General features: G+C 40.8%; 56 protein-coding genes, 1 tRNA gene and 1 other RNA gene (2 of these 58 cut by a window edge). 30 read left to right on the top strand and 28 right to left on the bottom strand.

Annotated elements, in window-relative coordinates; genetic code table 11:
* The 5 genes from pheA to purC form a co-directional block, all read right to left on the bottom strand.
* Positions 1 to 473: the 5' portion of a prephenate dehydratase gene (gene pheA / locus C7391_RS05270; protein WP_133517503.1), read on the bottom strand. Its footprint begins 496 nt before the window's first position; only the first 473 of its 969 coding nucleotides appear in the window; it begins with the start codon at positions 471 to 473; the stop codon falls past the left edge of the window.
* Between the two features lie 92 nt (positions 474 to 565).
* Entirely contained in the window at positions 566 to 1,369 is an 804-nt protein-coding gene (gene dapB, locus C7391_RS05265; RefSeq protein WP_133517502.1) for a 4-hydroxy-tetrahydrodipicolinate reductase, read from the bottom strand.
* Complete coding sequence (dapA, locus tag C7391_RS05260) at positions 1,366 to 2,250, bottom strand: 4-hydroxy-tetrahydrodipicolinate synthase (RefSeq protein ID WP_133517501.1); 885 nt, start codon at positions 2,248 to 2,250, stop codon at positions 1,366 to 1,368. The genes dapB and dapA overlap by 4 nt, the downstream gene beginning before the upstream one ends.
* A gap of 652 nt (positions 2,251 to 2,902) precedes the next feature.
* Entirely contained in the window at positions 2,903 to 4,507 is a 1,605-nt protein-coding gene (locus tag C7391_RS05255; protein ID WP_133517500.1) for a phytoene desaturase family protein, read from the bottom strand.
* Between the two features lie 133 nt (positions 4,508 to 4,640).
* The gene (gene purC / locus C7391_RS05250) at positions 4,641 to 5,366 is read right to left on the bottom strand and encodes a phosphoribosylaminoimidazolesuccinocarboxamide synthase (protein ID WP_133517499.1); all 726 of its coding nucleotides are present in this window, start codon (positions 5,364 to 5,366) and stop codon (positions 4,641 to 4,643) included.
* Positions 5,367 to 5,648: 282 nt separating this feature from the next.
* Between purC and C7391_RS05245 the strand changes: the two genes are divergently transcribed.
* The 5 genes from C7391_RS05245 (at position 5,649) to recQ (ending at position 13,003) form a co-directional block, all read left to right on the top strand.
* Complete coding sequence (locus C7391_RS05245; protein ID WP_133517498.1) at positions 5,649 to 6,956, top strand: AAA family ATPase; 1,308 nt, start codon at positions 5,649 to 5,651, stop codon at positions 6,954 to 6,956.
* Positions 6,957 to 7,096: 140 nt separating this feature from the next.
* Positions 7,097 to 7,840 (top strand): MBL fold metallo-hydrolase, encoded by a 744-nt coding sequence (locus C7391_RS05240; protein WP_133517570.1) that lies wholly within the window; start codon positions 7,097 to 7,099, stop codon positions 7,838 to 7,840.
* A gap of 170 nt (positions 7,841 to 8,010) precedes the next feature.
* The gene (locus tag C7391_RS08315) at positions 8,011 to 9,630 is read left to right on the top strand and encodes a hypothetical protein (RefSeq protein WP_166627416.1); all 1,620 of its coding nucleotides are present in this window, start codon (positions 8,011 to 8,013) and stop codon (positions 9,628 to 9,630) included.
* 313 nt (positions 9,631 to 9,943) lie between these two features.
* The gene (locus tag C7391_RS05230; protein WP_133517497.1) at positions 9,944 to 10,138 is read left to right on the top strand and encodes a 30S ribosomal protein S17e; all 195 of its coding nucleotides are present in this window, start codon (positions 9,944 to 9,946) and stop codon (positions 10,136 to 10,138) included.
* Between the two features lie 348 nt (positions 10,139 to 10,486).
* Positions 10,487 to 13,003: a DNA helicase RecQ gene (gene recQ / locus C7391_RS05225; RefSeq protein WP_133517496.1), complete on the top strand. Its 2,517-nt coding sequence runs from the start codon at positions 10,487 to 10,489 to the stop codon at positions 13,001 to 13,003.
* A gap of 14 nt (positions 13,004 to 13,017) precedes the next feature.
* On the opposite strand, the gene C7391_RS05220 is transcribed toward recQ, so the two are convergent.
* Entirely contained in the window at positions 13,018 to 16,692 is a 3,675-nt protein-coding gene (locus C7391_RS05220; protein WP_133517495.1) for a YobI family P-loop NTPase, read from the bottom strand.
* A gap of 126 nt (positions 16,693 to 16,818) precedes the next feature.
* A complete protein-coding gene (locus tag C7391_RS08655; protein WP_223611010.1) occupies positions 16,819 to 17,538 on the bottom strand; it encodes an A24 family peptidase in 720 nt (239 codons plus the stop codon).
* A gap of 182 nt (positions 17,539 to 17,720) precedes the next feature.
* On the opposite strand from C7391_RS08655, the gene guaA reads away from it, so the two are divergent.
* A complete protein-coding gene (gene guaA, locus C7391_RS05210; protein ID WP_133517493.1) occupies positions 17,721 to 18,635 on the top strand; it encodes a glutamine-hydrolyzing GMP synthase in 915 nt (304 codons plus the stop codon).
* 110 nt (positions 18,636 to 18,745) lie between these two features.
* Here the strand turns inward: guaA and C7391_RS08310 are convergent, their stop codons facing one another.
* Positions 18,746 to 18,883 carry a hypothetical protein gene (locus C7391_RS08310; protein ID WP_166627415.1) on the bottom strand — a complete coding sequence of 46 codons (138 nt, stop codon included), beginning with the start codon at positions 18,881 to 18,883 and terminating at the stop codon, positions 18,746 to 18,748.
* Between the two features lie 378 nt (positions 18,884 to 19,261).
* Here C7391_RS08310 and C7391_RS05205 point away from each other — a divergent pair, with 378 nt between their 5' ends.
* The 8 genes from C7391_RS05205 to C7391_RS05170 all read left to right on the top strand — a co-directional run bounded on the left by C7391_RS05205 (position 19,262) and on the right by C7391_RS05170 (position 26,416).
* The gene (locus tag C7391_RS05205; protein WP_133517492.1) at positions 19,262 to 20,308 is read left to right on the top strand and encodes an archaeosine biosynthesis radical SAM protein RaSEA; all 1,047 of its coding nucleotides are present in this window, start codon (positions 19,262 to 19,264) and stop codon (positions 20,306 to 20,308) included.
* A gap of 32 nt (positions 20,309 to 20,340) precedes the next feature.
* Positions 20,341 to 21,399: a methyltransferase domain-containing protein gene (locus tag C7391_RS05200; protein ID WP_133517491.1), complete on the top strand. Its 1,059-nt coding sequence runs from the start codon at positions 20,341 to 20,343 to the stop codon at positions 21,397 to 21,399.
* Positions 21,400 to 21,780: 381 nt separating this feature from the next.
* Positions 21,781 to 22,764, top strand: a complete 984-nt coding sequence (locus C7391_RS05195) for a PDDEXK nuclease domain-containing protein (RefSeq protein ID WP_133517490.1) — start codon at positions 21,781 to 21,783, stop codon at positions 22,762 to 22,764.
* 89 nt (positions 22,765 to 22,853) lie between these two features.
* The gene (locus C7391_RS05190; RefSeq protein ID WP_133517489.1) at positions 22,854 to 23,525 is read left to right on the top strand and encodes an NAD(P)/FAD-dependent oxidoreductase; all 672 of its coding nucleotides are present in this window, start codon (positions 22,854 to 22,856) and stop codon (positions 23,523 to 23,525) included.
* Positions 23,526 to 23,590: 65 nt separating this feature from the next.
* Entirely contained in the window at positions 23,591 to 24,823 is a 1,233-nt protein-coding gene (locus C7391_RS05185) for a M24 family metallopeptidase (RefSeq protein ID WP_133517488.1), read from the top strand.
* Positions 24,824 to 24,875: 52 nt separating this feature from the next.
* The gene (gene map, locus C7391_RS05180; protein WP_133517487.1) at positions 24,876 to 25,784 is read left to right on the top strand and encodes a type II methionyl aminopeptidase; all 909 of its coding nucleotides are present in this window, start codon (positions 24,876 to 24,878) and stop codon (positions 25,782 to 25,784) included.
* Positions 25,785 to 25,798: 14 nt separating this feature from the next.
* Positions 25,799 to 26,086 carry a YunC family protein gene (locus C7391_RS05175; RefSeq protein ID WP_133517486.1) on the top strand — a complete coding sequence of 96 codons (288 nt, stop codon included), beginning with the start codon at positions 25,799 to 25,801 and terminating at the stop codon, positions 26,084 to 26,086.
* A gap of 12 nt (positions 26,087 to 26,098) precedes the next feature.
* Positions 26,099 to 26,416 (top strand): DUF167 domain-containing protein, encoded by a 318-nt coding sequence (locus C7391_RS05170; protein ID WP_133517485.1) that lies wholly within the window; start codon positions 26,099 to 26,101, stop codon positions 26,414 to 26,416.
* Positions 26,417 to 26,420: 4 nt separating this feature from the next.
* Here C7391_RS05170 and C7391_RS08305 read toward each other — a convergent pair whose 3' ends face one another.
* Together C7391_RS08305 and C7391_RS05165 are read right to left on the bottom strand one after the other, a co-directional pair.
* The gene (locus C7391_RS08305; protein ID WP_166627414.1) at positions 26,421 to 26,576 is read right to left on the bottom strand and encodes a hypothetical protein; all 156 of its coding nucleotides are present in this window, start codon (positions 26,574 to 26,576) and stop codon (positions 26,421 to 26,423) included.
* A gap of 4 nt (positions 26,577 to 26,580) precedes the next feature.
* Positions 26,581 to 27,192: an ADP-ribosyltransferase gene (locus tag C7391_RS05165; protein ID WP_133517484.1), complete on the bottom strand. Its 612-nt coding sequence runs from the start codon at positions 27,190 to 27,192 to the stop codon at positions 26,581 to 26,583.
* 133 nt (positions 27,193 to 27,325) lie between these two features.
* Here C7391_RS05165 and C7391_RS05160 point away from each other — a divergent pair, with 133 nt between their 5' ends.
* Positions 27,326 to 27,820: a toprim domain-containing protein gene (locus C7391_RS05160; protein WP_133517483.1), complete on the top strand. Its 495-nt coding sequence runs from the start codon at positions 27,326 to 27,328 to the stop codon at positions 27,818 to 27,820.
* Positions 27,821 to 27,911: 91 nt separating this feature from the next.
* Here C7391_RS05160 and C7391_RS05155 read toward each other — a convergent pair whose 3' ends face one another.
* The 7 genes from C7391_RS05155 to C7391_RS05125 form a co-directional block, all read right to left on the bottom strand.
* Entirely contained in the window at positions 27,912 to 28,223 is a 312-nt protein-coding gene (locus tag C7391_RS05155) for a hypothetical protein (RefSeq protein ID WP_133517482.1), read from the bottom strand.
* Positions 28,224 to 28,670: 447 nt separating this feature from the next.
* Entirely contained in the window at positions 28,671 to 29,474 is an 804-nt protein-coding gene (locus C7391_RS05150) for a hypothetical protein (RefSeq protein WP_133517481.1), read from the bottom strand.
* A 213-nt stretch (positions 29,475 to 29,687) separates the two neighbouring features.
* Positions 29,688 to 29,921: a hypothetical protein gene (locus tag C7391_RS05145; protein WP_133517480.1), complete on the bottom strand. Its 234-nt coding sequence runs from the start codon at positions 29,919 to 29,921 to the stop codon at positions 29,688 to 29,690.
* A gap of 39 nt (positions 29,922 to 29,960) precedes the next feature.
* Positions 29,961 to 30,410 (bottom strand): hypothetical protein, encoded by a 450-nt coding sequence (locus C7391_RS05140; RefSeq protein ID WP_133517479.1) that lies wholly within the window; start codon positions 30,408 to 30,410, stop codon positions 29,961 to 29,963.
* Between the two features lie 264 nt (positions 30,411 to 30,674).
* The gene (locus C7391_RS05135; protein WP_133517478.1) at positions 30,675 to 31,070 is read right to left on the bottom strand and encodes a Zn-ribbon domain-containing OB-fold protein; all 396 of its coding nucleotides are present in this window, start codon (positions 31,068 to 31,070) and stop codon (positions 30,675 to 30,677) included.
* A gap of 5 nt (positions 31,071 to 31,075) precedes the next feature.
* The gene (locus C7391_RS05130; RefSeq protein ID WP_133517477.1) at positions 31,076 to 32,248 is read right to left on the bottom strand and encodes a thiolase domain-containing protein; all 1,173 of its coding nucleotides are present in this window, start codon (positions 32,246 to 32,248) and stop codon (positions 31,076 to 31,078) included.
* A 9-nt stretch (positions 32,249 to 32,257) separates the two neighbouring features.
* Positions 32,258 to 33,307 (bottom strand): hydroxymethylglutaryl-CoA synthase, encoded by a 1,050-nt coding sequence (locus tag C7391_RS05125; protein WP_133517476.1) that lies wholly within the window; start codon positions 33,305 to 33,307, stop codon positions 32,258 to 32,260.
* Between the two features lie 735 nt (positions 33,308 to 34,042).
* On the opposite strand from C7391_RS05125, the gene C7391_RS05120 reads away from it, so the two are divergent.
* Positions 34,043 to 35,074 carry a PDDEXK nuclease domain-containing protein gene (locus C7391_RS05120; protein WP_223611002.1) on the top strand — a complete coding sequence of 344 codons (1,032 nt, stop codon included), beginning with the start codon at positions 34,043 to 34,045 and terminating at the stop codon, positions 35,072 to 35,074.
* Positions 35,075 to 35,077: 3 nt separating this feature from the next.
* On the opposite strand, the gene C7391_RS05115 is transcribed toward C7391_RS05120, so the two are convergent.
* Together C7391_RS05115 and C7391_RS05110 are read right to left on the bottom strand one after the other, a co-directional pair.
* Entirely contained in the window at positions 35,078 to 35,821 is a 744-nt protein-coding gene (locus C7391_RS05115) for a helix-turn-helix domain-containing protein (RefSeq protein WP_133517474.1), read from the bottom strand.
* A 113-nt stretch (positions 35,822 to 35,934) separates the two neighbouring features.
* The gene (locus C7391_RS05110) at positions 35,935 to 36,318 is read right to left on the bottom strand and encodes a hypothetical protein (protein ID WP_133517473.1); all 384 of its coding nucleotides are present in this window, start codon (positions 36,316 to 36,318) and stop codon (positions 35,935 to 35,937) included.
* A 136-nt stretch (positions 36,319 to 36,454) separates the two neighbouring features.
* Here C7391_RS05110 and C7391_RS05105 point away from each other — a divergent pair, with 136 nt between their 5' ends.
* The 9 genes from C7391_RS05105 (at position 36,455) to aglJ (ending at position 43,701) form a co-directional block, all read left to right on the top strand.
* A complete protein-coding gene (locus tag C7391_RS05105; RefSeq protein WP_133517472.1) occupies positions 36,455 to 37,363 on the top strand; it encodes a CRISPR-associated protein Cas4 in 909 nt (302 codons plus the stop codon).
* A 42-nt stretch (positions 37,364 to 37,405) separates the two neighbouring features.
* The gene (locus tag C7391_RS05100; protein WP_133517471.1) at positions 37,406 to 38,416 is read left to right on the top strand and encodes an AIR synthase family protein; all 1,011 of its coding nucleotides are present in this window, start codon (positions 37,406 to 37,408) and stop codon (positions 38,414 to 38,416) included.
* Between the two features lie 157 nt (positions 38,417 to 38,573).
* Positions 38,574 to 40,139 (top strand): phosphoadenosine phosphosulfate reductase domain-containing protein, encoded by a 1,566-nt coding sequence (locus tag C7391_RS05095; protein ID WP_133517470.1) that lies wholly within the window; start codon positions 38,574 to 38,576, stop codon positions 40,137 to 40,139.
* Between the two features lie 204 nt (positions 40,140 to 40,343).
* Positions 40,344 to 40,659, top strand: an RNA gene (ffs, locus tag C7391_RS05090) — signal recognition particle sRNA.
* Positions 40,660 to 40,745: 86 nt separating this feature from the next.
* Positions 40,746 to 40,830: transfer RNA gene (locus C7391_RS05085), tRNA-Ser, on the top strand.
* Between the two features lie 138 nt (positions 40,831 to 40,968).
* Positions 40,969 to 41,424 carry a hypothetical protein gene (locus C7391_RS05080; protein WP_133517469.1) on the top strand — a complete coding sequence of 152 codons (456 nt, stop codon included), beginning with the start codon at positions 40,969 to 40,971 and terminating at the stop codon, positions 41,422 to 41,424.
* Between the two features lie 180 nt (positions 41,425 to 41,604).
* Complete coding sequence (locus C7391_RS05075) at positions 41,605 to 41,838, top strand: hypothetical protein (RefSeq protein ID WP_133517468.1); 234 nt, start codon at positions 41,605 to 41,607, stop codon at positions 41,836 to 41,838.
* Between the two features lie 261 nt (positions 41,839 to 42,099).
* Positions 42,100 to 42,654, top strand: a complete 555-nt coding sequence (locus tag C7391_RS05070) for a TATA-box-binding protein (RefSeq protein ID WP_133517467.1) — start codon at positions 42,100 to 42,102, stop codon at positions 42,652 to 42,654.
* A 96-nt stretch (positions 42,655 to 42,750) separates the two neighbouring features.
* Positions 42,751 to 43,701, top strand: coding sequence for an S-layer glycoprotein N-glycosyltransferase AglJ (aglJ, locus tag C7391_RS05065; RefSeq protein WP_133517466.1), 951 nt, complete (start codon positions 42,751 to 42,753; stop codon positions 43,699 to 43,701).
* 253 nt (positions 43,702 to 43,954) lie between these two features.
* Here aglJ and thiC read toward each other — a convergent pair whose 3' ends face one another.
* Entirely contained in the window at positions 43,955 to 45,238 is a 1,284-nt protein-coding gene (thiC, locus tag C7391_RS05060; protein WP_133517465.1) for a phosphomethylpyrimidine synthase ThiC, read from the bottom strand.
* A 483-nt stretch (positions 45,239 to 45,721) separates the two neighbouring features.
* Between thiC and C7391_RS05055 the strand changes: the two genes are divergently transcribed.
* The 3 genes from C7391_RS05055 to C7391_RS05045 are packed head-to-tail and all read left to right on the top strand — an operon-like array spanning position 45,722 to position 49,521.
* On the top strand, positions 45,722 to 45,985 hold the full coding sequence (locus C7391_RS05055; protein WP_133517464.1) for a YhbY family RNA-binding protein: 264 nt from the start codon (positions 45,722 to 45,724) through the stop codon (positions 45,983 to 45,985).
* A gap of 17 nt (positions 45,986 to 46,002) precedes the next feature.
* Positions 46,003 to 48,786, top strand: a complete 2,784-nt coding sequence (alaS, locus tag C7391_RS05050) for an alanine--tRNA ligase (RefSeq protein ID WP_133517463.1) — start codon at positions 46,003 to 46,005, stop codon at positions 48,784 to 48,786.
* A gap of 54 nt (positions 48,787 to 48,840) precedes the next feature.
* Positions 48,841 to 49,521, top strand: coding sequence for a class I SAM-dependent methyltransferase (locus C7391_RS05045; RefSeq protein ID WP_133517462.1), 681 nt, complete (start codon positions 48,841 to 48,843; stop codon positions 49,519 to 49,521).
* Between the two features lie 15 nt (positions 49,522 to 49,536).
* On the opposite strand, the gene C7391_RS05040 is transcribed toward C7391_RS05045, so the two are convergent.
* The 8 genes from C7391_RS05040 to C7391_RS05005 form a co-directional block, all read right to left on the bottom strand.
* Positions 49,537 to 49,818, bottom strand: a complete 282-nt coding sequence (locus C7391_RS05040) for a pro-sigmaK processing inhibitor BofA family protein (protein WP_133517461.1) — start codon at positions 49,816 to 49,818, stop codon at positions 49,537 to 49,539.
* A 230-nt stretch (positions 49,819 to 50,048) separates the two neighbouring features.
* Positions 50,049 to 50,864 carry a sulfite exporter TauE/SafE family protein gene (locus tag C7391_RS05035; protein WP_223611009.1) on the bottom strand — a complete coding sequence of 272 codons (816 nt, stop codon included), beginning with the start codon at positions 50,862 to 50,864 and terminating at the stop codon, positions 50,049 to 50,051.
* A gap of 69 nt (positions 50,865 to 50,933) precedes the next feature.
* Positions 50,934 to 51,698 carry a HEAT repeat domain-containing protein gene (locus C7391_RS05030; protein WP_133517459.1) on the bottom strand — a complete coding sequence of 255 codons (765 nt, stop codon included), beginning with the start codon at positions 51,696 to 51,698 and terminating at the stop codon, positions 50,934 to 50,936.
* Between the two features lie 4 nt (positions 51,699 to 51,702).
* Positions 51,703 to 52,065 (bottom strand): response regulator, encoded by a 363-nt coding sequence (locus C7391_RS05025; RefSeq protein ID WP_133517458.1) that lies wholly within the window; start codon positions 52,063 to 52,065, stop codon positions 51,703 to 51,705.
* A 293-nt stretch (positions 52,066 to 52,358) separates the two neighbouring features.
* Positions 52,359 to 52,760 (bottom strand): pyridoxamine 5'-phosphate oxidase family protein, encoded by a 402-nt coding sequence (locus C7391_RS05020; protein ID WP_133517457.1) that lies wholly within the window; start codon positions 52,758 to 52,760, stop codon positions 52,359 to 52,361.
* 837 nt (positions 52,761 to 53,597) lie between these two features.
* A complete protein-coding gene (locus C7391_RS05015; RefSeq protein WP_133517456.1) occupies positions 53,598 to 54,614 on the bottom strand; it encodes an isocitrate/isopropylmalate dehydrogenase family protein in 1,017 nt (338 codons plus the stop codon).
* Between the two features lie 131 nt (positions 54,615 to 54,745).
* On the bottom strand, positions 54,746 to 55,510 hold the full coding sequence (gene ribB / locus C7391_RS05010; RefSeq protein ID WP_133517455.1) for a 3,4-dihydroxy-2-butanone-4-phosphate synthase: 765 nt from the start codon (positions 55,508 to 55,510) through the stop codon (positions 54,746 to 54,748).
* Positions 55,511 to 55,615: 105 nt separating this feature from the next.
* Positions 55,616 to 56,275: a winged helix-turn-helix domain-containing protein/riboflavin kinase gene (locus C7391_RS05005; protein ID WP_133517454.1), complete on the bottom strand. Its 660-nt coding sequence runs from the start codon at positions 56,273 to 56,275 to the stop codon at positions 55,616 to 55,618.
* Positions 56,276 to 56,510: 235 nt separating this feature from the next.
* On the opposite strand from C7391_RS05005, the gene C7391_RS05000 reads away from it, so the two are divergent.
* Entirely contained in the window at positions 56,511 to 57,134 is a 624-nt protein-coding gene (locus tag C7391_RS05000) for an HVO_0476 family zinc finger protein (protein WP_133517453.1), read from the top strand.
* Between the two features lie 288 nt (positions 57,135 to 57,422).
* Positions 57,423 to 57,671, top strand: partial view of a hypothetical protein gene (locus tag C7391_RS04995; RefSeq protein ID WP_133517452.1) — the 5' portion only. 69 nt of this gene lie beyond the right edge of the window; 249 of the gene's 318 nt are visible here — the first part of the coding sequence; it begins with the start codon at positions 57,423 to 57,425; its stop codon lies beyond the right edge, outside the window.

Raw genomic sequence — 57,671 nt, 5'->3', positions numbered from 1 at the left:
TTATCAGACATTTCCGCAACGCGCATCGCGGCTTTGGATGTGCTGTCGGTTTCAATGAGAACGGCCCCTTTCAAATGTTTCTGAATGTAAGACCGGCATTGATAGAGCCCTTGAGGATGAGAATAAACCACTTCAATTTTATCGGGCGAAAAATCAGGTGTTTGGGTTGATTTTTCGGGCACGAGCAAACAATGCCTGACCGGAAGAATAAGTTCTGCGATGACGGAAACGTCTTTTTCCAAAAGCAAATCCATGCTGACACCGACTGCGCCTTCGATGGAATTTTCAATCGGGACGACGGCGCAATTTGACAGGTCCCCGTTTTCATCTTCTTCAAAAAGCCGCATCACCGTATTTTCAATGGATGAGCAAAACAGCAATTCGGGGGATGGTCCGTCAATCGCCGTTTCAAAAAAGATATGCGCTGCAATTTCTGAATAAGAGCCTGCCGGACCGAGAACTGAAACTTTCATGGATTTCGCTTCTGTTTTATTGTTTTTAAAATAAAATTAAAATAAAGATAGATTTGTTTTTAGGAAAATTTAAAAAATAAAGAGAGGCAGAATCAGAAATTCAAAACATCTGCCATATTGTAAACTTTGCCTTTTTCCTGAGCGTTGACCCATTTGGCAGCCAAAACCGCGCCGCCGACGAAAATTTCGCGTGTGTGCGCCTGGTGCCTGAGTTCAATGCGTTCGGAGTTGCCGATAAACATGACGTTGTGATCTCCGATAATGTCACCGCCGCGAACGGCGTGAACACCGATTTCTTTGCCGCGCGGGCAAATGCCTTCACGACCGAAAACAAGGTCTTTTCCGCCGAGTGCTTCGCTGAGGATTTCAGCGGCAGTCATTGCGGTTCCGCTGGGCGCGTCTTTCTTTTGATTGTGATGCGCTTCGATGATTTCGATGTCATAGTCGTCTCTTAAATATTGAGCCGCTTCTTCAAGCAATTTGAAGAAAACGTTGACACCGATTGAATAATTGGTTGAAATGACGGCTGCAATGTTGTTTTTAACGATTGCTTCGTCGATTGCGGCACGCTGTTCAGGGCCGATTCCGGTTGTGCCGATGATTAAATTAACGCCGGCTGCGGCTGCGGCAGGTGCGTTAACGGCAGTTGCCGCGGCAATTGTAAAATCAATGACGACATCCGTTTTTGTTTCATTTAAAACGGTTTCCAAATCTTTGGAATCGGAAACGAGGATGTCCATTTTGCCGAGACGGGTGACTTCGCCGATGTCCTGACCGATGAAAGCCACGTCAAACGCGGCGGAAAGAGTGATTCCTTCCGTTGCCATAATGCGCTGAATGATCAGCGTTCCCATTCGGCCGCACGCGCCGATGACGGCTGCTCTGACATCACTCATTTTAAAACCCCGCACTTCTTGAGTTCATGCATTAAAATTTCAAGGTTGAGCGGCTGGAGCGGAACAAGCGGCAATCTCAGCGGACCGGCAGCGAGACCGGCAAGGCCCGCGGCAGTTTTGATCGGTGCCGGGTTGGTTTCGATGAACAGCGTTTTCATGAGCGGTGCAAGCTCGTGGTGAAGTTTCAATGCGTCCTGAAGTTTTCCGGTTTCAAAGGCGTTGACCATTTGAACCATTTTTTCAGGAAGAATGTTTGCGACTACGGAAATAACGCCGGTTGCGCCGATTGACATCAGCGGCAAAGTGGCAACGTCGTCGCCGGAAAGCAAAACAAAGTCCTCGTCTTTTGTTTTGTTGATAATTTCGGTGGCTTTGCCCATGTCGCCCGTCGCCTCTTTGATGCCGACGATATTCGGGTGTTTGGCAAGCTCAGCAATTGTCGGAACGCTCATGTCAACGCTTGTTCGTGACGGAACGTTGTAAAGAATCATCGGAATGTCGACAGAGTCGGCGATTTTTTCAAAATGAGCTTTTAAACCGCTTTGTGTCGGTTTGTTGTAATAAGGCGTAATGACAAGAACAGCTGCGGCGCCTGAATCGGCCGCATGTTTGGTAAATTCAATCGCTTCAGCGGTATTGTTTGATCCTGTTCCGGCAATGACGGGAACGGTGGACGCTTCAACTGCAATGTCTGTCACTTGCATATGTTCTGTGGCGGACATGGTTGCGGATTCGCCGGTTGTACCGCACGGAACAATCGCGCTGACGCCGCCTTTTATCGTGAATTCAATATTTCTTCTGAATCCTTCGACATCAATGTGATTATCCGCCGTAAACGGCGTAATTAAGGCGGGAATAACGCCTCTAAACTTTTGACTCATAACTTTTGCACCAACCCAACTCTTGAAAGGTTTATGATAAATGGTTTGACCGCTAACGAGGAAAAGCGGCATGATACGGTTTTCATCAAACATTTTTCATTATAAATAATATCAAGAATAAACCGTTCAATCAAAAATTAAAGTATAGAAGTAATTAAAATTATTGCTTGATTGAAAAAAAGAAGCGGAATTTTTGTTTTGGAAATAAAAATTGGATATGAGTTTAATTTGTCAAAATTATTTGTTTATAATTTGTTTAAAAAAAACTGATTTTTCAAATTGAAATAAACTTCAAGTACGACCGCAATTTTCGATTTTGTGAGCGAGAGCGAGCAAAATTGAAAAATGCGGCTTATTCCTCGCCGTTGATGAAATCATTCCGGCTGAATATGCAACTGCAACTTATACACTCCCCTGCTTTGTTTTTTATCAATCGCGCGGGGCGAATCTCCAACGCCTTCTTTCACTCGCTTCGCTCGTGAAACGCGTCGTTGGAGGCGGTTACGTTGTTTTAAATCATTTTACAAAAACGCTACAAAAACGCGGCTTCATCTTAATTAAACTGAAAAAACCACCCATTTCGCGCGCGACCGCCGCTTAAAAGAAGGAAAAAGAAAAAGAGAAAGAGAAAAAGAAGAAAAAAAAGAAAAGATTATTTCGGAATCGGCGGCAAATAATCTCTTTTAAAATTATACCCTTTGAAATCGTTCTGTCTTTTCAACATGCCGTCGGCGTGAAGTTTGCCGATTAATTCCATGACGGAATAGGCGGCGCGCGTGACACCCATACTTCTTTTGTCGGTGTCTGTTCCGGCGATGTAAAGATTTTCAATCGGCGAGCGGATGTCGGCGAATTCACCGCGAACGGTAATTGCGGCTTTTTCGGGAACCGTAATTTGATCATGACGCATTGCGACATGTTTTTCAATATCGGGGAGGAGTTCAAAAAGCTGGTTATAAGCGTCATCGACTTTCGCTTTGACATCTTTTTGCTGCGGAATGAATGCGAACCCGACAGACTGACATCCTTCCGGCGCCAAATTCGGATCATAATTGCTGATCGGCCCGCCCCAGTAAGGCATTTCTTTAAACCAGACTTCCGACCCGACATAATCAAATTCGGGGCGCATTTCGTCGAGTCCGAGCCAAACACTTAAACTGACCGTGTGGTCGATTCCTTTCAATTGATTCACATATTCGGCCGGCAACTCCATCATTTGCGGCAAGGCACTTGCAAATCCGGTATGAATAATCAAATCGGCGTAATATTCAGCATCTGCTGTTTCAACCCCGATGGCTTTGTCTTTGCCCGATTCGGAATCAAATTCCGCCAATATTTTTTGAACGCGCGTTTCCGTTTGAATTTCAGTGAGCGCGGGCATGGAACGAAGTGTACAATCCGTCACCGCCTGAACCCCTCCAATCGGATAGCCCTGCGTTGAAAAACCGCCTTTGTGCGTCAGTGTTTTCTTAAACGCGGCAAGAACGGAGTCATTGTTATCAGCCGGCTGAGAAGTTTTTGATTTCTTCTTTCCTTTGCCTTTCTTTTCATCCTTTCCTTTCTTTCCGTCTTTCTCTTTCGTTTCGTCCTTTTCTTTCTTTTCGTCTTTTTTGTCTTCTTTTTTCTCTTCTTTTTTGCCAGCCTTTCCTTTCACAATCGCTTTGTATTCTTCAGGTGTCAGCTTGTTTTTCTCTTTCGCGACACCCGCGCCGGCCGCCATTCTCTGAACAGACGTTTCTTTCATGCCGCGCCCGGACATAAACATAGAAAAAGTATTGGCAAAGCCCAATGTTTCGGGACCGAGTCCTTCGGGCAGACAATCGTAGACGGAGCGGTCGGAATAATCTTCGCCGCGGCTGACTTTAAGCATTACCGCGCCGATGGTTTTAGCCAGTTTCATGCGGTCTTTGACCGGCAGATAATCAAACATTAAAAAATCACGGACATTGGTCGGGCAGCCCACCAAAGATGCATCCGGCGTGCGGATGTAATAATTGCCGTACGGCTGAAACTGCGGCACGACATCGTAATATTGATCCATGAGAAGCGGCAGCGGACCACCGCGAAGCGCCGTGATGGCGTGCGGACCGGTGTCCACCGTAAAGCCGTCGACCTGATAGCTGCGGCAGTTTCCGCCGACAACTTCGTCTTTTTCAAGAACAAGAACACGGTTTCCGTGTTTTGAAAGCACAAGCGCCGACATCAAACCGCTGATACCGCCGCCGACAACAATCGCGTCATACTTTTCGTTTTGCATAATAATAACACCTGAATTATAATTGATAACGAATTTGTAAAATCGTCAAAGAATAAAAAGGTATGCGACGCCGTTTGCAAACGGCATTCGTTTTTGAAAAATCAAAAAGAAAAGAAGAGATAATTGAAAAAAATTATTCAAAAATCTCAGGAACAAGTTTTTTGGCGACGGTTTCATACGCCTTTGTCAAATCGCCTTTATCGAATCTGAAAATATCTTTGTCAAAAGATTCTTTGGTGACTTTGTCCCAAATGCGGCAAGTGTCGCACGAAATTTCATCGGCGAGAACAATTTGTCCGTTGACTCTTCCAAATTCAAGTTTGAAATCGGGCAAAAGATAACCGTTCTTGTCGAAATACGGGACGAGAATACTGTTGATTTTAAGCGCGGTTTCTTTGAGAGAAGCCATTTCTTCATAAGTGGCAACGCCGAGCGCATACGCGATGTCTTCATTGATCATCGGATCCTGATATTCATCGCTCTTGAAGTCAAAAACAACAATCGGTTTTTCAAAGACTTTTCCGGCAGGCATCGGATATTTTTTCGTAATGGAGCCGGCCGCGATGTTTCGAACAATCACTTCCAGCTTAACGATATCTACGATGTCGACAATCATGTCAACGTCAGACGCCATCCCTTGATAATGTGTTTTGATGCCGTTTTCTTCAAGCATCTCAAAGATTTTGCGGGAGATTTGGGCGTTGTAATACCCTTTTTTCGGTGCTTCGCTTTTTTTATCGCCGTTAAAAGCCGTTAAACTGTCACGGAATTCCGCAATATATTTTGCAGGATCGTTGGTTGTGTAAATCGTCTTGGCTTTGCCCGAATAAATCGGTTCAAGTTTTTGAATTTCAGACATGAGCATCACTTCTGTTGATTCATTTACAATAATAATTGAAAATGTCGTTTATTCACCGAAGCTATTTAAAAAGTTTGTCCGATGAAAACAAGAATAGAATCAAAAATAAAAGAAAATGATAGGAAGAGAGAAGAAAACCGTAAAAACGGCAGCAATTAGAAGTAAAAAATGTTCGAAAAGAAGAAGATGCAAAGTTATATTACGAATGAAGATGTTACTTCTAACTTCAAATTCAACTATTATTCTTAAAAATAAATACAAAAAACAAAGGAAAATTAAATCATGTCTTCCGAAACATTAGATGTCATTGAATTGCTTTTAACCGCCGAGATTTACAACAATCAAGAAGAGTTAATTGTCAATGACATTCCTTCAAAAATCCGCAAAACATTATGGGACGCAAAAACCAGAAATGTCGCCAAGCCGATCAAACCCAACAAAACAATGATTAAAACCATGTTCGGCATTGAAGATACCGAAAGCGCGCTCAAAATCAACGGGAAACCGTTTGCATACGCTATTGTTGATGCGTACACCGGAAACGCCCGCTTAACGGAAGGCAGCTTGGATGCCGCAGCCGAATGGTTTAAGAAACAAGAAGGCGCACGCGACAGAATATTGGAAAACCCCGTTTTGGCTTATTATTTCGGCAATGTCGCTGAAGAAAAAGATGCCGGCGTTGATTACAAAGCCGTCGCTTCCAAAAACCCGCCGAAAGAAGCTTCCCGTGAATGGATTGAATCCATCATTGAAGAGCTTTCGGAAGGAAAAGGAAACGGTCGTGAATGGCTGAAACTTGCTTATATCAAAGCACCGGAAGAAGTCCGCGAATCCATGGACGAGCTCATTTTAACGGAACGCCAAAAAAATGAACTTCAAAAAATTGAATTGGCAATTAAAAATAAAGAACACTTCAGAAACATCGGCCTTTACGACATCGGAAAAGTTTTGTTTGTCGGCCCGCCCGGCACCGGTAAAACATCTTTTGCCCGCGCACTTTCCAAGAAATTATCAATCCCGATTGTGGAAGTTCACCTTTCCATGATTACCGATCAATATCTCGGTGAAACATCGAAAAATATTGACCGCGTTTTTGCGCTCGCTAAGAAATTCGATCCGTGCATTATGTTTATTGATGAATTCGACTTCATCGCAACCTCGAGAACCGCAGAGGGCGAACATGCCGCAATCAAGCAAGCCGTCAACACCCTCTTAAAAGCGATTGACAACACGAGTCTTGTTGAAGACGGCGTTTTGCTCATTGCCGCCACCAACCACACCAGGAAATTGGACGAAGCCGTTTGGCGCCGTTTTGATGAAATCGTTGACTTTGAGCGCCCGACGCTTGAAATGAGAAAAGATATTCTCGACACGATTTTGAGAAGAATTGAAGGCGACATCGACACCGAATCCATTGCCAAAAAAACGGAAGAATACACAGGTTCCGACTTGAGAATGGTTGTTCGCGAAGCCGTTTTATCTGCGCTTTTGGAAAACCGTTACAATTTGGTTCAATCCGATTTGGAAAGCGCGGTCAAATCGTTTGACAGAAGATCCGGCTTGAAAATGACGGCGTTTATTGAAGAATAAACGCTTCAACTTTTTTTCTTTATTTTTAAACCTGAGCTTTTTCTTTTTGATTTGTTTTGAAAAGCGGTGCGGCTCGCGTGCGGCGACAGACTTGCAAAAGAATCAAATATCATTGAAGAGACATATGAAAACACATGTCAATGAAAATTACGCTGCTTGGAACGGGAGACGCGCCCGGAACCCCGGAAATCGGCTGCTCCTGCGCTGCGTGCACGGATGCGAAAACCGGAACGAAAAGCAACAGAACTCGTTTTTCTGTGCTGGTTCAGACCGAGCAGGGCAACGTCCTCATTGACACCAGCCCCGACATGCGTGTTCAGCTGCTCAGGGCAGACATCGGACACATTGACGGCGTGATTTGGACGCACGGCCATTACGATCACTATGGCGGCTTTCCCGAATTTTACCGCATTCAGCGCGAAGTTCATGTTTACGGTTTCAAAGATACCGTTGATTACATTTCAGAAATGGTTCACTTTCTTGACCCTGTCAAGCACTACGCTGAATTTTATGAACCATTTTCATTAATCGGACTTGAATTTTCATTGTTTGAAGTCAAACACTTCCCGGAAAAACATCCGGCAGGCGTCATGATTTCAGACGGGAAACACAAAGTCGTTATCAGCGGCGACACAGAAAGAGAAATCCCCGAAAAAAGTTTGGAATATATTCAAAATCCGGATTTATTTATCGTTGATGCGATTGTTCCGGCACATATGAACGTTGCAAAACATATGAATGCCAAAGAAGCCCTTGAAGTCGCGGAGATAATTCACGCGAAGCAGACTGTTTTAACCCATTTGGGTCATTTTTACGGACCTCACGATGAGGAAGCGAAGACACTCCCCCTCGGATATGACGGACTTTTTTTCAAATATGACTAATTGACTGAAAAGTTGGAAATCAATGATAACTTTTAAATAAAGTTTATCATTAAATTATTCTTGCATTTAAAAATTTTTTCGATTAATATATAAATCGGCTTCATAGGGAGTTGCCGGTTTTATTAATCATTAATAATGGGATTTAGTGCAAGGGTATGTGAGGATACATCATGAATATTGAAAATTTGATTCAAGAGATAAATCTGTTTCAAGATTTTGTCATCAAATCGGGTTTTAAAAGAGATTTGCAAGATTATATACAAGCCATTCAATTGCCTCAGAATAAAAATTTGACATTTATGAAAGATTTGTCAATGAAAATTCGAAAAACGCTTGAGGAAATTGAAGACAATGAAATTGACGATGATTTGGCGTTACTTCTCAAAGAAACAAAACCGTTTACCGATTTAAAAACAAAAATGAAACTCGAAGAGTTGGACAAAAATACGGAAATCGAAGCTGAGGCTTATTATCAAAATTTCCAACATCTTTTAAAAGATTTGTTGAACAAAATCGAAAAGAACGAGCAGGAAATTGCCGGAATCAACGGCGTGTTTTCAAAATATGTTGAAAATGAAGAGATTGAATCAGAAGAAGGCCAGGCATTGGTTTCACTGATTTTCAAAGACAATCAGACAACCAAACGCTTAGAGAAGTTTGCTGACTCTTTGTATCACTGGAACAGAGCGCTTCTGACATACAACTCATTACTGAGATCTGAATGTCCGGAAGACATTTCTTTAGTAGAAATCCAAAACGGCTCAGTTGATGTGATTTTTGAAACAGAGCCCGAGATTGCCGCGGATTTGGCAGAGTCGGTAAAAGTCGGATTGACGGCTTTTGGCGCATACTTGGCACGCAAATCAATGACAAAAGATATTATTGAATCGTACTTAGGAAACGAGAAACTGATTAGATTGGAAAAGCAGATTGATGAGCTGATGCTGGACAATGTTAAAGAATCAGTTGCCGGCAAAATCGAAGAACAATATACCACTGCAATTCGAAACGGCGGCGGAACCAGTGTTTTCGTGGACGAGAAAATCAATGAAATCAGTATGGTTTTGACCGAACACATCATCAGAGGCAACGAATTAAAATTATTAACACCCTTGGGAACGGATAGCGAATCCGGCATCACAATTTCTGAGGACCTCAGAAGAAAATCAGTTCTTGTTCAGAAACGTCTCAGACAATTAGACGCAAAAGACAGAAAATCCCTTGAGGAATACACAATAAAGGAAAGTTTTTCCAAAAAAACCCTTGAGTATGAAGCCAAACAAGACGAATCCAACCAGGATGACGGAAAAAAAGAAATGATTGAGCTTGGAAAAATCAAGGTATATGATAACGAAACCATTGAAGCTTACGCAGAGGAAGCGGCAGTCGGAAGTAATTTTGAATATGGAGAACCGGAAGATCCTGTCCCTTTTGAGATTAATGACGATGAAATGATCAGTTTGGGAGACGGAACGGAAACTTACGGGGCCGATGAACTTTACGGAGAAGACAAAGAGGTTTATGCCGCAAGTGTCTATGAAGAAGTCCCTGAAAGCAAAACGGATGAAAAAATGAGCACATCCAAAATCGAAGATCCCGAAGAAGAGATGACCATTGATTTCAGTGATGAAAGCAAAATCCATTTCGGAAAGAAAAAGATTACAGCCAGCGGAAACTTCATCGATTACGGAAATGACAGCACGTCAGATTCCGGATACCGAATCGGAATGAAGACCGATGAGTCTGAAAAAACCGGATCAAAAAAAAGAATTCTTGATTTCATTTACTAAAAAAAGAGAAGCGAAAGAATGAAATGATAATTGAAGGGTTTGTTAAATTCTGTTTGAAACGGAATTTATTTAAATAAAGAAAAATATTTGAGCAACCTTTACGATGAGTTTGCAAAAAGTATAAATCGAAACGAACCCTTCAATCGTAAACTTTCGATTTGATTTATTAGAAATTAAATGCGGCGAACGCTTTAACAATTTCAGTCTTTAAATCATCATTTCACAATCATTCACTTATTGAAGATTAAATTAAAACAAAAACGGTAAGCAAATTAAGAATTTAAATAAATTAACAAATAAACAGAGGATAATCATGGGAAATATTAGACACTCCAATATCAAAACCATTTCATTCAAACTTTTAAACAACTACGGTGACGTTTTTACAGAAGACTTTGACCAGAACAAGGCTCTTGTGACAAAATACACAACCATTGAGAGCAAAACCATCCGCAACAAAGTTGCCGGATACGTGACAAGAAAAGTCAGACGCGCACCCAAATACTGATTTGGGTTCACTTCTCTTTTTTACTTTATCTCATTTTATTTTTGAAATATTTTTAAAATTGTATGTTAATCAGCTGTTGCTGTATTCAGCCGACCTGTTTTCAGCTGACCCGTCTTCATCCGACCTGATTTCAACAAACCTGCTTTCGGCTGACAGGCTCAACTAACTTGTCTTCAATAAACCTGCTTTCGGCTGACCGGCCCAACTAACCTGTCTTCAACGAACCTGTCTTCAGTAGACCGATGAATACTTTCACCCCCCAAGCCAAAGTCCTTTTAATTGTTTAAATCTTTTAAAAATCAAATATTAGAAACTGAAATCAGAAACTGAAAAACAGGTTTTAAAAAAATGGCAGCGTCAAACAAAGAAATGATAAACGTCCTTGAGAGGAACTTCGGATACACCGCGTTTCGCCCGAATCAGGAAGAAGTGATTGAAGCGCTTCTTAATGACCGTGACGTTTTTGTTTTGATGCCGACCGGCGGCGGGAAATCTCTTTGTTATCAAATTCCCGCGCTGATGAAAGAAGGAACGGCTGTCGTTGTTTCACCGCTGATTTCATTGATGAAAGACCAAGTGGACAGCCTGGTTTCAAACGGCATCTCCGCCGCGTTTTTAAACAGCACATTATCAGAATCAGAAAGCGCGGATGTCAAGAGCCGTCTTTTGAGCGGGGATTTAAAAGTTCTTTATGTCGCGCCCGAGCGTCTGATGATGTCAAGCATGCTTTCGCTTTTGAAAAGAGCAAAAATCAGTCTTTTTGCGATTGATGAAGCGCACTGCGTTTCGGAGTGGGGTCACGATTTCCGCCCGGAATATCGAAAACTCTCGGAATTGCGCGAAAAATTCCCGAATGTCTGTATTGCCGCGCTCACGGCAACCGCAACCGAACGTGTTCGTCGGGATATTGTTCATGTTTTGAGACTCCAAGATCCTGTCATTAAAATTTCCAGCTTTAACCGCCCGAATTTGTCGTACCAGATTGTGGAAAAGAAAGATGTGATGGAGCAGCTGGAAGGATACATCAAAAAGAACCGCAATAAATCCGGCATTATTTATTGTCAAAGCCGTGACTCGGTGGAACGTTTGGCAACGCGCCTCAACAAACTCGGTTTCTCCGCGCTTCCTTACCATGCCGGATTGTCAGATGATAAACGTGCGCGTCACCAGGATAAATTTATTCGTGACGATGTTGACATTATTGTTGCAACAGTCGCCTTCGGCATGGGAATCGATAAGCCTGACGTTCGTTTTGTGATTCATTATGATTTGCCGAAAAATTTGGAGAGCTATTACCAAGAAACCGGCCGCGGCGGTCGAGACGGTTTGGAATGTGAATGTATTTTATTTTTCAGCCGCGGCGATTGGCACAAAATCCGTTTTTTGATTGAGAAGAAACCGAGCAAAAAGGAAAGAGACCTCGCGTTTCAGCAGCTTTCTCAAATCATCAGTTACTGCGAAAGCACAGACTGCCGCCGCAATGTTTTGCTGCGCTATTTCGGCGAAGATATCAAAGAGCCGTGCAACAATTGCGATTCCTGCTTCCACCCGAGAACGAAAGTGGACAATACCGCTGAAGCGCAATTGTTGCTGGAATGCGTAAACCAGACGGGGCAGCGCTTCGGCATGTCTCACGTCGTTGACGTTCTTTACGGGGCGCGGACGCAAAAAGTGAAAGACATGCGTCACGACAAACTAAGCATTCACGGCGCCGGCAAACACATTTCCAAGAACGAATGGAAACGAATCGGCAACGAGCTGATGCAATCCGGCTATCTCAGCGTCGGCGGCGACAAATATCCGATTGTCAAATTAAACCCGAACAGCCGAAAGATTATGTCGGGCGAATTAACGGTGGAACTGACCGAAGCACCAATCTCAAGAATTTCAAAAGGCCGAACCGTTCTTCCGGACAATGCGGCAGCAGATACAAGTCAATCTGCCGGTATTTATGTCGATGAAACAGAAGATATTTTCGAAGATGATTTTGAATCGGAAAATGAAATGATCGGCAGTGACGATTATGCCGAGAACTCGGGCGGCGCAATTGTTTACGGCGGTAAAAAGTCCGTCTTGGCAGACGGCATTGACGATTATGTCAAACCCGTCGTCACCGTTCAGAAAACATTTGAACCCGAAGAACCGCCCGTTCTGAAAAAAGAAAAACCGAAAACAAAAACGGCGGTTTCAAAGAATATTGTCAAAGGAAAATTCGATTCCGCTTTATTCAATCGGTTAAGAGATTTAAGAAAGCGGATTGCGACAGACAAAAACCTGCCGCCATACATCATTTTTGCTGACACAAGCCTGCGCCAAATGGCAACGGATTTCCCGACCGATGAAAATGCTTTTTTAAAAATCGCGGGCGTTGCCGAGTATAAACTTCAGAAATACGGCGGCCTGTTCATTAACGAGATCAGTGATTATATCGGAGAAGTGGAATCGCCGACACCGATTTCGATGAATTCTGCTAAAAAGAGCGAGGCCGTTTCGGCAGAAGTCGCGCCGGTTGAGAATGAATCAGACATCGCTTTTTCGGAAGACGATTTGAAAAAAACGCAAAGTTTGTTTTCACAAGGACTTTCCGTCAGCGAAATTTCAGAAATTCGCGGAATTCCGGTTCAAAAAATCGTCGAGCATTTGGAAAAACTGATTGCCGCCGATAAAATTGATAATTTGGATATTCTCATCGGCTCTCAAAAGAAGGAAGCAATCGCCGAAGCTATTGAAAAATTGCAAATTGAATTCACAGAGAAATTAATGAATTCGGTAGTGATTGAAAAAATGAATGTGAAATGTTCGGAAGAAGAAATTCGGTTAACGAAAGCATTGATGCTTGCTGAAATGAAAAGAAAGAGAAGATAAAATTGATATTATCTTCAAGAATTTATTGGTGAAACTTTGTAGTTACCGTCAGGTAATAGTTCAAATTTAATCCAACTTCGATTTTTAAAATTTGTCAATATTTGGGTATTAAAATCTGTGTTTGAACATTGAATAGGAGATATAAAGATTTCATTAAACTCATGAAGTTGCAATATATCAAATATTGAAGTAATTTGCTGTTGCTCTTTAAAATGATTTAATTCTGCAATAAAAAGATTATTTTTACTTTCAGTATTTAAAATAGGAGAAGAGAATATTTCAATAAGCATATCAAACGGTAATGCTAATTTATTTTGGATGACATAATTAATTTCTTGAACATAAATACTAACAATTTCATCTTTTAATTCCTTAGAAGAAGTGTCATATTTAGCATGAAGAGTATTCAAATCAGAAGAATTAAATTTAGATTTAAGGATACAAAGGATGGCATAGTCTGAATAATTTATATTTGATATTGTAATAGGTCCCGAGGACAAATCGACCAATTTTTTGATATCTGTTTTATTTTTAACTAATTTAAGAAGATCTAATAATTCAACCTGATTTAACAAATTTTTTGATTCAGTGCAGATTTTCACATAATTACTGATATCATTCATAATAAAAGCATTCTTAAATGAGGGGTATTTAGTTCGAATTTGTTGAAGATTAATGGCATTCATAACTATTTTGTGAGAGTTGATAAGGAACTCGACTTTGTCATTTGAAATAGATTTTGATAAAACGCTAGGCATATCGGAAATACTGAGACCTATAGAATTTAAAATCATGAGATATTTATCATAAAGAAGAGAGTCACAAATAACAGTCTCATTAAAAAAGATTGTCAAATCATCATTTTTAGAATCCAAATTGTCAATAATTTGAGTTGTATTTCTATTAATAAAATTAATTAAATCTTCAGAATATCTAAATTTATTAAAATAGACAAAAATATTTTTTAGCGAAAATGAGATTTTATCATTCTGAATCAAGAAAATCCATACATCAGAATTAATCGAGATTAAATCTGATAATTGTGTTTTTAATTTCTCAGCATAATCTAACTTAATGTCAATTGAGATTCTACTATTAAGTATTTGTACTGCTTCATTTTGTCCATCTAAAAACACACTAGAATTTGAAAGGATTAAATTCATAAAAATGTTCATATTTTTGGAAATGTATGTATTTAATGGTTGTTCGGGCTCAGAAAGAATAAGTGTATATAACGATTCAAAACTGGGAGAAAGATGTGAGTTATACTTATGTTCAATAATTAAAAAAATCATATGTGTATTAAGTACATACATACTTCGGGAATAAATTGAATCAAATAATTCTGAATTAAAAAGAGAAGCATCTACTTGATCAAATTTAATATTCAAATTAGTAAACACATTTAATAAATTATCTACATCCGGTACTTCTATTTCCAAGAAAAATGGATCTGAAATAACAAAATCATTGATACAGGCATTTTTATTCATATCAATTATTGTGTTTATTGATGAAATGGAAAACGAAATTAATAGATACTCTTTCATATTAAAATTTGATACATCTCCCGTATAATCAAATATGAGAGTAGTCCATTTTTCATTCAAAGCGTTAATAAAAATCGTAATATTTTCATGGTTATTAGTTTTCTTATGCTGAATAAAATCCCAAATAAAATCATATCTTCTTTCTTTTTCCAAATAGTGAATAAAATTGGTTAAATAAGCAGAATTGTTTTCTAGCAAATAACTTAATAAATTAAAATTTAAAATAGCTTCAACACCGAAATCAATATCATTAAGGCTTTGAACAATAGAATTTACATTTTTTAAACTGAAAGTGAAATCAAGCGGTTTATGGTCTAAAACGCTGCGCAAGAATATTTTATCTTCCCTGAATAAAACAAAATCGTCAAGATCTGGATTAGTAGGTTCAGAGAAATAACTAATATAATCATGATAAGTTTCGTCAATATAACCATTCCAAATTAAATAACGAATTAAGGGGAAATAAGGATCGTTTTCAATGGATTCATATCCAAAATTAAAATTTATTTGCCCATACCCTTCATTTACTAATTCACTTAAGTTTTTAGTTTTCATTTTTTCTTTATCAAGATTTAGCTTGGAATTTTCTTCCTTTAATTTATTAATGCCATTATTACTCTTTTTTTCCAATATAACCCTTCGAGAAATATATTCAGGATTAGATTTTATTTTTTCAAACTCAGAAGCGTACTGCTTTTGTAATGCTTCATCAGAATTAATTTTCTTCACAAATTCAAGGCGAGTACTATATTGTGAACTTTGTGAACTTGGAGGATTTATGTTGAGATATAAAGTATCAAGCTCAATAACATCATTCAAGAATTCATTCTCCATTTCTTGGATTAATTTTTGATTATCTTTAATATGGACATCTATGTTATCAAGAACAAAAGAAATCAAATCTTCTTTTTGATTTAAAACACTGAAAACATACCCTCTGTTTAATTGTAAATCACTGAAATCCTGTGAAAATAGATTTTTAAAAAACACAAGGGAAAATAACTTATTTATATCTTGATCAGAGGAACGAATTCGGGAATCATAAATTAGAAATTCATTTAAAACATTATTCAAAATTCGCATATCATCTACGTATAAAGAAATTTTTTGTAAAAAAGAAATATCAAAACTTTCAAGCAAATTATTATCACTTAATTTAGCGATTAAATAATTGTAGGAATTTGAATTATCGATTATTGGAACAATTGGGATAATGAAATCAAAAAACTTGGTCTTTTCTTTTGAGAGGAACATGCTATCCTGTAAAAGATAAAAAAAACGTACAACTCTATCGTCTTTCTTATTCAATAGCTGATTGATCTCCCTTAACTTTACAAAGATGAGGTTATTATGGAACCGGTCTAGATCTTCAAAAACGATGAAATCCGCATTTGATCGTTTAATAAGATAAAGAATTTCATCTAAATATTTATCAAAATACATATCATTTTCACTATCAAATAAGCTAATCTCATGCTCTTGTATTTTAATAGATTTTAATATAGCTTTTTCATTTTGTAGACGAAGAAAATAATAAACAATCAAGAACAAGTCAATTAAAAACAGAATAAGAATTAAACCAAAAACCCAATCCTTTATCAAAAAATTAAATATAAAAGAATCAGGATTGGAACTTAATTTAAAAAAGGATAACAAATATAAAGAGGACAAAATAAAAGAGACTAAAAGAAAAGAACATAAAACTAAATGTTTAAAAGAAAAATTATCATTTCGGATCTTAAAGCCAGAAAGATATACAGATTTTGAATCGATTTGATGCAGTAATTGATTTATTATTTTCCCTTCCAATTCATTTACTTCAATTGGAGAATGTTTGAATTCAGAATTTACATTATCAAACTCAGCCAAAGACACAGATAAAAAACGTTTATGCGTTTTTTTAAAAAATTTAGATTTAAGTTTTTCCATAAAAGAACGTGGCTCATTAATATCAGAATTTGACATCATTTTAGAATAAGTTTCAAAAACACTTGTTTTGCCAGAGCTATATGGTCCTGTTATTGCAATATTTTTCAAATCATCATTTGCAAAAACAAAATCTAATGCTTCGGAATAACCAGAAATATTGTCACATTCAATAGGTGTTAATTTTTGAAAAATGAATTTACGTTTAGACATTAAAATATCTAATTAAGTTCATAATATAAATATATTATAAAATCACAGAAATTATTTGAAAATTTAATTTTACCATGAGAATAATTTGATTAAATGATTCCGTTGTTAATTTGTTTCCCAATTTATTCAAAGAAAAGAATATAAGTAAGAGAGAAAATTTGAGATAAATAAAAGAAAATGGAACAGGTTGACGCGGCAAAGAGCCAAAATAAATCCGCCCGTAATCGACGGCAAAAACGGAAAGGTAAACATCATCATCTCTCTTTTTGAAATATTTTTTGCCGATGTGTTTGGTTTTGAATTATTTTGTTTTGAATCATTTGATTTTGAACTATTTCTTTTTTTGAAAAAGTGACTTTTCTTGAAAAAATAAAACACAAAGAAAGAAAATAAAAAAATGAGCGAGAGTAATAAAGCGTTGAACAAAACGGCAAACGGAACGGATGAAAATAAATCAAGCGGTTGAGATAAATTTGATATTTTGAAAGGAAAAGCAAAGGAAATTAAAAGAAAAGCTTTGCAATCCGCGCCGCCGAAAATATGAAGGGAAAAACAAAGGATTGAAAATAAAAAAAAGAAGCCGGTCGAAATTAAAATATCACCAAGATGTGAAAAGCCGAGAATGGGTATTTCGACGGCGACCGGCGGGAAAAGAATTAAAAAACTAACGAGCCACAAATGATTTGGAACCGATTTTGTTTGGAGATCAGAAACAGAAGCCGCGCATAAAAGAATTAAAAGAAAAACGGATTTCAGAATAAAAATGAACGATGGGATGTCAAAGAACGATAAGATGTCAATGAATGATAAAATGTCGATGAATGATAAAATATCGGCGCAGTTCATGGATTTATGAAAATGAGGCGGCAGATAAATTTTTTTAAATATTTTCAAAACGAATGAAAGGATTTTTATTTAAAACCTTAACGAAAATACATTTACAAAAACGTTCATATAATAGCTTTTTGATACGATTATAACTACAAAGCATAAATTAAAGAAGAATCAAATAAAAGGGAGTTTTGAGAATGGAAAATGTTCAGGAATTTATTACAACAGAAATTGAAAAGATGAAGGAGCAAATTGACGGAACGGCATTGATTGCTCTTTCTGGCGGCGTTGACAGTTCAGTTTGCGCCGAACTTGCTTACCGCGCGATTGGCGACAGACTCCTCCCGATTTTTATTGATACCGGTTTTATGAGAAAAGGAGAGCCTGAACAAGTTAAAGAAGCATTTTCCCATATGAATCTCAAAATCATTGATGCCAGCGACCGTTTCTTTGAAGCTGTCAAAGGAATCGAGGATCCTGAGCTTAAAAGAAAAGCTGTCGGCGAAACATTTATTCGCGTTTTTGAAGAAGAAGCCAAAAAAATCAATGCCGATTACTTGATTCAGGGAACGATTTATCCCGACGTCTTGGAATCCGAAAAAGGAATCAAAGCCCACCACAATGTCGGCGGCATGCCTGAAAAAATGGAATTCAAAGGCGTTATTGAACCGCTTTATTATTTGTACAAAGATGATGTCCGCGAAGTCGGACGTGCGCTCGGTCTTGCGGTTGCGCTTTCCGAGAGAATGCCTTTCCCGGGACCCGGACTTTCCGTTCGTGCCTGTGGCGTAGCGACCCGCGAAAAAGTTGCCGCTGCCCGTGCCGCCAACGCCATCGTTGAAGAAGAAGTCATGGAAACGCTCAAGCCCTGGCAAGCGCTTGCCGCCGTTATCGGCAAGGGAACAGGACAAAAGGATGAAAAACGCATTTACGGTTGGATTATTGCCGTCAGAATCGTGAATTCCGACAACGCCATCACAGCCGAGCCGCTTGAAGTTCCGTATGCTATTTTGAAAAAGATTCAGGAAAGAATTACAACTGAAATCCCCGACGCCTGCCGTGTTGTTTACGACGTGACACCCAAACCGCCGGGAACGATTGAATTTGAATAAGCCGAATAAATTCGGCCTTCATATTTAAAAAATTGAAAAATAAAAATGAACGGATTTATGCTAAACAAGATGAAATGACTTCATTTAGCATAAATCATTTTGAATAAAAATCATTTAAGCGATTTTTTCATTTTTGCGCTTTTTTTCTTCATGCTTTTTAATTTCGCATTTAATCTTTTGATAGCAGCATCCGTTTTTTTGATGTCTTTCTTAACGGATTTCGTTGATTTGGATTTATTTTTTGACATAAATTGACCTTCCTTTTTCATTTTTTTAATTAATTGAATTCAAAAAATAATTCATGACTCTCATTTTTTATAATCCAAGATTGCTTTGTAATTTATTATCACAAAAAATATTATAAAAAAAGAAGAGTAATAATCAATAGGACTTCGTGTCTATAAATAGGTTCGCCCATAGTGAAAATATTTCAATTTAGAGCATCGCTGCCTGCTCATTTAATTAAACTTGGCGCATCCCCTCCCGAATTCATTTCGTATCATTTCATGAAATTGATAACGGCTTGAAAAATGATTGAAAGATGATTAAAAAATGATTGAAAAACGACAGCGTTTTATCTCTGTTTCTCTTTTGAAGTGTACAAATTCGATACGATAGGAAAAATCATGTCTCTCAATCAAACTGTTCTTGAAATTCGCGAACGCCAGCGAATCAAATCCAAACCTTACGATGAACCGGCCGCTTTCTGGTTCGGCAAAGACAATCTGCGCGGCGACGTCGTCGATGTGATGACAATTATTTTCCAAACATCCGGCTGCTATTGGGGAAAACAGGGCGGCTGTACGATGTGCGGCTACGTTTATGACAGCTCGACCGGAACGCCGGCAGACGATGACCTCATGGCGCAGTTGGACAAAGCGTTGGAACAGGTTGAGAGAAGAAAACTTGAAAAACTCATGGTGAAAATTTTCACATCGGGAAGCTTCTTAGATGAACGCGAAATTTCAAAAGACGTTCGAAAACGAATCTTAAAAAAGCTGGCCGATGATGAAAGAATCGTCGCCGTTCTCGCCGAAACGCGCCCCGAATTTGTCACGGATGAAGCCGCAAAAGACTGTTTATCCGTCATGAACGGCAAGCCTTTGGAATACGCTTACGGTTTAGAAACATCATCTGACAGAATTCGAAAAGAATCAATCAACAAAGGATTTTCATTCGCGCATTTCAAGAGAGCCGCTGAAATCGCAAAGCAAAACGGCATTTTCACAAAAGCTTATTTGATGCTCAAGCCGCCGTTTTTAACCGAGCGGGAAGCCATGGAAGACATTTTAAAAAGCATTAATGATGTCGCGCCTTATGCCGAAACCGTTTCTATCAATTTGTGCAATGTTCAAAACGGCACATTTGTTGAAAAACTCTGGGAGAACAAAGAATTCCGCCCGCCGTGGCTTTGGAGCATTGTCAATATTCTGCGCGAAGCTAAAACAAAACACCCGGATTTGTATTTAATGTCCGACCCGGTCGGCGCCGGCGCAAAACGCGGACCGCGAAACTGCAAAACATGCAGCAGAGATGTCGCCGACATGCTTCGCGAATTTTCAATCACGCAAGATATCAAAACACTTGATACCGTCGATTGCGACTGTAAATTGCTTTGGGAAAAAGAACTTCTGTTAGACGATGTCACATTCGGGTCCCCGATTTTGGAATAATTGATTATTAATTTATTAAAAGGAAAGAGAAGATGTCTCAAAAAAAGATTTTCGAGAAAAAAATGTCAACCGACAAAGAAGGAAGACGGTTTGCAACGCCGGAGCCCGTTGCCAAATACAGAGCAGCGCGCTTAACCTGCAACACAATTGCCGACATCAGTTGCGGCATCGGCGGACAGACCATTTACTTTGCACAACGCTGCAAACATGTTTACGCCGTTGAAATTGATGCGCAGAAGCTGGAATACGCAAAAGAAAATTGCGCCAAATTCGGTCTTGAAAATGTCACTTTCATTTGCGGTGACGCACTGGATCCCGAAGTAATTGCGCAGATTCCGAAAGTCGACATTGTGTTTTCCGACCCCGCTCGCCCGCCGGAAGAGGAAATGCGGCAAGTTGACAGCCTGCGCCCGGGAATTCCGATGGTGATGGAAGCATACGCCGAGAAGACGGAAAACTTCGCGTTTGAAGCGCCGCCTCAAATGCCTCCCGAGCGCATTGATTTCGATTGTGAAAAAGAATATATTTCCCTGAACGGTCAACTGAACCGTCTGACCCTTTATTTCGGCAAGATTAAAAGATACAACAGAATTGCTGTTTCGCTGCCTGATGGAAACGCGATGGTTGACGCGCCTGTTGAATTGCCGCCGATGGTTGACACTGAAAAGCCGATGCTTTTCATGTTTGAGCCGGATCCCGCAGTCATTGCCGCAGGCCTTCTCAACGAATTGGTCGATGACATGATCAAAGCAACCGCCGGACACGTCCGCGTCATGAAGATTGATAAGAAAAGAACGCTCCTGACAGCAGATTTGCTGACAGTGAATCCGATGAACAAAAACAATTTCATTGTTCTTCGAACCATGCCGTTTGATTCGGAAAATGATTATGTTGAGATGAATGAATTTTTCAAGAAAAGCAATGTCGGCAAAGTGACGCTTCGCGGAAGCATTGACCCGCAGGATTATTGGGGCATCCGCAATCAATTGGAAGCAGACCTTGACGGCGCAAAAAAAGTTCATTTGTTTTTGAAAGAGAAAGAATCGGGACAAAAAGAAGCAATTCTTTGTGAATTGATTTACGACGAGTGAAGTTGTAAAATATGCAGTGAAGACGAAAATAAATGGGTGAATTTTGTGTCATCACTGCTGACACAAATTCAATATATAATTTGACTGCATTTGTTTTTTGAAAATATTAAATTTTTGATTAAGAATTATAGAGAACATGGAAGAATTCGACAACAGTAGGAAGAAAAATAATAAAAAACCGAAATAATCTAGTGTCGTCACTGCTGACACAAATTCAACATATGATTAAACCGACCTTGTTTTTTGACAAAAATTCTTTTTTTAAGATATTTATAGAAAATATAAAACCAAATTAGATGACATCAATCCATATAAAAACAATAACAATAAACACAAATGGATTAAAAAAAGGCTATATAATGACTAATCCTTCATTTCAAAATGAAAGATATCAGTAGTCATGTACAAACAATAATTGAAATGATAGAAAGGGCTCGACATAATGCTTTAAAAAGCGTTAACGCAGAGCTTGTTCAGCTTTATTGGGATATTGGAAAATATTTGAGCGAAGAAAGTGAAAATGCTTTGAAAAAAAGCACATTTGTTGATGAAACTGCAAAATATATCGAGGAGAAATATCCCGAAATGAAGGGATTTACACGAAGAAATCTTTATCGGATGCTCCAGTTTTATGAAACATATTCAGAAAATGAATTTGTACAATCGATGTTGACGCAAATAAGTTGGACAAATCATTTACTAATTTTGTCAAGTACAAAAAATATCGAAGAAAAAGAATTTTACATTCGGCTTTGTGTTTCTGAAAAGTATTCATCACGCGAATTAAAACGCCAAATTGAAAATGCTTATTTTGAAAGATACTTACTTGCTCCGAAATTAAATTTACCATTAGCATTGGAAAACAACATCATTTTAGACAGTTATGTGTTAGATTTTTTAGATTTACCTGATTCTTTTTCCGAAAAAGACCTAAAAAGTGCGATTGTCCAAAATATGAAAAATTTTATTTTAGAGATTGGAAAAGACTTTTCGTACATCGGAGAAGAATTTCGGATTCAAGTCGGCGATTCTGATTTTTATATTGATTTACTTTTTTTCCATCGCGGACTTTCCTGCCTCGTTGCCTTTGAATTAAAATTAGGTAAATTTCAGCCGGAATTTCTCGGGAAAATGAATTTTTATTTAGAAGCATTGGATAGAGAATACAAAAAACCTAATGAGAATCCTGCGATCGGAATTATTCTTTGTGCGACAAAAGAAGAAGAAGTTGTCGAATACGCAATGAGCAGAAATATGTCACCGACTCTGATTTCAAAATATACACTTCAAATGATTGATAAAAAATTGCTTAAAAGAAAATTACATGAATTTAAGGAGTTGTTGGCGAAAAATGGAATTGAATAAATATATAAAGCACAAAATTAATGAATAACGACGTAGGAATTTTTACGATTAAGTGTGTCTTAATTATTGAAAGAAAAGAGAGGGTTACAATGACAGAAACAAAGAAAACAGATATTTTGGAAAAGGGCGCGATCATTCAGCGCGACGGCGAAACATATGCGATTGCACCGCACACGCCGGCAGGACTTTTAACACCCGCGATTTTAAGAAACATTGCAGATGTTGCCGAAAAATATGATTTGGCGGCGATTAAGATTTCATCGTCTCAGCGCATCGTTTTGGTCGGGCTGAAAGAAGAAGACATTGACAGCGCGTGGGCGGATTTGAATATGAAACCGGGTTCTGCCATCGGCATTTGTGTCAGAAGCGTTCGCGTTTGTCCCGGAACGACATTCTGTAAGCGCGGTAAACAGGATTCGATGAGTCTCGGCTTGAAATTGGATGAAAAATATCATGGCGTTCAATTGCCCGCCAAGATGAAAATCGGCGTTTCCGGATGTCAGTTTTCCTGCGCCGAGTCTGCGGTTCGCGACATCGGCTTTGTCGGTGACAATAACGGCTTTAAATGCTATGTTGGCGGCAGCGCGAGCGCAATGCCCCGCATCGGTGACTTGATCGCGGAAGGACTTTCCGAAGATGACGCGCTTGCGCTGACCGAGAAAATCATCAATTACGCCAAAGAGAAGAACTCCAAAAAGAGACTCGGTAAATTGATTGAAGAAATCGGCATTGACACTTTTAAAACAGAAGCGGGTATTTAACCTGCTCTTCTTTTTTATTTTTAATTTTAAACAAATATATATCAAAAGGCTTCCTTTTTTAAAACATGACACTTCTTGAAGAGATTTCAGAACTCGAAGAAAATAAAAAAGGAATAAAAACGAACCCGACAGATATCTCGGTCGCGTTAAAAGAGGCAGGTGCCGACGCTTATTTGATGCACGGCGCAATCCATGACAGCGACATTTATTACGCGACGCGCTTTTTGGAATCCGACCCGTTTTCTTACCTGCTGACAGCGGAAGGGGATGAAACGCTTTTGATTTCCGATATGGAAAAGAGACGCGCGGAAATCGAATCACGTGTTCCTGCTGACAAAATCAAAACAACATCCGATTACAACTATCGCGAAATTGCCAAAGAAAAGAAAGATGCAAACCTGGCTTACACGCTTGTTTTAAAAGAGATGCTGACTGAAAAAAAGATTCAAACCGTTGCCGTTTCTTATGATTTACCGGCATATTATTACAATATGCTTCAAAAGGAAGGGATTGACGTTGTTTTGATTAGATCTCCGTTCGTGAAATCAAGAACAATCAAAAATTCGGAAGAAATTGAAAAAATCGCGCGCTCCCAAAAAGCCGCTGAAGCCGCAATGACCGCGGCAATTGAAATGATCAGTCGGTCAACCGCGGATGACACCGGAAGCGGAAAACTGGTTTTAAACGGACAAGTATTGACAGGCAAAACGGTTCTTCTTGAAATCGCCCGCGTTTTGATGGAAAACGACTGTGCCGATGAAGAAACGATTGTGTCCTGCGGTCCGGACAGCGCAGACCCGCACGGCAAAACGTACGGCGCGCTCTACGCGAATCATCCGATTGTGATTGACATTTTCCCGCAGCACAAATATACCCGTTATTTCGGAGACATGACAAGAACCGTGATTCACGGCGAAGCGTCTGAAGAACTGATTCGCATGTACGATGCCGTGAAATCAGCACAGGAAATCGGCGTTAACACGGCAAAGCCGGGCGTGACATGTGCGGATGTTCACAACGCTGTCTGCGACGCTTTGGAAGCGGCAGGCTATGACACTTACAGAAGCGGCTCAAAAGTCGGATTCATTCACACAACAGGACATGGGGTTGGTTTAGACATTCATGAAATGCCGTCTGTTTCTGACAATCCGCATGTTTTGGAGCCGGGAAATGTGATTACGATTGAGCCGGGGCTTTATTATCCGGATATCGGCGGCATCCGGATTGAAGATACGATTGTGATTACAAAAGACGGATGCCGGAATCTGAATACGATGCCGAAAATTTTTGAGATATGATTTTTAAAGAATGAAAGACTTTTAAAAATATCTAAATCAGGAATTACAATTTATGTCAAAATTTGAAGTGAATCAAATCAACACGGAAGAAGTGCTGGATAAATACCGCGCCGCCGGCAAAATTCATCAGCAGATTATGAAAGAGGCGCGCGAAAACATCAAAGTCGGCATGAATATTTACGAATATGCGCGCACGATTGATGAAAGAATTATTGAACTCGGCGGCGGCTCGGCTTTCCCGGTCAATATTTCAATGAATGAAGAAGCGGCCCACGACACGCCGCTTTTAAACGATGTCCGTATTTTCGGTGAAGATGTCGTCAAGATCGATGTCGGCGTTCACGTTGACGGCTACATTGCCGATGGCGCGATGACAATCGACCTTTCCGGAAAACACGCTGATTTGGTCAAAGCAAGCGAAGAAGCGCTCAAAGCGGCAATTGACACCGTCAAAGCCGGCGCGACAACGCAACAGATCGGCGCAGCGGTTGAAGATACGATTACAGGCCTCGGTTTCAATCCGATTCGGAATCTGATGGGGCACGGGCTTGCCGAGTACACAGCGCATGCCGAGCCGTCTGTCCCGAACATTAAACACTCGGGTTTCGGTGCGGAACTGCGCGTCGGCGACACGATTGCGATTGAACCGTTTGCAACCGACGGGGAAGGATTTGTAGATAACGGCCACATCAAAGAAATTTATTCTCAAATCAAACTGAAACCGACTCGAATTCCGTTTGTCAGGAAAGTGCTTAACCAAATTCAAGAATACAACGGTTTGCCTTTCGCAAAACGCTGGCTTGAAGGTGACAAAATTGATTTGGCACTGATTCAACTGGAAAGAGACGGTATTTTGACCGACTATCCGGTTTTGGTGGAAGTTTCCGGCGGCTTGGTTTCACAAGCAGAACACACTGTCATTGTTACGGAAGACGGCTGTGAAGTAACAACAAGAGCTTGAACAGGAGAAATAAAATGAGATCGGAAAAGCTGAATATTGACGGAAAAGAATTTGACGCTTATTCGATTTCATTGGACCCGGCACCGTTTCTGCTTATCCGCGCGGCCGGTAAATCATTTTTAGCGTGCGGTTTTTTGGATATTAATGCTGCTGACACGCTTTCTTCCTGCGCCGCAAAAGTCAAAGGCGTCAAAACGTTTGATGATATGATGGCAGCCGAGGTGGTTGCGGTCACGAAAGAAGCGGAAAAGAAAGGCGTCAAGGTTGGTATGACCGGAAAAGACGCGCTGATGAAATTTTAAAAACGATCACAAATGCCTTTTACAGATGCTTTGCGGGAAAAAGACAGCGCCATTTTCATTGACTTGGAAGTGACGCCGGGGTCAAAAGTCATTCAAGTGCCGAGCGGCTACAATGAATGGCGCAAACGCATTGAAGTGAAAATCACGCAGGCGGCGCAAAAAGGCAAAGCGAATGAACAGATTGTTGAGGAAATGGCAGCGTTGTTTAACATTTCAATGTCCCGCGTTTCGATTGAAAACGGCATGACAAGTTCGAAGAAAACGGTCAGAATTGATGGTGTTTCTTTGGCGGAAGCTCAAAAGATTTTGGAATCAAAATTAAAAGAATGAAAAATCAGAACGGAAGCCCTAAACGTGCACGTCTGATACGAGTTTCCAAATCTTCCAAAGCCATTTTTTGAATCCGTTCGGATTTTTTGACTTCTTCGGAAGATTGCGGTGTCGACGGGCCGATGTAAGTAAAAACTTCTTCAAAAGATTCCTGATTCATGTAATTACTTCACCTCTTCAATAGAACATATCGTGACATCCGTATTTAAAGATAATGTTTTGACTGTTTGAACGCTGATGTTTTTGATATTATAAGATGAAAAACGAGGCATCAAGATCTCACATTCTGTAAAATCCATAAAAAGAGCGTTTGAGCCGGTTTCCAAAAAGAGTTGGAAAAGGATCGGTTTGACAGGATTTGTATATTTTAATGCCTGATCCATTCGCAAACTAAAACTTCCAAACGCTTTATCTGCGTAATTTGATCCGAATATTTTTGTATTGAATTTTTCGGTTTCATAAAACCCTTTAAAAATGAAATAATCATTTTCAATTCGGCTTTTTTGAATAGCGGAATCAATAGATCGTATTTTTTGTTCAATTGATTGTCTTTCTTTTTCATTCAATATTTTGGAAAACTCAGGAAATCGGCAATAAGAATTGATTGCATAACACCAAGATTTATTTCTCCAATGAGAAGGAATCGTAAATTCCCAATCCGTTTTCTGAATATTATTCGGATACAGATCTTGATATGATCCGATTGCTTCAATTTCAGTGACTGTTAAATCCGACCGTAAATAATAGGGGACAAAAGAAGAGCTTATGATTTTCATAATCCTTGGACCCGAATCTAAGGACTTAAACTCCCATGGTTTTTTGAAAAAAGATACATTTTTATAGGCTATTCATTCCACTATGAACAGACCTGCGTTAATAGAAAGAGAATAAAAAATTAAGAGATTGAAAATGAAATATGATGCCGCCTCTGAACGAAACAAAATCGTATTAGATGCAATTGAATCTGTTTTGGCTGAATTGGGCGCAAATAATACTGACTTTGGCGGTGCCGACTTTGACGGTAATCAAATGCCGACAGATTCTTTTTTAATTATTGTTGAAGGCCGAAGAGATATTGTTTCACTTCGAAATCTTGGGATTACGGCTGAAATCATTCCGTGCGCGAATCAGCCTGTCGCCGAATTTTGTGAAAATATTGCCGAAATGAAAAAAACCGTTGTTATTTTAACGGATTGGGATCGGAAGGGCGGTATTTTGGCGGCGCGGCTTGAAGAGCAATTTAAAAACCTGGATGTTCCTTATGAAACGGCGCAACGGGAAAAACTTCTTTTTTATTCAAAACGGGAAATCAAAGATGTCGAAAGTTTGTACACGCATGTCTTAAAATTAAGAGAAATGCTTCATTGCGGCGATAACAGCGACGAATTTGAAAATGAAAATTGAACATGAAAAATGAATTGAGCCGAATCCGGTAAAGCGGATCGGACTGAGATGATGTGTTAAAGAGAAAGTGTTCAATTGGATTGAATATTTTTTAAGAAGAAGAGTTTTTAATGTCAGTTTGGAACTGCGTTGAGATGTCAACCACAGGGCCTTCAGTGGCATCCATTTTAGAAACAGTAAGTAAGTTGCCTTTGCGTTCAATTAATGTCGCTTCTGTGACTTTTAATTGATTGACGCCGTCTTTGCTTTTATGAACAACGAGGAGTTTTTGACCTCTCTCGGGACTGTTACCGAATTTTTGAACCATGTTTGTGACAACTTGTTCAAATTCGGAATAAATGAGAATTTCCGTCTTATTCGCCGATTTTCTGATACTTCCAATCGGTTCAACTGTCAGGAGCATATTTTTTTGCCAACCCAATTTTAATTTTTGTTGATTTGAATAATTGATTTTATTCAGCTAACAACCTATAACACAATAATAAACGCTGAATCAACAACCACAACGATTCTTTGTTCGTTATTAGTCGATAAACCTCTCACCTGTATATATTCATTTCGTTTACTGACGAAGAGAATAAATGGGGTAAACATTTGTTTTTTGCAACTGACATTCAAGCGCAAACCGATAAATAAATTCGATAGAAAGAACACGATTAAAACTTGAAACAAAGCAATTCGAAAAAATTAAGACCGTGAAATGAAAAGAGAAATGTAATGAAAAATCATGAGAGACTCTGTGTTTAAATGATAAAAATTGTCGATAAAATAAGAAATTGTCGAAGAATTAAAAAAATGAAAAAAAGTGAAGGATGAAAAAGAAATTTTTAGAATTTCCTTTCAACCGAATTTACTCTGCGGGAAGGTGAATCGCAGGATTATTTTCAGGGGAGTCCGGAGAAGAGGAACTGTTGCCGGATGCAACGACTGTAGAGCCGTTGTCGGTTGTTCCTGTGGAATAGTATTCCCTGATTTCATAAGCAGATGTCTGTGCCGGCATGCTTGTCTGAACGATCCAGCTGCCGTAAATGTCAATCTGTTCACCGGCTTTGACTTTAGACATATTCAGATAGAATTGCGTATTTTCATCGCAATTGAAGATCATTGTCGTTTTGTTTTCGAGTTTGACTTCGATTTTTCCGACATAAGAAGTGCTGCTTGCATTAACGGCCGGCGTCACTTTGACGATTTCGCCGTTATAAACGACTTGACCGGCGTAGCGAAGAACGTTTGCGACAATAACGGTTTGCGTTTCTGAGAAATTGGTTGTACCTGATGCAGGCGCGCCGTAATAAACTTCAACATATTGACCGTTTTTCAAATCGGAAATATTGAAGTTCATTTTTGAGTTTTCGTCAAAGACGAATTTCATGGTTGCTGCGCCAAAGTTTGTTCCTTTGACTTGCGCGAGCGTCATTGTTGTTGTATTGTTCGCGGTTGCGATGTTTGTCACATTGCCGCGGTACATCGCTGTGTCAGCGGGAGCTTCAATCGGCTCGGGCGGCACGAATGAAGGATCAATTGTTGAGTTGTTGCTTGAATTATCGGATGAGTTGTTGGATGAATTGTTTGCGTCATCGCCGCCGAGACAGCCGGCAACCAAAACCGCTCCCAAAACAAGGCACAATCCGATTATGAATAATTGCTTTTTCATGTGAATGGCTCCTGAATTATGAATTAATTGATAGAATATACTAATTAAAATCTGTTTTTCTTCATACCTTAGACAAGTTAAACACATATAATCATTTTTGAAAGTGCGAACAGATTTGAAATCATAAACATAAAAATAATAAAAAAGATTTTTGCCGGATTATCCGAAAATAAATAATCAGCCGTTCAAAATTTTACGATTCGAACGGCCTCATTACCAATCGGAATCGTACGGGCTTGTAACACGATAACTGCCATCAAACATAACAAAGTAAGCGTCTTGATCTTGAATTGTAACATAGCTGTCACATTGTGAGGATGTTTTTGATAAATACAACAGATAAACAGTTATATTTTGGAAATCCCATGGTGCCGGACCGGATTCATGGTAATAAACAACAACATCTTCTGTTTCTCCGCCGAAAAGACATACAGTCACTTCATCCATTGAGTCGCCTTTAAGTTGTTTATCGATTTCAAAAACGACCTAAGTATACAAAATATGACCACGGTTATCGGTATCATACTTAATATGAGTGTCACCGTCGGCGTCAACCCATTCCGTCGGCGTCATGTATCCCTCAGGAGCTTTTCCATCTATTGTGTCCCAAACAGCAGGCTGAATTTCTTTAATATGGGCATAGGCAACGACATCTGCATATTCGACTTTTTCCACAGGTGAAAGCCATGCCCGTGAACAAATTGCAGTGGGTAGATTAGGATCGCTTGTACTGTGCTGAAGAAAAACTTTTCCTTTCGGAACCTGATTCAACCATAATATCTGATGACTGCTTACGGTTTTGCCGTCGGGCGCATCTAAATCATTCGTATAAAGATTAAAGTTATTGTCATTGTTATTATTAGAACCGAAACATCCGGCTGATACGACACAACTCATAATTATTAAAAGCAAAATTGAATAAATTTTATACTTCATGATTCCACCTGAACGAAATGGTTACCGCTTGAAAAAATCAGGCAAACCCAAATTTTTGTCTTTTTTCATTCAAACACCAATCAAAAATCTATGATGTTTAAACGGTTTGAAGAACAGATATAATTTACGAAAATAAAGAATAGAAAATACATATAAACCAAAAAAAAGCCCCGGCAAAAACCGAGGCTTACGTTTTTTCAATTGAAATTTTCATTCAATTGATTTTCAATTCAAATAGAATTTGCAGTCAAACTCTTTTTTAAATTATTCTTTGTCGAGTTCGAATTTGGTACCGTAGTAAATGATACCTGAATCACCGTCGCTTCCGAGTTTTCTGAAAACGGAGTGGACGCGTTTGCCGATTGCGACTTTTTCGGGCTCGTCAACGATTTGTGTTGTGAGCTTGGCGCCTTCGTCGAGTTCGACGATTGCGAGCGCGTACGGAACGAGGTCGTTGAATTCGTCAGATGTGGTGTGTGTGACAGTGCAGGTCACGATTTTACCGGTTCCTTTGAATTTGTACTGTTCCATATCGCCGTCACGGCGGCATTCCGGACAGAGGTTTCTGATCGGATAATAGTAGTTGCCGCACGTCTTGCAGTGAGAACCGACGAGGTTGTATCTGCTCTGCTGTTCTCTCCAGAATCTTGGTACTGTCATCGTAATCACCTCTCATTTGAGAAAATATGAACCACAGCTGTTGCGCCGGAACCGCCGACGTTGTGCGTCATACCGTACTTTGCACCGTTCACCTGACGTTTGCCGGCTTCACCGCGGAGCTGGTGGACAGCTTCGACAGCCTGCTTCACACCGGTGGCACCGACCGGGTGACCGGTTGATTTCAAACCGCCGGAGGGGTTAACGGAGATCTTTGCGTTGAGCGCGGTTTCACCAGCCAAAGAGGCCGGGCCGCCCTTTCCTTTCTCAAAGAAACCGAGGTCTTCAATCGCACAGATTTCGGCGATTGTGAAACAGTCGTGAACTTCAACGAAGTTGATGTCCTTCGGAGTCAAGCCTGCCATTTCATAGGCGCGCTTACCTGCTGCAACAGAGGCATCAAGCGTTGTGATGTCGCGTCTGTCGTGCAATGCGATTGTGTCGCTTGCCTGTGCGCTGGCCTTGATGTAAATCGGCGTGTCTGTGTATTTGTGCGCTTCATCAGCGGGCACAACAATCACTGCGGCAGCGCCGTCAGAAACAGGGGAGCAGTCCAAAATGTGAAGCGGGTCGGAAACCATAATGGATTTCAAAACCTGTTCAATTGTGAGCTTGCTCTTGAACTGTGCAATCGGATTGTTCATGCCGTTCTCGTGGTTCTTCACGGCAACAGCTGCCAATTGTTCGCTGGTTGTGCCGTACTGTGCCATGTGGAGCTTGGCAATCATTGCGTAAATGCCCGGGAACGTTGCGCCCTGGATGCCTTCCCATTCACGGTCGGCGGCGGCCGCAAGCGCGTCTGTCACGCCGGATCCGTCAATGTCGGTCATCTTTTCTGCGCCGGCTGCGATGGCAACATTGCTGTAGCCGGATGCGACGGCCTGGATGGCCTGGCGAAGCGCGAGACCGCCGGAAGCACAAGCCGCTTCCACACGGGTGGACGGAACATTCAATCCTTTCGCAAGACCGGAATAGTCCGCAATCAATGCGCCTAAGTGTTCCTGCTCAATGAATTTACCGCCGCTCATGTTACCGACATACATCATGTCGATATCTTCGCCGGAAATGCCTGCGTCTTCAATAGCGCCGACACCGGCTTCAACGACAATATCTCTGAGGGATTTTTCCCAAAGTTCTCCAAATTCGGTGGTCTTTGCACCGACAATTGCTACTTCTCTCATTTTTTCACCTCATCCGAAATTGATCTTACCTTTGTGGTGCGCATATTTACCGTAGTCGAGGTAAATCGGATCAGCGAGCAATTCTTCAACCGTCGGGACTTTGCCGCGGAATTCTTCAATCTTGTCGGTGACGCGGATACTGAATGCGTCAGAACCGGCACCTGAACCGTATGCGGTTGCGAAGATGCGGTCTCCTGGTTTTGCAATATCGAGCGTTGCTGCGATACCCATCAAACAGGAGCCGGAGTATGTGTTTCCGAGTCTCGGGACGACAAGTCCGGGTTTGATCTGTTCTTTTGTGAAGCCGAGCATTTGTGCTGCTCTTTCCGGGAATTTGCCGTTGGGCTGGTGGAAAACAGCGTAGTCGTAGTCTTCGGGTTTTGTGCCCATTTTTTTAAGAAGACCTTTTGCACCGCTTGTGACGTGTCTGAAGTAACCGGGGTCACCGGTGAAACGTCCGCCGTGGCTCGGGTAGTGCTGGCTTTCACGTCTCCAGAAGTCGGGTGTGTCAGTTGTAAAAGAGTAAGTGTCTTCAATAATTGCAATGAGTTCGGATTCTTTGTTGCCGATCACATATGCTGCGCCGCCGGCTGCTGCGGTGTATTCGAGTGCGTCATTGGGCGCGCCCTGAGAAACGTCAGCACCGATTGCAAGACCGAGGTCGATCATGCCTGAGCCGACCAGACCCATACAAACCTGGACTGCGGCAGAGCCTGCCTTACAAGCGAATTCGAAGTCTGCTGCTGTCATGTCGGGGGATGCGCCGACTGCTTCAGCAACGATTGTACTGGTGGGTTTCACCGCATACGGGTGGCTTTCGGAACCGGTGTAGACCGCTCCGATTCTTTGTGTGTCAAGACCGACACGGTTGACGGCGTTTCTTGCTGCTGAAACGGCAATGGTTGCCGCATCTTCGTCAACATCAGGAACGGATTTCTCAAAGACTTTTAAACCGTTCTTTAAAATTTCGGCATCTCCGCCCCAAACCTTAGCAATTTCTTCGGTTTTAATTCTGTAGCGGGGAATGTAAGCGCCGTAGGAAACAATTCCAACTGTCAATTTATTCACCTTTTATGTTCAAGAATAACTGCAAAATAATTACCGGGCAGTTATTTCATATTTGGTAGTCGTTGTTTCAGTTCTTTTGCCGAACTGTTCGATACTAAATACAATCAACAAAACCAAGTGCGCTGACAATCAAAATCCGAGACATAAGCCAAACAGGAAGCAAATTAATATTCCTCTGTGGCGAATCGGAAAAAGATTGAAAAAACGACCGAATTACGGATTTATTAATTGTTTATGTTATGGCTTTTGAAACAGACCGACATGACTGCCGCCGCCGGAGTGGGTTCGAAAATAACCGGTTCGGCAACAGTCTATCGGTGCAGATGTACGTTTTTTTATTTCCTCATTAAGCCGTTTTTGTGTTTTTAAACCATTTTATTCTGTCTGTTTAGAGCATTACCTCTATTGACTTCGGTGCTCTTTGAAAACTCAAAGCAACATACTCCGAAGCACTTACTGCAAAAGAAGAAATCGTGATATATAAACGTAACGTAGGCGGTTTCGTTAATCGACGAGAAAAACTGAGAAAAGTTATCAAAAAATACGGCTATTTGATAAGTGAAACAAATAACGGATAAAATGAAAATGCTTTTTTTGGAAAAAATGAAAAATGAATGTTTTAAAATTTCCGATTTTGACAAAAAAACAGCATTTAAAAAGAATATTGCAGACCATACCTCCCGATACCCCCATAAAAAATGAGAGAAAAGACGGAGCGTGATGGTGATGAAATTAGAAGAAGAACAAACTGAATTCATAAAAGAAATTAAACAAAAAGTAAGACAATCCCAGTATGAGGCGCTGAAATCAGTGAATGTTCAGTTAATCAGTCTTTATTGGGAAATTGGAAGAGCCGTTTCTGAAAAACAATCTGAAAATTGGGGGAAAGCCGTTGTTCCAACCCTTTCAGAAGAATTACAAAAAGAATTCCCGGGAATGAGCGGATTTTCTGTTGGAAATATATGGCTGATGGCTCAATTTTATACTGAATATCATAATTCAGAAAATCTCGTACCACTGGTACGAGAAATTAGTTGGAGCAAACATATCACTATTATGAAAAAATGTAAAGACTATCAAGAACGTCAATTTTACATAACTGCTGTTATGAAATTCGGATGGACAAAGAACATTTTGATTCATCAGATTGAAAATCAGGCTTATGAGAAATATCTTCTCAATCAAACAAATTTTGAACAAACGCTGCCGGAAAAAAGCCGCAAACAAGCGGCATTAACGGTTAAAGATGAATACACATTTGATTTTCTGAATCTTTCTGACAAACATTCAGAAAGCCAATTAGAAAACGCTTTAATTGACAATATTCGAAATTTTCTGTCCGAACTGGGCGGTCAGTTTGCATATGTGGACAGCCAATTCAAACTGCAGATTGATGAAAAAGAATATTTTATAGATTTGTTGTTATTTCACCGGCAGTTGCAATGTTTGGTAGCGATTGAATTGAAAATCGGGGAGTTTTTACCGGAATATAAAGGAAAAATGGAATTTTATTTGGCAGTGTTGAATGAAAAAATCAAATTACCGAATGAAAATGATTCGATCGGCATTATTATCTGCAAAGAGAAAAACAGAACGGTTGTCGAATATTCTTTGAAATCGAGCAGAATGCCGATTGGTGTCGCGACGTATACAACATCATCGACATTACCGAAAAATTACAGAAATTTGTTACCAAACAATCAAGAAATCAGTGAAAGATTGCTTTTATTTTTGGAAAAAGAGAATAAAAAAGAATGAAAATTAAATTCCTTTAATGGAATACTGGCCGTATTTTTTCAGTTCGGCAATCGCTTCATCCAAATCTTTCGTCGTACATAAAAGCGGAATTCTGTCGACTTCTGCCATTTTAACAGCCATCGGATCGACTTCGTCTTTGGAAAGACCGTGAAGAACGATTGCGCCGGGCTTTAAATTCGTGACGCGGATGGCGACAAGCGGAGATTTGCCGGTAGAAACTTTTGTGAAAACCATGGCGCGGTCGGTACTCCAACCGTAAAGGCGCTGGAATTCGTAAGATGTCATTTCAAGAATAGAGCGCTTACTGTCAACAACGGAAAAACCGTAAAGCGGGCGTTCCATGCCGCGGTAAAGCACTTGGGCATCGAGAAGTGAAACGAGTTTTTGGAATTGAATCGGAATAGAATATTCGTAAGTGGAATAAATGGATTCTTTGGAACTGTCGGCTGTCAGCATTGTTTCATAAGCGTGAATTTTTTGGCCGCCGCGTTCGGTATCGATTGCGAGAAGCGATTCGACGATTTTACTGACCATGAGCGTTCCGGGAGATTTACGTCTGCCGGATTCATAATCACTGATAACGGAAGGCGACACCTGCAAAGAATTAGAAATGTCTGTTTGAGAAACCTCAAAATTCAATCGCCATTTTTTAAGACATTCGCCGGGTTTTTCGGAAAGCGTAATTTCGCCCGCCATCTTTTCGGCAAGTCTTTTCTTTAAATTCTCAAAAGCCTCGTTGTCTGTCATGACAAAGGAAAAACGAACGATTTCAATATAAAGGTATCCTCTGCAAAACAGATTATAATTTGATGAATAGAATATTAGTTGACGCGTTTTGTTTTTGGAACTGTTTTCAAAAACTAATTGAAACGACCGGATGCGTTTTCGATTTTTTTGAAAAACTGTCCCGTTCGCGCGCGGCGATCGCCCGGTGTAACCAACGAGATGAGCAGCGAAGCGGCACCCACCGAGCGGAACAGCATGATGAGGACGGCAAAGAAGCGGCGTAAGGTAGCAGCGGTAAGGTAGCAGCGGTAAGGTAGCAGCGGTAAGGTAGCAGCGGTTCCGTTCGCGTAAGCGAACGGGTGTGATAAGAAGGAGCAGGTGAACACAGCAAAGCAGATGAGTGCAACACAGCCGGAACGAAGCAAACCAAGTGTAAAAATCTGAATGTGAGCAGTTGTAATTAATCTATTAAAAAACAGATTTTTGTTTTTGCTGTATAGAAGAGGACGAATCTTCAACGCCTTTTTTCATTCGTTTCGCTCATGAAACGCATCGTTGGAGGCGGTTGTTTCGTTTTTTAGAAAAGAATATAATAAGATTCCGTTTTTGAAAAAAACACAATCCGAAAATAGGTTAATAAAATTCTGAAAAGATATGGCCGATTTTTGGAAAAAGAATGATGAAACCGTTTTTGTATCAGAAATAAGGATTTGGGCGGCTTGCCCGAAACAGCTTTATTTTAAAATATCCGCCGAAAGAAAAGGACATCCCGATTTATTGTTTAATGAAAAACGAGCCGGTGTTTTTGAAAATAAGATTTGGCGGGAAATTTGTTTGGAACTGCCGGCTCTTGTTTTGGAAATGATTGATGAAAATCCGGATGTCGTTTTTGCTGAAAATTCAGAATTTAAAAACCGAGTGAAAAGGCTTTTTGAAGAAATTGGAAATGAAATAAAAAACAGCGAAAGCAGTGAAAACAATAAAAGCCACGAAAACACCGGAAGCTGTGACGCGTTCAAAATTGAATTCGACAGCGACAAAGATTTTGAAAAAAGAATTGAAGAAAAAATCGAAGAACTGAGCAAAAACATTGATTTAACGATTCAAAGAAACGGAACAGTCCTTTTTGAAGCGGCTGCCGACCCGATTTCTGTTGAAAAACAAGTATTAGACTCAAGAACGGATTTAATGGGAATGCCGCCCAAGGTTTTAATGTTTGATGAAAAACGGCTGCCTTATTTGATCAAAATTTCAAAAGCACCGTTAAACGGGGTTTGGGAATCTGACAGAATACCGGCGGCAGCATATTTAATGATACTCGAAAGCTGTTTTGGGCGGCAGTTTGTTTCAGACAGCGCAATCATTGATTATTTCGGCGACTGCCGTCACTTTCGAATCCGACCGCAAGACCGGCGAAAAGTATTTCGCGCGATTCGAAAGATTCGGGACATTAAAAAAGGAAAAATGCCGAGAGAAAAAAACATTCGTTTATGCGGAAAATGCGTTTACCGAGAGAAATGTCATGTGAAAGCCAAGAATTTGGTTTCAAAAATATTCGGCTGAAGCGTGAATTTAAATAAAACGAATCATTTTACGAATAGAATTATGGAAATCGGAAAAGTGCCGCACGATATTTTGCAAAAAATCGTCTTTCAGAAACTGAAAAACTTTGATGAAAAGGTAAAAGTCTCCCCGGGAATCGGCGAAGACTGCGCCATTTTAGACATTGGCGAACAGTTTTTTGTTCTCTCAAGTGACCCGATTACGGGAACGGCTAAAGAAATCGGCAGACTTGCTGTTTACGTCTCCTGCAACGACATCGCCTCCTGCGGTGTCCGCCCGCTCGGCCTATTGGTAACAATTCTTTTACCGCCAAACTCTTCCGAAAATGAGTTAGATAAAATCATGACAGAGCTGGCTGAAACCGCAACCGCCCTAAATGTCAGCATCATCGGCGGCCACACAGAAGTCACCGATGCCGTCACACGCATCGTCATTAACACAACCGCCATCGGCATCTCTGATAAAAATAATGTCATATGCTCGGCAGGCGCAACCGCAGGCGATAAAATAATTCTGACAAAAACAGTTGCTCCCGAAGGAACCGCAATCATCGCTTTTGAAAAAGAAGAAGAATTGAAAAAAGAATTCGGCGACTCGTTTGTTAAAAAAGCGCAATCCATGATGGAAAAGATCAGTGTGATTGAAGAAGGAACAACTGCAGGTGAGCTTGGCGTATCTGTTGTTCATGCGATGCACGACATTACCGAAGGCGGTCTTTACGGTGCGCTTTGGGAAATTGCAGAAGCTTCGAATACAGGCGTTGTCGTTTATGAAGAAAATATTCCGATATCGGAAGAGACAAAAAAGATTTGTGAATTTTACAATTTAAACCCATACCGTTTGATTGCAAGCGGCAACATGATCATGACAACATCCGACCCGGATTTGGTTTTGGAAAAACTGAAGAAAAAAAATATTCCGGCAGCCATCATCGGCGAAATCGTTGTAAATCCGCTCAAACGCTTGATTTACAAAAACGAAAAACAGGATGTTGAAACGATGAGTGTTTTGCGCGCACCGAAATCGGATGAATTGTATAAATTAACGCGATAATAGTCATTCATCCTATCATCAAATCATTTTAAAATAATTACCGAATCATTATCAAATCATTACCAAATCATTTTAAAACAATTGACGAACCGACACAGGATGACCTCACAATAAGTTTCAGAAATGACTTTTAATACGATGAAATCTTCTAATCACCATGGTCAAACCCGTTTTTTTAGGAAAATTAGTCTTACATTGGTGCCCGGAATGCAACGTTCCCGTATTGGACGAGAAATGCGCCTGCGGCTGCCAAACAAAATTCGTGACGGTGACGCCGCCTGCGGATATCCGCCCGGCATTTCCGTATGATATCAAACGCATTAACGAAGTTTCCGTCCGCCAGTTCGGCAAAAAAATGATTGCGGACGGCGAAATCGCGGTTTATAACAAAGCGCCGTACGATGACCGGATGGAAGAAATCATTTGCGGCGGCGAAATTATCGGAACAATCCGTTTTGAAATTGACAAGCCCGGCTGGGTTCTTTTGCCGCGTTTATCGGGCGCCCGCCGCATTTTTAATAAAAATTCAAAGACGGAAGATCCGGATGCAGAAACAAATCTCAAAAACTGGATCATGGTTCACGAAAAAGCAATTCCGTTTGTCGCGGACGGTTCCAGCGTTTTGGTCCCGGGTATTTTAAAAACCGCGCCCGGATTTGAAAAAGAAGATGAAGTCGTCATTATCACGCCTGATTTTGAAGTGATTGCCGTCGGTCGGGCAAAAATGTCTGCCGAAGAAATTGCCGCTTCCGAACGCGGTAAAGCGGTTAAGACAAGATGGACGGGAATTGAAGAAGAAAATGAAATTAATACAGCTGCAAGCGTCATGCCGGCTGACAAAACCATTCCTGAAGGAACGGCAACGCGCGACATTTGGCAAAAAACAATTGAAGCCAACCGTCGTGTGATTGATAAATTTGAAGCGGACAGCATCCGATTCATGCAAAATGCCGCCAATAACATGAACCGAAAATTGACCTGTTCATATTCGGGCGGCAAAGACAGTTTGGTCACGCTTCACCTGACAGAAAAAGCATTCGGCAAAGATTCCGGCAACGAAAGAGAATATGAAATTATTTTTGCCGACACGGGTTTGGAATTTCAGGAAACGATTGACAACGTGAAAGAGGTTGTCGAAATATACGGCAAACCCTTTAAAGAAACAAGTGCCGGAAATGCATTTTGGGAAGAATACAAAATCAACGGGCCGCCGAGCGTGGATAACCGCTGGTGTACCCAGTCCTGCAAATTGATGCCGATTACAACCGTGATTGAAACAAATTACGCTGAAGACGGCGGCTGTATGACTTTTATCGGGCAGCGTCAATACGAATCCAAAGCACGCGCCAAAAGTCAAAGAATCTGGAAAAGCCCGTCCGTCCGCGGCCAAATAGGAGCAGCTCCGATTCAAGAATGGACAGCGATGCACGTTTGGCTTTACATTTTTGACAAAAATCTCCACTACAATCCGCTTTATGAGAAAGGCCTGGATCGAATCGGCTGTTGGCTGTGCCCGGCTGCGTCATTGGCAGATTTTGAAAATTTGAAACATACCCACCCCGAAGCCATGAAAATGTGGGAGGGAAAACTCGTTGAAGCAGGAGTCGAAAAAGGAATTGAAAATCCGGAAGCGTGGGTCAAATTCGGTTTGTGGCGTTATGATAAATTGCCGCCATTGATGCAGAAATTGGCCGCTGAAAAAGGCGTTAAATATAAAAAATGAGCCAATGCGCTCATTTTCATTTTACTTTCCTTTTTACTTTTTTTGTTTTCGTTTTTATTTTCCTTTTAACCCCGATTTGCTTTCTTGATTCATTTTTGAAAAACGGTACGATTCGCGCGCGATGTCGGCAAAAACAAGAAAGCAATAAAGTGCTCGATATTAAAAGAGATAGCCTTATAAATTATACCGCACTTATGATTTACTCGGTGGGCTAGTCAGGGCAGCTAGGCGTCGCTTGTAACCCGAAATCGCCGATACGCGGGTGACGAAGCTTTCGGCCAGGTGCATTGACTTTATGTCAAGTCCAAAATCTTAACGTTGAAACCTCGTCCTGCTGGGAATGTGGTGATTGCCGAGACAAAAGGAGTTTTGGTTCGGCTTTCTTAATCGTGGGAACCGGTCCAGGCCCGGAAGGGAGCAGACTTACCGCGGACAACAGTCGCTTGCGGGGTTGCGGGGCGGAGGAGGGATTTCGGAGACTGTATAAGGAAGATGTATCGAACCGGATGCATGCTCACCTTTTTCCATTACCGAAATAAAATTAAAACAGACGGTAAGCATTAAATATTCGTCTTTCTTTTATGGGAGAGATTGAAAAGTCATTTTGACGAGATAGCCTAGCTCGGTAGGGCGCAGGATTGCTAATCCTGTGTTGCTTTGCAACTCGGGGGTTCAAATCCCCCTCTCGTCGCTTTTCAAATTCTGATTTTCTAAAATTAAATCAACGAGCTTTGCTTTTGAAATTTTTTTTATTATTTTTATTGCGTTTATTTTTACTTCTTTTTACTTTTTTCTAATTATAAATACAAGAACTCCATAACTGAAAGTCATGGAAATTGATAAAACATTTACTTCTTTAGAAGAAATTCAATCGCTTTTAGAAAGAGACGGAATGACTTGGCGCATTTCCGTTGACGAAGATGAAATTGAAGAAACTGAAGAAGAAAACGAAGAAGACGAGGGAGAAGACAAAGAAATCTGCCGCTCAAAGATTGTTTTAGAATCAGCCTCATTTTCAGCAGAAGCAGACGCTGTCGAAATCGAAAAATGGGAAGCGGAATTGCCGGACATTGATGAAAAAGAAGAAAAAGAAACCCCGGAAATGTTTGAAGAAAAACAATCAACCGACGAAATTCAAAAAACGGCGTTTGAAAATGCTTCCGTCATTTATTTTGATCTCTTTAAGAAAAAAACGTACACAAAAACACTGATTTTTCAAACGGAAGACGAAAACGGACAAAAAATATATCGATTAATCGGTTTTTGCGAAGCGCCGATGTCTTAAAAACAAAAAAATAAAAGATTGAATCTGATTTTATTAAATTATTTAAAATCCGAAATGACCGCCCGCTAATTTTCGATTCTGAGCTGAGTAAAACGAAGCGAGGAATCGGAAATTTGCGGATTTGTACCCAACCGATACAGCAAAACCGAGAACCCGCTTTTCTATTCCATTTCGTGGCGCGTGTCAGCTCAGCTGCGTGCATCTGCTCTTTTTTATCACACCCGTTCGCTTACGCGAACGGAGGTACTGTTACCTTGCCGTTTGCGTTACTGCTGTTACCTTGCCGTTTGCGTTACTGCTGTTACCTTGCCGTTTGCGTTACTGCTGTTACCTTGCCGTTTGCGTTGCTGCTGTCACTGTCCGCCACCGATACCGCTGCCCCTCTGCCTCACCACTGCAGGCTGCCGCGCGTGAACACCGCCATTTTAAAAATGAATTAAAACACACCTCGGGTTTCAATATTTTCGATTGGTGTTAATTCAATTTACTTGATTTTTTTGAAAAAAGGAATCTTGTTTTTTATAAATGCTATATATACCCTTTATATACTTGATAAGCGTTTAAGAATATCCGCATTGATTCAAGAAAATTGAATTCGAGAATTAACGAACATATTATTGACAAATTATACTCATTAATGAATACATTTTTTAATAAATTAGACCGGTAATTATTATGACTAATGAATCTAACCTTAAAATTGAAAACGTCGTCGCTTCCACAAAATTAGCAGAAGAATTTGACTTAAACTTAATCGTTGAAAAATTCCAAACCGCGGAATACAACAAACAAAAATTCCCCGGCCTCGTTTACCGCGTTTCTGACCCGAAAGCCGCATTCCTTGTTTTCACATCCGGCAAAGTCGTATGTACCGGCGCAAAAAATGTCGCTGACGTTCATACCGTTATCGGCAACATGGCAAAGAAATTAAACGGCATCGGCATCAAGACAATCGAAAACCCGGACATTGCCGTCCAAAACATTGTCGCCTCCGCCGACCTCAAAGCTGTTTTGAACCTCAACGCAATCGCAATCGGCCTCGGTCTTGAAAACATCGAATACGAGCCCGAACAATTCCCCGGACTTGTTTACAGAATCAGCGACCCGAAAGTCGTCGTTTTGATTTTCAGCTCCGGCAAACTCGTCGTTACCGGCGGCAAAACACCCGAAGACTGTGCACGCGGCGTTGAAGTCGTTCGCGAACAGTTGGACAACATGGGACTTTTGTAAGTTCCCTGTTTCTTTTTATTTTTGAACAGATGACAAATTTAAATTCATATTCACTCAGCCGCTTTGCGGTTTGAGCAAAAACACAACCTGATTTTTATGACTGAAGACCGTAATTTAATTTTTGATAAAAATGATGTTTGCATTTTTATTCCCGTTCTCAACGAAGAAGGGGCCATCAAAGACGTGATTGAAGGGTTCAAAAACGTCGGCTACAACAATATTTTGGTTTATGACGGCAACAGCAAAGACAAAACAAGAGAAGTTGCCGCAGCTGCCGGCGCCCGCGTCGTCATTCAAAGCGGAAAAGGCAAAGGCCAGGCAATGATCCAAGCTTTTGACGCGATGACTGAAAAATACATCGTCATGATCGACGGCGACGGCACGGAACTGCCCGAAGAAATCGGCACATTGTTGTATCCGGTTTTAGAAGGAAAAGCCGACCACGTCGCAGGTGACAGGATTGCCGGACGAACGCCCGGCGCGTTTACATCGTTAAACTTAATCGGCAACCGCATGATCAATTGGTTCTTCCGCCGCGCTTTCAGATCCAAACACAGAGATATCTTAACAGGATACCGCGCGTTTACACGCGAATCTATTCAAGCTTTGGATTTAAAACAAAACGGCTTCGTGATTGAAACCGAAATGACGGTCGAATGTTTGATGAAAGGACAAAAATTCATGGAAGTGCCGATTACATATTTGCCGCGTCCTGAAAAGGTGGAAACGAAACTTCATCCGATCCGCGACGGCTACAGAATCAGCATGGCCGCTTACAAATATTCACGCTTTTACAACCCGATCTTTTTCTTCGGCGTTTGGAGTTTATTGTCATATCTCATCGCGCTGATTTTGATTGCGGCCCACCCGTTCATCACATGGCACAGCTCCATGCTCGGAACTGCATTCTTCTTCTTTGCAGGCATCGGAACACTGCTGCTCATTGCAGGATTTGTTGCCGACATCAGCGCAACACTTCACAGAAAAACATTAAAAGCGATTCAAGCCAACCAAAATGAACAGAAAAAAGAATACGATCAATTCTGATCATTCTTTTTTATTTTCTTATTTTTTGAAATAAATTCAAAAAACAAATTATTTTTTTTCTTTTTTTAATTTTCCGGAAAAATGTTATAAATTTTCTTTGAAAAATGATTTGAAAAGCGGAGCGGCTCGCCTGCGGCACAGCCGAAAAAGAGAAAATTAAAGAGAAGGAGATGGGGTCCTCCTTCTCGGTTTGTTTACGTTTTGATGAGGAATTGTTTTTATGACCGAGCGGTCATAGACAGCTCAATCAGTTTTATTTAGAGAGATCGTAGTGCTGGTTGACGATTTTCAAAGCGCAGAAGTCGCCGCACATGGTACAGGCATCTTCGTCGCCGGGTGCGCGGCTGTCACGGACAGCTTTTGCGTGTTCACCGTCAATTGCGATTTCATACATTTTGTTCCAGTCAAGATCTCTTCTTGCGCGAGCCATTGCCAAGTCTTCGTCTCTCTTGCCGAGGCGGATCATGTCACCGATGTGGGCGGCAATCTTGGAGGTTTTGACGCCGGTGATAACATCATCAATGTTGGGGAGAGCCAAGTGTTCGGCAGGTGTCACGTAGCAAAGGAAGTCACAGCCGTAGGAAGCGGAGACTGCTGCGCCGATTGCGGTTGTGATGTGGTCGTATCCGGGCGCAATGTCTGTCACAAGCGGGCCGAGCATATAGAAAGGCTTGTAGTTGCTCATGACTTTCATCAACTGAACGTTTGTTTTGATCTGGTCGAGCGGAACGTGACCCGGACCTTCAACGATGACCTGGAGGTCGTATTTGTCGTGTGCGATTTCAGCGCATTCGGAGTTGATGATTAATTCCTGAACCTGTGCGCGGTCGGTTGCGTCGTGGACGGCACCTGCACGCATACCGTTGCCGGTTGAGAGACAAACTTCGTGTTCTTTTAAGATTTCACAAAGGTAATCGAACTGAGCGAAAAGCGGGTTTTCTTTTTCGTTGTGGAGCATCCAGGTGCTCATGAAAGCGCCGCCGCGTGAGCAGAGACCGCCGTATCTGCCGTGCTTTTTCAATCTGTCAAGTGTGATTTGATTGATACCGGTGTGGATTGCCATGAAACAGGTACCTGCTTTTGCCTGGTCTTCGGTTGCCTTGAAAAGCTCGTCTTCTGTCATGTGGACGATGGAGCCGTATTTTTCTGCGGCCTGAATGAATGCCTGGTACAACGGAACGGATCCGACCGGCAAAGAAATGGCGTCACAAACAGCTTTTCTGATGCCGAGGAAGTCTCCGCCGGTTCCGAGTTCCATGAGTGTGTCAGCACCTGCTTTTTCTGCGGCGACGGCTTTGTCGATTTCCATCTGCATGTCGATGATGTCTGAGGAAGCGCCGATGGAGGCGTTGATTTTTGTGCGGCAGCCCTGACCGATACCGCCGAGTTTAACTTTTCTGTAGGGGCTGACCGGAATGACGATTCTGCCGGCGGCAATGCCTCTTCTGATAAATTCAGGGTCTAATTCTTCTTTTTGTGCAACGATTTTCATTTCTTCGGTAATGATACCGTTCTTTGCGTCTGTAACAATTGACATATTAAAACTCCTCTCTTTGAAAATATAATAACGGACTTGCCATCAGAAAGATGAAATCAGGCAGACACCGCCTGTAGTCACGAATGAATCGTAAAACGTGGTTTTCGAATATATACCTATTTGAAAAACAAAGTTGATTGCTAAACAAATTATATTGATTAGAATTGAAACCGCTTTTGATAAAAAACAATAGATTAAGAAAAATTGATTTGAAAACAATTAAATTTGAGAAATTTTATTATTTTTGAAAATTGATTGAAAAACCGAAATCCGGATTTTAAAATTTCAGAAAAGGGATTTCGTATTTAGAAAAGTGATCCAAAAACGTATCATTCGCGTGCGGTGCCGTTCCCTTTAAAAATGATAGTTTCCGAATAAAATGGCACCTTCCGAGAGAAGATTTATTAAAGGCTAAAAACTTTTGAAGTCTAAATTATTGAATCAAATTAATCGTCAAATAAAAGACAAAAAAGGCAAACGAATATGGATAAAGTCAAACTCTACACCCTCAAAAAAGAATCCGTGAACTTAACGCCGCTCATGAGCGTCGGCAAAAACGGTATGGCAGATTCGGTTATTGAGGAACTCAAAAAACAATTGAAAGTGAGAAAATTGGTTAAAGTCAGAATTCATAAAAATTCCGGCGAATCGGATGATATGAAAGAAACGGCATTGGAATTGTGTGAAAAATGCAATGCCGAATTAATTGATGTTCGCGGCCGGACCGTGACATTATACAAAAAGTAATGGGGCAGGGTGGAAAAATGCTTGATGAAGAATATGAAGATATAACTTACTTTAAGGAAAACGGGTTTTTTGAAAAAGAATGTACCAAATGCGGTAACATATTTTGGACACGCGACGAAAAAAGAGAAACCTGCGGCGATGCGCCTTGTGACATTTACACATTTATCGGCAAACCGATTTTTTCAAAACCGATGAACCTCGCTGAAATGCGCGAATATTTCCTGAATTTTTTTGAAGAGCGCGGACACACCCGAATTGACAGATATCCTGTTGTCGCCCGCTGGAGAGATGACATTTATTTAACCATTGCGTCCATCGCAGATTTTCAGCCGTTCGTCACCTCCGGGCTCGTTCCGCCGCCTGCAAATCCGCTGACGATTTCTCAGCCCTGCATCCGTCTCAATGACTTGGACTCTGTTGGCAGAACCGGCCGCCATTTAACGACTTTTGAAATGATGGCCCACCACGTTTTCAACAGCAAAGACAAAGAAATTTATTGGAAAGACAAAACCATCGCCTTATGCGATGAACTTTTAACGTCTTTAGGTGCCGATATCACAGAAGTGACATACATTAAAAGCCCGTGGGCCGGCGGCGGCAATGCCGGCGCGTCTGTTGAAGTCATGGTCGGCGGCCTTGAATTGGCAACGCTCGTTTTCATGAATTTGAAAGAATCAAAGACGGGAACGATTGATGTCAAAGGCAAAATGTATGAAAGAATGGACAGTTATATTGTTGATACCGGCTACGGTTTAGAGCGTTTCGTCTGGGCATCCCAGGGAACGCCGACGATTTACGATGCCGTTTTCCCGACAATCGTTCAAGAATTAACGAATTTGGCAGGCATCGACCACGAATTAAACAATCCCGAGTACGCTAAGATTTTTGCCAGCAACGCACAGTTTGCGGGCGTCATGGACGTCAGCGGCAATGCTAATTTGCTGGAACTCAGAAGACAGGTGGCAGACAGCATCGGCATGGACGTCGACGAGCTGAACCGCATCATGGACCCGATGGAAAAGATCTTCGCGATTGCCGATCACACACGCTGTTTGACGTTTATGCTCGGCGACGGCATCATTCCGTCCAACGTGAAATCCGGTTACCTTGCAAGACTTGTCCTTCGCCGCACGATTCGTATGCTTGCGGATTTGGGCGTGAATGTGCCGCTTTCGGAAATCGTTGCGCTTCACATTGACAACATGCCGGAATATCCCGAATTTGAAGACACTTTCAAAGTGACGGAAGAAATTTTGGCGCTTGAAGAGGAAAAATACCGCCAGACCATTGAGCGCGGCAGAAAGATTATTCAAAAAGCGGCTGTCCGTTATCAGGAAAAAGGCGAAAGTTTGCCGCTTGAAGAACTCATGGAAATTTATGACAGCCACGGCATTCCGCCGGAAGTTTCTAAGGAAGCCGCAAAAGAAGTCGGCGTCACGGTGGAATTTCCGGACAATTTCTATTCCCTTGTCGCGGATATGCACAGCGAAGCCGGTGACAAAGATGAATCGATCACGGGATTCAAATATATGGATAAAATCGAGCGTTTGCCATTGACCAAACGCTTTTATTATGACGAACCGGAACGAATGGAATTCGAAGCGGTTGTTTTGGACACGTTTGAAGATTTCGTTGTATTGGATAACACATACTTCTACCCCGAAGGCGGCGGTCAGGAAGCCGATAACGGTATGCTGATGGCAGGAACATTCGTTTATGATGTCATTGACGTTCAAATGTATAACGGCGTTGTGATTCACAAACTGAACATAACAGATAAAGAATTGTTGATTAACCGCGGCGACATGATTATCGGCCAAGTGGACAAGAAGCGCAGAATGGCGCACTCCCGTCACCACACGGCAACGCACATTGTCAACGACGCAGCCAGAAAGGTGCTCGGCAATCACATTTGGCAGGCCGGCGCGCAGAAGACGGAAAACAGAGCCAGACTCGACATTTCACATTACAAGCACATCACCCAAGATGAAATCAATGAAATTGAAATGATTGCCAACAAAATGGTGATGGAAAACAAAAAAGTCCACTTTGAAAGTCTTGACAGAACGGAAGCCGAGCAGAAATACGGCTTCGGCCTCTACCAGGGCGGCATTCCGCCGGGAAAGACGCTTCGTATCGTTAAAGTCGGCTCAGACATTGAAGCCTGCGGCGGTACGCACTGCCTCAGCACCGGTGTTGTCGGCCCGATTAAGATTTTGAAAACGGAACGCATTCAAGACGGTGTTGAGCGTTTGGAATACGCGGCCGGCGAAGCAGCCATTGCCGCCGTTCAGGAAATGGAAGGACTGCTCAGAGATTCTTCTGAAATTTTAAGCATTCAACCTGAAATTTTACCGCCGACGGTTGAGCGTTTCTTTGATGAATGGAAAGAACTTCAAAAAGAGAACGAAAAACTCAAAGAAGAATTGGCCGGCGCAAGAACCATTAAAATGCTTCAAAACGCTGAAAAGATCGGTGAGTTCTCACTTGTTGTTAATGTGACAAAAGGAGACGGCATTGATTCTTTGAGAATGGCAGCCATTGAAATATTAAAGGATGAAAACGCCGTCGCGGTTCTTCTCAGTGAAACGGACGGCGTGAAAGCTGTTGCAGCTGTCGGCAAAAATGCAGTTACAAAGGGCCTTAAAGCAGGCGACCTTGTGAAAATGATGTCACAAGCTGTCGGCGGCGGCGGCGGCGGCAAGCCGGATTTGGCCATGGGCGGCGGACCGGACGCGTCAGGCATTGAAAAAGCAAAGGCTGAAGCCGTTGCAAAAATTAAGGAGACTTTGTCTTCTTAATTTCTTTTCTTTTTTATTTCATCTTTTTTCCGGTTTTAAGGTTTAGGTTTTATCATGACTGTTTCTAAAAAAGATGTCAACGCGTGGGACATCGAATATGAACATTTGAAATGGGGCGGTCTGTCGGAACTTTCGTGGATTCAAAACCGATTGAAAGAAAACGGTTTTTTATTGGATGCCGGCTCGGGCGAAGGACGTTATTTGAGAGAATTTTGTTTTAAATTTCCGTGCATCGGCATTGATATTTCCAAAAACGCTTTGATCCGTTCGATTGAATCAATCCGCATGGCGGCTGAGAAAAAAGCGTCACCCGGATTTTCATTTCCCGAACATATTGTTTCAAACACTGTCGAACTGCCTTTTTCAAATGAAATTTTCGACGGTGTTTTGTGTCTTGGCGTGATGCAGCATTTGGTTTTAGAAGATCGGGAAAAAACCGCGGCTGAATTTTATCGAACTTTAAAAAAAGGCGGGCTTCTTTTCTTTGAAGTTTTCGGCGAAGAAGATATGCGATGTTCAGGCGAGCCCGCGATTTTAGAAAACGAAAAAATGGAGCCGCGAACTTTTGAGCGTCAAAACGGAATTCTGTATCACTATTTTGATGAAAACGAAATCAAAACTCTTTTTGAAAAAAACGGATTTCAAACGCTTGAATTGAAATCAATTAAAAAAGAAAAGAAATATAACGGCGAGAGTTACACCCGCCATCATTATCGTGCTGTTTTTGAAAAATAAAAAAGGGAATGAAATTTAAATAAACGGATAAAGTCCGAAAATATTCAAAATAATCATCACCAATGCACCGAAAACGCCGGTTAAAGCGGTAATCAGAATGGTAATCACCGTTGAAAGGTTAAAACCGACAGGGATGGATGTGATGTCCAACAGATTGGTAACAATAATCAAAATAAAACCAATGATGATATTGAGTGCCAATTTTTTGGTTGTTTTCAAAGCTTTGTATAAAATGTAAGCAATCAGAATTGCCAATGCAACTAAAATAATGTCAAAAAGTAAACCGGGAAGCGCCATATATTAAACCTCGTGTATTTCAATCAAAATTAATAATTAAGAAACTTAAGCAATTAATACACTTAAGTAATTAAGACAGTTAGTCAATTAAAATATATAAGTAAGAACGGTCTGAATCTCCGTATTTAAAGGTAAACAAAATAATCAATTTTCACTATAAAGCTTTTTTGTCACCCGAGTGTTAAATCGCCTAAAATTCGCCACCTCAAACGCTGTCACATCAAACGCGATCACATCAAAAACCCTTTCAGAATCATTCCGACCCCGACAAGGAAAGTAATGACGGTAAATGCGTTTCGCATATATTTTTGATTCAATTTGTGAGAAAGTTTTGCGCCGACTGATGCCAAGATAACGCCCGGAATCACCAATGCAATCCACATTATCAAATTGACATAGCCGAATGAATACGGCGGCAACCCCTCAACGCCGATGCCGTTAATGATATAACTGATAACACCGCCGAACGCCGTAAAAATAATCGTTGCCGAAGACGTACCGATGGCTTGGCGAAGCGGCATTTTTGCCAGAAAAATAACAAGCGGAATCAAAACCAAACCGCCGCCGATACCGGTTAAGCCTGACAGCAATCCCATTAAAGAGCCGCAGACCGCGTAAATAATCGGATTTTGAGACATTTTTTCAGGATCTTCATTGGCATTTTTCGTTGTCGTAAATTTCAGCGAAGCGCCCAAAACGACAACACCGAAAATAATAGAAAGGTAAGCGGCATTCAAATGTGACGCAATGTAACCGCCGGCAAAGGAGAAAACGAATCCGAAAACGCCCATTAAAAGACCTTTTTTCCACAAAACCGTGTTGCGCTTGGAGTGATTGTAAGCACTTGAAAGTGATGTCGGCAGTGTGAAAAAAAGAGCGGTTGCAATCGCTGTTTTTAAGGCGATGTCAGGCGGATAGCCGAGCCTGGTCAAAAGATAAAATTGAAGCGGAACAAGCAAAATAGACCCGCCGATGCCGAGCATTCCGGAAAAGGAACCCGCGACCGCACCGCCGAGAACAAGAGCTGCTAAAAAGAAAAGGAACATCAGTTCCAAGATGATCACCGTTTATGTTTTTATTTATTGGTTTTATTTTTTGGTTTTATTTTTTGGTTTTTATTTTGTGGTTTTTGTTTTTATTTTTTGAATAGATTCTGCCGCAATTCTTGAAACCCGTTCATCCGGATGAGTGAGATACGCCGTCAAATACGAGAGCGTTTCTTCATTTCCGATATCACCCGTAATTTCAATGACTTTTGCAAGCACATGCTTATCCAAAGGATGGAAAAGATCGGATTCCGGCGAGCATAAACCATTCGTGTTGTCTGCATTTATTTTGGTTGGGGAATCCATATAAGTTTTTTCCCGAAGGTTTTCTGCCATGACATTTTCTTTCAAGATGATTTCAAACTCGGACAAAACATCAACACCGCCACCGGAAAGCGCAATTGCCGCTTCATATGCCGTTTCGGAATCAGCATCATTTCTTAAAACATCAAACAACAAATCATCAAATCGGCGGTCATTGAGAAGAGCGAACCCGATGATGCCGTTTTGACGAACGCGGGAAATACCGCTTTTCAAAAATGTTTCAAATACGAATGCCGGTGTTTCCGGAATTTGAGAAAAAGTGTATGAAAGCCGAATTTGAATTTTTTCATCGAATTCGGAAAAATTTGAATAAACAGAGAGAAGAGCGTCAACCGAGAGCTGACCCGCTGCTTGAAGAACGGGATAAACAGAAGCGCAGATGATTTCATTTTCACTCGGGTCGGTAAGCAAAGAAACAAGACCAGAAATCTCTTTTTCCCCCGGATCTTGAAGGGAGCGGATGAGTTGCAATTTGTTTTGCAAAAAAGTGATGTCATCATCCGGATTCATTTTCTCAATCATCGAGTAAGGATTTGATATATTTGCGGAATTCTCCGATTTTGAACGGTTTTTGAATGAAACCGTCGAAACCGACATCTGTGAATTGTCTTCCGTCTTTGGTCAGAGTGTCTGAAGAAATTGCGATCACTTTAATGTTTGGATCCATGTCGCTTCGGATGTGTTTGACTAATTCCAACCCATCCATTTTCGGCAGATTAATGTCGGTGAGTATTAAATCAAAAGATTCTTTTTCTAAAATATCTAAAGCATCCATGCCATCGGCTGTGCATGTTATCTCATAATTTTCCATTTCAAGAATATCTTTGACTAACTCAGAATTCATAATGTTATCTTCAATCAGAAGAATCTGCTTCAAAACTCAATCTCTCCTTTTTGGCGGAACTCTAAAATCATTATTAACATACCACAAGGATAATTAAATAAATTGCGTTAGAGAAAAAATTGCGAGAGTAACTCAGGAGAAGAAAAACGTAATGGATCGGAGCGATAAAAAATTAACACAGTTGGAAACGAATGGGAAAATTATTTTATAAAAAATAGAAATTTTTGATTTGAGATTTGATTTGAATAAACTGCCAAGAGTTTATTCAAATGAAAAAATCTAAATTAAAAATCTAAATTAAAAATCGAAATTTAAAAAATCTGAAATTAAAATTGAATGGTTTTCGGCGCTTCGACGAATGAATAAAATGTTGCTTCGCCTTCACCGATATAGAAAAATTCCAAAATCGGATTGTCCGGTGACTGATACATCGGCGTAAAGAATTCAGCGGTTTTGAACGCTTTTTCAGCAATTTCTTTTCTTGTATCAAAAACTGCTTTTCCTCTGACACGAATCCAAGAACCCCCGTCAGCCGATGTCGCTGAAATTTCAAAGCGCGGGTCAGCTTGAAGCTGTTTGAAAACATCTTTTTGGTTGCTTGTTGTCAAATAAAGTTTGCCGCCGTCTTCCATGATAAAACCGAACGGTCTGACGCGCGGACCTTCGGGGCTGTTTGTCGCGATGTAAAAAGTCGGGTTGTCAGTTAAGAATTTTAAAACTTCCTGCATAATTTCACCTATTTTTTGATTGATTTTGATTTGATTGATTTAAATTGATTGATTTTAATTGATTTTAATTGATTTATAATTTGATTCATTATTGATTCATTTTAATTATTCGGATTCAAATCCACCCTGATTCTTTTCAATGATATTTTCAATTAAGTATTTTTTGAAATTTTAAAACCCGAAAAATCTTTTTGTAAAAATAATTTAAAGACAAAGTAACCGCCTCCAACGACGCGTTTCACGAGCGAAGCGAGTGAAAGAAGGAGTTGGAGATTCTTCCCATGCGTTAAATAAACAACATAAACCGCTTTAATTAAATTTCAATCATTCGGCAATGTCTTTTTTGTAAACGCAGGGGAATAATCCGCAATTCTGCAATTTTGTTCGCTGACGCTCACAAAATCTTGAATTGCGGTCGTACTTGAACTTTTTTCCAATTTAAACAAATCCAAACATCGTTTTTCATTATTTTTTGAAAAAGGAACGCCCTTTTAAAACCTAAAAATAAAACCCGATTTTATTTTGGAATTTAAGCGGCGTTCCCCTTTTTGTTAAATTGAAAAACTGATGTTTCCATTTAACCAAAATAAATGAAAAACCAAATCAACCACCTCCAACGACACGTTTCACGAGCAAAGCGAGTGAAAGAAGGCGTTGGAGATTCGTACTCATTCGTTGAATAAACATCAGAAACAGTAAAAATATCGTAAAACCGGAAAAAGAAAAAAATGAAAATAGAAAAGGAAAGAAAATAAGATAAAAAAGAAATGAAAATGAGAAAAAGAAAGAAAATAAGATAAAAAGAAATGAAAATGAGAAAAAGGAAGACTTGAGCCTTCACTTTGTCATAATTTCAACCAATCTGTCGGCAACTTCACTTAATTTTTTGTCGCCGCCCATGTCGTAAGTGACATAGCCGTCAGCAATTGCCTGTTCAGCCGCCTTGAAGATTTTCTGAGATTGTTCTTTTTCACCGAGGTAGTCAAGCATCCAGGCGCCGGCCAAAATGGTCGCGTAGGGATTGACTTTGTCCATGCCGGTGTATTTGGGCGCGGAGCCGTGTGCCGGTTCAAACATGGCGTAGTTGTCGCCGATGTTGGCGGAGTAAATCATGCCGATGCTGCCGACGAGGGCTGAGCATTCTTCGCTGATGACGTCCATGAACAAATTGGTGGACAAGAGAATGGTTTGGTCAAACATTTGAGGGTTTTTGATGAGCTGCATCGCGATGTTGTCGATGTGATATTCCCAAACTTCAATACCGGGATAATCTTTGGCAACGTCTTCAACAATTTCCAAAAAGGTGCCGCATGTCTTTTTCAAGATGTTGCTTTTGTGAATCGGAACAACCGCTTTGTATCCGCGGCGTTTGGCTTCTTCGAAAGCGTATTTTGCGATTTTGCGGGAGGATGTTTTTGTGATTTTGCGAATGGCAATCACAACATCATCGGTGAGCTGAACTTCTTCGCCGATGTAGAGGCCTTCCGTCCCTTCTCTGACACAAACGTGTTCGACCGCGCCGAGCGGACCTTCTGCGCCCGGAATTGTTTTAATCGGACGGACGTTGGCGTACAAATCAAAAGCTTTTCTGATCGAAACCGCCACACTGCGCGGAGATCCGATGCCGCCTGGTGTTGTTGTCGGGCCTTTGAAGCAGGCATCAGAATTTTTCATAATTTCCCAAGTTTCGGGCGGGATCAAAGAGTCGCCGCCGTTTGCTTTCCACCAGCCTTCGCCGGCATCGCACATTTTAAACTCAACTTGAGTGCCGGAAGCTTTCAAAACTTTAAGCATGGCATCAACCAATTCGGGTCCTACGCCGTCTCCTCTGATGACGGCCGCTGTTTTAGTCATTTCATATCACCTGAAAAATAGAATTTGAATAAAAATTTGAAATTTCATTTCTGTCAATACAATTCTGTAATAAAATGTTTCTGTTTCATGAAAAATGATGAAAAATGATAAAAAAAGAGAAAAAGAAAAAATTAAGCGTCAATGCCTTCTTCTTTCCAGATTTCAAAAGCTTCAACGACTTCCCATCCTTCAACGAAAATCATGCCGTTCTTTTCGCCGTAGGCTTTGGCATCTTCTTTTGACAATGCTTTGCCGTTGGTGTCATCCAACATCTCACAGACGACCATCGCGGGCGTTGTTCCCGCCATCAGCGCAAGCGCAATGGAGAGTTCCGTCTGGCCGCGGCGCTCATCCAGCAAACCCTTTGAAGCGCGAAGCGTTGCCGTGTGACCGGGCGTTCTGAATTCGGATGCGAAGTCAACGGGTTTTCCGTCAAGCGCGGTTTTTGTCATCTCGCCGAGGCGACGAATCGTGTAAGAGCGATCATCATCGGGAATGCCGGTTCTGTTTTCACGGTGGTTGACCCAAAGCGAAAAGGAAGATTTTTTGTCATATTGAATGTCGCCTTCCTTTTCAACGAAAGTGCCGATTTCCAATTTCGGATTGATTTTATCGTTGGTCGCGGCGGCGGTAACAACATCTGCCATGTACGGCAATTTCAAAAGATCCGAGGCATTCGGGCTGACGGCAACACAAATCAAACCGCCGCCGTCTTTTCTCATGGTTTTGACATCTTTCGGCTGAACCGCGGTTGCCGCAATCACGAAATCCGTTTCACCTTCACGCTTCTCGGAATCGTAAAGCAAAAAGAATTTGCCGTCTCGGATTACTTGAAGGGTGTTTTGGATTTTTTCGGAATATTTGCCGTCGTTTTGATTTTGTGTTTTGTTTTCCATTGTTTCACCTTTAATTTTTAGATTATTTAATTTAAGATAATTCGGATATCGAATAATAAGAATAAATAAGAAAATAATGAGAGGAAACGCGATCTGAAAGAAATATCAGCAGACTTCCCCGACGGTCACTTTAATTTCATCGCCGTCTTTTAATTTCAAAGCCTCGCGCATTTTCACGGGCGCGATAATTTCCAGCAGATCTATTTTATAATGCGTTCGTTCGGGAACGATAATGAAACAACAAACCCCGTTGATAAGTGCCGGATAACAGTCGCTTGCGCCGTAAGTTCGTTGGCCGTCGGAAAATCCGTCAATTTTGACGTACGGAAATTCTTCCATTTTCTTGCGCAAATCAAAGCAATACTCTTTGAGTTTCACATTCAATGTTCCCGGAAACGGTGTGAAGCCGAGTTTTTCCTGAAACTGTGCCATGTAGCCGTCAATCGAAATATAATATTGACCTTCCCCGAGGCCCGACACAACTGTCCCGTCCAAATCAATATGTTCCTTGACATCGAAAATCTTCTTGTAATCGGCAAATTCTTTTGACAGAAGCTTCATGCCTGCGGCAGAAATCAGAATCATCTGACCTGACGGATTAATTTCGCGCACGATTAATTCCTGTTGTTCCAAAAACTTGAGATTTCTGGAAATTGTTTTGTCGCTGGCTTCCAAATCCGTTTCCAATTCTTTCACGGAAATTTTGACCGGCTTTTGATCGCAGCCGAGAAGCGCCAGTGTTTTTAAATATTTGATTTGATCCATTTTCAACAAATCCCGTCTCAAAAATAAGATGATTCTCAAATATGAGACTGTGTTCTATTAATACCTTCCGACGAATCATATTTGGTCTGATCTGTCTGATATATTTGATCTGTCTGGTCTGTTTGATATATTTGATCTGTCTGGTCTGTCTGATATATTTGATTTGAACCGCCATTAAATATGCTTATATGGGATTGTTTTCTTTCTTTGCCTAAATACGATTATGTGAGAAATTATGTTTGAAGAAGAAAATGAAATTGAAATTAAATGCCCGAACTGCTCGCCGGCAGATGAAACTTGGCATGAAATTTTAAAGCCCGGACAAAGTCCTGTCGCCAAATGCATGGACTGCGGTCACGTTCACAGCTACCGCGTCCCGCGCGTGAAGATGAAAACCGTTAAAGCGATCATCAGCCAAATGGAAAATTCCGTTGTGATGCAGACGCTTTTGCCTGAAGATGAACGCTTTTTTATTGACGATGAATTTGTTGTCGAAGATATTAATTCCGGCGAAGTCATTCCGATTATAATTACAGTTTTAGAATGCGGCGACAAAAGAAAACCGTCTGCTCCCGTCAAAGAGATTGACACGATTTGGGGCCGCGCCATTGATGAAGTGACAATCAAAGTCGCGATTCAGCAGGGCGAAACCACTGATTCGATTGAGACAAAAGTGCCGGGCGATTTCAAATTTGTTGTCGGTCAAAATGTAAAACTTGACGGCAAAGATTACCCGATTGTTTCAATAAAAGTTCGCGGCGGCAGTTTCAAATCAAGAGACGGCGACTTTGTCCTTGCAAAAATGGTCAAACGCGTTTACGCAAAAAGACCGATGTACGGCAGACGCGGCAAATATTGAACTTTTTTCTTCATTTTCTTTTTATTCTTCACTTTTTTTTCGTTTTTATTTATCATTTTTTTCTTTTATTTCTTCATTTTTCGTTTTTTACAACTGTCATTTATTTTTTCATTTTTTTGATTTCATTCGGTTTTTACACTCAGTCGCTTCTTTTCGAAAATATTGATACAGATGAATATACGAATATATTAATGATTTAATATTGATTATGAATAAAATATTAGGCAAAATATATATACGAATATTACTTTTTTGGAGATTATAATATTATTTCAGCCGGGGAATGGAATGAAAAAATTAGTCAAATGGGCAGTTTCAATGACTGTCTTGATCTCTCTTTTTGCAGGTGTCATTCTTATCGCATCCGGAATAATTGATTTAAATTCCCTCCCGGATTCTCTCACAGATAACGAATTTGTTCAAGAGATTTCGGAAAAGATTCAAACGATAAACATATCTGTCAAATATGAAAAGCCGGTACGGTCTTTTTCTGCTGAAATCGAAACACCCGGATATGAAAATACAATACAACTGCCT

It is taken from the genome of Methanimicrococcus blatticola (genome assembly GCF_004363215.1).
GTDB lineage: Archaea > Halobacteriota > Methanosarcinia > Methanosarcinales > Methanosarcinaceae > Methanimicrococcus > Methanimicrococcus blatticola.
The sequence above is the reverse complement of the archived record's forward strand: the minus strand, read 5'-3'. Positions and strand labels throughout refer to the sequence as shown.

Bases quoted from the DNA above. Each gene is read 5' to 3' on its own strand.
- C7391_RS05115 (WP_133517474.1), bottom strand. From the start codon at position 35,821: ATGACAGACAACGAGGCTTTTGAGAATTTAAAGAAAAGACTTGCCGAA.
- C7391_RS05175 (WP_133517486.1), top strand. From the start codon at position 25,799: ATGAGATCGGAAAAGCTGAATATTGACGGAAAAGAATTTGACGCTTAT.
- C7391_RS05200 (WP_133517491.1), top strand. From the start codon at position 20,341: ATGTCTCAAAAAAAGATTTTCGAGAAAAAAATGTCAACCGACAAAGAA.
- C7391_RS05030 (WP_133517459.1), bottom strand. From the start codon at position 51,698: ATGAATCCGGATGATGACATCACTTTTTTGCAAAACAAATTGCAACTC.
- C7391_RS05040 (WP_133517461.1), bottom strand. From the start codon at position 49,818: ATGGCGCTTCCCGGTTTACTTTTTGACATTATTTTAGTTGCATTGGCA.
- C7391_RS05120 (WP_223611002.1), top strand. From the start codon at position 34,043: ATGAAATTAGAAGAAGAACAAACTGAATTCATAAAAGAAATTAAACAA.
- thiC (WP_133517465.1), bottom strand. From the start codon at position 45,238: ATGTCAATTGTTACAGACGCAAAGAACGGTATCATTACCGAAGAAATG.
- C7391_RS05015 (WP_133517456.1), bottom strand. From the start codon at position 54,614: ATGACTAAAACAGCGGCCGTCATCAGAGGAGACGGCGTAGGACCCGAA.
- C7391_RS05100 (WP_133517471.1), top strand. From the start codon at position 37,406: ATGGAAATCGGAAAAGTGCCGCACGATATTTTGCAAAAAATCGTCTTT.
- C7391_RS05220 (WP_133517495.1), bottom strand. From the start codon at position 16,692: ATGTCTAAACGTAAATTCATTTTTCAAAAATTAACACCTATTGAATGT.
- C7391_RS08315 (WP_166627416.1), top strand. From the start codon at position 8,011: ATGAATATTGAAAATTTGATTCAAGAGATAAATCTGTTTCAAGATTTT.
- C7391_RS05230 (WP_133517497.1), top strand. From the start codon at position 9,944: ATGGGAAATATTAGACACTCCAATATCAAAACCATTTCATTCAAACTT.
- C7391_RS05240 (WP_133517570.1), top strand. From the start codon at position 7,097: ATGAAAATTACGCTGCTTGGAACGGGAGACGCGCCCGGAACCCCGGAA.
- C7391_RS05150 (WP_133517481.1), bottom strand. From the start codon at position 29,474: ATGAAAAAGCAATTATTCATAATCGGATTGTGCCTTGTTTTGGGAGCG.
- C7391_RS05255 (WP_133517500.1), bottom strand. From the start codon at position 4,507: ATGCAAAACGAAAAGTATGACGCGATTGTTGTCGGCGGCGGTATCAGC.
- dapA (WP_133517501.1), bottom strand. From the start codon at position 2,250: ATGAGTCAAAAGTTTAGAGGCGTTATTCCCGCCTTAATTACGCCGTTT.
- C7391_RS05195 (WP_133517490.1), top strand. From the start codon at position 21,781: ATGAAAGATATCAGTAGTCATGTACAAACAATAATTGAAATGATAGAA.
- C7391_RS05020 (WP_133517457.1), bottom strand. From the start codon at position 52,760: ATGCAGGAAGTTTTAAAATTCTTAACTGACAACCCGACTTTTTACATC.
- C7391_RS05145 (WP_133517480.1), bottom strand. From the start codon at position 29,921: ATGGATGAAGTGACTGTATGTCTTTTCGGCGGAGAAACAGAAGATGTT.
- C7391_RS05055 (WP_133517464.1), top strand. From the start codon at position 45,722: ATGGATAAAGTCAAACTCTACACCCTCAAAAAAGAATCCGTGAACTTA.
- alaS (WP_133517463.1), top strand. From the start codon at position 46,003: ATGCTTGATGAAGAATATGAAGATATAACTTACTTTAAGGAAAACGGG.
- ribB (WP_133517455.1), bottom strand. From the start codon at position 55,510: ATGGAAAACAAAACACAAAATCAAAACGACGGCAAATATTCCGAAAAA.
- C7391_RS05135 (WP_133517478.1), bottom strand. From the start codon at position 31,070: ATGACAGTACCAAGATTCTGGAGAGAACAGCAGAGCAGATACAACCTC.
- C7391_RS05140 (WP_133517479.1), bottom strand. From the start codon at position 30,410: ATGAAGTATAAAATTTATTCAATTTTGCTTTTAATAATTATGAGTTGT.
- dapB (WP_133517502.1), bottom strand. From the start codon at position 1,369: ATGAGTGATGTCAGAGCAGCCGTCATCGGCGCGTGCGGCCGAATGGGA.
- C7391_RS05080 (WP_133517469.1), top strand. From the start codon at position 40,969: ATGGAAATTGATAAAACATTTACTTCTTTAGAAGAAATTCAATCGCTT.
- C7391_RS05000 (WP_133517453.1), top strand. From the start codon at position 56,511: ATGTTTGAAGAAGAAAATGAAATTGAAATTAAATGCCCGAACTGCTCG.
- purC (WP_133517499.1), bottom strand. From the start codon at position 5,366: ATGTCTGAAATTCAAAAACTTGAACCGATTTATTCGGGCAAAGCCAAG.
- C7391_RS05005 (WP_133517454.1), bottom strand. From the start codon at position 56,275: ATGGATCAAATCAAATATTTAAAAACACTGGCGCTTCTCGGCTGCGAT.
- map (WP_133517487.1), top strand. From the start codon at position 24,876: ATGTCAAAATTTGAAGTGAATCAAATCAACACGGAAGAAGTGCTGGAT.
- C7391_RS05070 (WP_133517467.1), top strand. From the start codon at position 42,100: ATGACTAATGAATCTAACCTTAAAATTGAAAACGTCGTCGCTTCCACA.
- C7391_RS05160 (WP_133517483.1), top strand. From the start codon at position 27,326: ATGAAATATGATGCCGCCTCTGAACGAAACAAAATCGTATTAGATGCA.
- recQ (WP_133517496.1), top strand. From the start codon at position 10,487: ATGGCAGCGTCAAACAAAGAAATGATAAACGTCCTTGAGAGGAACTTC.
- C7391_RS05155 (WP_133517482.1), bottom strand. From the start codon at position 28,223: ATGCTCCTGACAGTTGAACCGATTGGAAGTATCAGAAAATCGGCGAAT.
- C7391_RS08305 (WP_166627414.1), bottom strand. From the start codon at position 26,576: ATGAATCAGGAATCTTTTGAAGAAGTTTTTACTTACATCGGCCCGTCG.
- C7391_RS05095 (WP_133517470.1), top strand. From the start codon at position 38,574: ATGGTCAAACCCGTTTTTTTAGGAAAATTAGTCTTACATTGGTGCCCG.
- aglJ (WP_133517466.1), top strand. From the start codon at position 42,751: ATGACTGAAGACCGTAATTTAATTTTTGATAAAAATGATGTTTGCATT.
- C7391_RS08655 (WP_223611010.1), bottom strand. From the start codon at position 17,538: ATGAACTGCGCCGATATTTTATCATTCATCGACATTTTATCATTCATT.
- C7391_RS05105 (WP_133517472.1), top strand. From the start codon at position 36,455: ATGGCCGATTTTTGGAAAAAGAATGATGAAACCGTTTTTGTATCAGAA.
- C7391_RS05185 (WP_133517488.1), top strand. From the start codon at position 23,591: ATGACACTTCTTGAAGAGATTTCAGAACTCGAAGAAAATAAAAAAGGA.
- C7391_RS05205 (WP_133517492.1), top strand. From the start codon at position 19,262: ATGTCTCTCAATCAAACTGTTCTTGAAATTCGCGAACGCCAGCGAATC.
- C7391_RS05245 (WP_133517498.1), top strand. From the start codon at position 5,649: ATGTCTTCCGAAACATTAGATGTCATTGAATTGCTTTTAACCGCCGAG.
- C7391_RS05165 (WP_133517484.1), bottom strand. From the start codon at position 27,192: ATGAAAATCATAAGCTCTTCTTTTGTCCCCTATTATTTACGGTCGGAT.
- C7391_RS08310 (WP_166627415.1), bottom strand. From the start codon at position 18,883: ATGTCAAAAAATAAATCCAAATCAACGAAATCCGTTAAGAAAGACATC.
- C7391_RS05045 (WP_133517462.1), top strand. From the start codon at position 48,841: ATGACTGTTTCTAAAAAAGATGTCAACGCGTGGGACATCGAATATGAA.
- guaA (WP_133517493.1), top strand. From the start codon at position 17,721: ATGGAAAATGTTCAGGAATTTATTACAACAGAAATTGAAAAGATGAAG.
- C7391_RS05035 (WP_223611009.1), bottom strand. From the start codon at position 50,864: ATGTTCCTTTTCTTTTTAGCAGCTCTTGTTCTCGGCGGTGCGGTCGCG.
- C7391_RS05130 (WP_133517477.1), bottom strand. From the start codon at position 32,248: ATGAGAGAAGTAGCAATTGTCGGTGCAAAGACCACCGAATTTGGAGAA.
- C7391_RS05190 (WP_133517489.1), top strand. From the start codon at position 22,854: ATGACAGAAACAAAGAAAACAGATATTTTGGAAAAGGGCGCGATCATT.
- C7391_RS05170 (WP_133517485.1), top strand. From the start codon at position 26,099: ATGCCTTTTACAGATGCTTTGCGGGAAAAAGACAGCGCCATTTTCATT.